General features: G+C 67.1%; 54 protein-coding genes and 1 tRNA gene (2 of these 55 running past the window's edge). 29 read left to right on the forward strand and 26 right to left on the reverse strand.

Features of this window, described 5'->3' with window-relative positions; genetic code table 11:
- A protein-coding gene (locus AC5JBD_RS16020; protein ID WP_495722824.1) for a phosphoserine transaminase crosses the window boundary here: on the reverse strand, positions 1–254 show its 5' portion. It extends 889 nt beyond the left edge of the window; only the first 254 of its 1,143 coding nucleotides appear in the window; the start codon lies at positions 252–254; the stop codon falls past the left edge of the window.
- A gap of 159 nt (positions 255–413) precedes the next feature.
- Here AC5JBD_RS16020 and AC5JBD_RS16025 point away from each other — a divergent pair, with 159 nt between their 5' ends.
- Positions 414–1,847, forward strand: coding sequence for a coniferyl aldehyde dehydrogenase (locus AC5JBD_RS16025; RefSeq protein ID WP_495722825.1), 1,434 nt, complete (start codon positions 414–416; stop codon positions 1,845–1,847).
- A 25-nt stretch (positions 1,848–1,872) separates the two neighbouring features.
- Here the strand turns inward: AC5JBD_RS16025 and AC5JBD_RS16030 are convergent, their stop codons facing one another.
- Positions 1,873–2,421, reverse strand: a complete 549-nt coding sequence (locus tag AC5JBD_RS16030; RefSeq protein ID WP_495722826.1) for a VTT domain-containing protein — start codon at positions 2,419–2,421, stop codon at positions 1,873–1,875.
- Positions 2,422–2,489: 68 nt separating this feature from the next.
- Between AC5JBD_RS16030 and AC5JBD_RS16035 the strand changes: the two genes are divergently transcribed.
- On the forward strand, positions 2,490–2,936 hold the full coding sequence (locus AC5JBD_RS16035; protein ID WP_495722827.1) for a hypothetical protein: 447 nt from the start codon (positions 2,490–2,492) through the stop codon (positions 2,934–2,936).
- A gap of 45 nt (positions 2,937–2,981) precedes the next feature.
- Here AC5JBD_RS16035 and AC5JBD_RS16040 read toward each other — a convergent pair whose 3' ends face one another.
- Positions 2,982–5,648, reverse strand: coding sequence for a TonB-dependent receptor plug domain-containing protein (locus tag AC5JBD_RS16040; protein ID WP_495722828.1), 2,667 nt, complete (start codon positions 5,646–5,648; stop codon positions 2,982–2,984).
- 184 nt (positions 5,649–5,832) lie between these two features.
- Here AC5JBD_RS16040 and AC5JBD_RS16045 point away from each other — a divergent pair, with 184 nt between their 5' ends.
- Both AC5JBD_RS16045 and AC5JBD_RS16050 read left to right on the forward strand, forming a co-directional pair.
- On the forward strand, positions 5,833–6,213 hold the full coding sequence (locus tag AC5JBD_RS16045; RefSeq protein ID WP_495722829.1) for a hypothetical protein: 381 nt from the start codon (positions 5,833–5,835) through the stop codon (positions 6,211–6,213).
- A 10-nt stretch (positions 6,214–6,223) separates the two neighbouring features.
- The gene (locus AC5JBD_RS16050; protein WP_495722830.1) at positions 6,224–7,165 is read left to right on the forward strand and encodes a sterol desaturase family protein; all 942 of its coding nucleotides are present in this window, start codon (positions 6,224–6,226) and stop codon (positions 7,163–7,165) included.
- Here the strand turns inward: AC5JBD_RS16050 and AC5JBD_RS16055 are convergent.
- Together AC5JBD_RS16055 and AC5JBD_RS16060 are read right to left on the reverse strand one after the other, a co-directional pair.
- On the reverse strand, positions 7,098–8,414 hold the full coding sequence (locus AC5JBD_RS16055; protein ID WP_495722831.1) for a cytochrome P450: 1,317 nt from the start codon (positions 8,412–8,414) through the stop codon (positions 7,098–7,100). The two genes, AC5JBD_RS16050 and AC5JBD_RS16055, sit on opposite strands and share 68 nt — an antisense overlap.
- Before the next feature lie 43 nt (positions 8,415–8,457).
- A complete protein-coding gene (locus AC5JBD_RS16060) occupies positions 8,458–11,496 on the reverse strand; it encodes a TonB-dependent receptor (protein ID WP_495722832.1) in 3,039 nt (1,012 codons plus the stop codon).
- A 113-nt stretch (positions 11,497–11,609) separates the two neighbouring features.
- On the opposite strand from AC5JBD_RS16060, the gene AC5JBD_RS16065 reads away from it, so the two are divergent.
- The 4 genes from AC5JBD_RS16065 to AC5JBD_RS16080 are packed head-to-tail and all read left to right on the forward strand — an operon-like array spanning position 11,610 to position 16,510.
- Positions 11,610–13,109: a flavin-containing monooxygenase gene (locus AC5JBD_RS16065; RefSeq protein ID WP_495722833.1), complete on the forward strand. Its 1,500-nt coding sequence runs from the start codon at positions 11,610–11,612 to the stop codon at positions 13,107–13,109.
- On the forward strand, positions 13,106–13,915 hold the full coding sequence (locus AC5JBD_RS16070; RefSeq protein ID WP_495722834.1) for an SDR family NAD(P)-dependent oxidoreductase: 810 nt from the start codon (positions 13,106–13,108) through the stop codon (positions 13,913–13,915). The genes AC5JBD_RS16065 and AC5JBD_RS16070 overlap by 4 nt, the downstream gene beginning before the upstream one ends.
- The gene (locus AC5JBD_RS16075) at positions 13,912–14,877 is read left to right on the forward strand and encodes an alpha/beta fold hydrolase (RefSeq protein WP_495722835.1); all 966 of its coding nucleotides are present in this window, start codon (positions 13,912–13,914) and stop codon (positions 14,875–14,877) included. Before AC5JBD_RS16070 ends, AC5JBD_RS16075 begins: the two co-directional genes overlap by 4 nt.
- Positions 14,852–16,510, forward strand: coding sequence for a GMC family oxidoreductase (locus AC5JBD_RS16080; RefSeq protein ID WP_495722836.1), 1,659 nt, complete (start codon positions 14,852–14,854; stop codon positions 16,508–16,510). Before AC5JBD_RS16075 ends, AC5JBD_RS16080 begins: the two co-directional genes overlap by 26 nt.
- Positions 16,511–16,664: 154 nt before the next feature.
- On the opposite strand, the gene AC5JBD_RS16085 is transcribed toward AC5JBD_RS16080, so the two are convergent.
- A complete protein-coding gene (locus AC5JBD_RS16085; protein ID WP_495722837.1) occupies positions 16,665–17,918 on the reverse strand; it encodes a beta-propeller fold lactonase family protein in 1,254 nt (417 codons plus the stop codon).
- Between the two features lie 273 nt (positions 17,919–18,191).
- Between AC5JBD_RS16085 and AC5JBD_RS16090 the strand changes: the two genes are divergently transcribed.
- From AC5JBD_RS16090 to AC5JBD_RS16125, 8 genes are all read left to right on the forward strand, one after another.
- Positions 18,192–19,634, forward strand: a complete 1,443-nt coding sequence (locus AC5JBD_RS16090; protein ID WP_495722838.1) for a winged helix-turn-helix domain-containing protein — start codon at positions 18,192–18,194, stop codon at positions 19,632–19,634.
- Positions 19,635–19,791: 157 nt separating this feature from the next.
- Entirely contained in the window at positions 19,792–21,288 is a 1,497-nt protein-coding gene (locus AC5JBD_RS16095; protein ID WP_495722839.1) for a carboxylesterase/lipase family protein, read from the forward strand.
- Between the two features lie 9 nt (positions 21,289–21,297).
- Positions 21,298–22,059 carry an SDR family NAD(P)-dependent oxidoreductase gene (locus AC5JBD_RS16100; RefSeq protein WP_495722840.1) on the forward strand — a complete coding sequence of 254 codons (762 nt, stop codon included), beginning with the start codon at positions 21,298–21,300 and terminating at the stop codon, positions 22,057–22,059.
- 115 nt (positions 22,060–22,174) lie between these two features.
- Positions 22,175–24,382, forward strand: coding sequence for a TonB-dependent receptor (locus tag AC5JBD_RS16105; protein WP_495722841.1), 2,208 nt, complete (start codon positions 22,175–22,177; stop codon positions 24,380–24,382).
- A 2-nt stretch (positions 24,383–24,384) separates the two neighbouring features.
- On the forward strand, positions 24,385–25,788 hold the full coding sequence (locus AC5JBD_RS16110) for an FAD-binding oxidoreductase (protein ID WP_495722842.1): 1,404 nt from the start codon (positions 24,385–24,387) through the stop codon (positions 25,786–25,788).
- 2 nt (positions 25,789–25,790) lie between these two features.
- Positions 25,791–27,104 carry an MFS transporter gene (locus AC5JBD_RS16115; protein ID WP_495722843.1) on the forward strand — a complete coding sequence of 438 codons (1,314 nt, stop codon included), beginning with the start codon at positions 25,791–25,793 and terminating at the stop codon, positions 27,102–27,104.
- Between the two features lie 67 nt (positions 27,105–27,171).
- The gene (locus AC5JBD_RS16120) at positions 27,172–27,954 is read left to right on the forward strand and encodes a helix-turn-helix transcriptional regulator (RefSeq protein ID WP_495722844.1); all 783 of its coding nucleotides are present in this window, start codon (positions 27,172–27,174) and stop codon (positions 27,952–27,954) included.
- 14 nt (positions 27,955–27,968) lie between these two features.
- Complete coding sequence (locus tag AC5JBD_RS16125) at positions 27,969–28,670, forward strand: FadR/GntR family transcriptional regulator (protein ID WP_495722845.1); 702 nt, start codon at positions 27,969–27,971, stop codon at positions 28,668–28,670.
- Between the two features lie 134 nt (positions 28,671–28,804).
- Here AC5JBD_RS16125 and AC5JBD_RS16130 read toward each other — a convergent pair.
- A tRNA-Ser gene (locus AC5JBD_RS16130) sits at positions 28,805–28,895 on the reverse strand.
- Between the two features lie 50 nt (positions 28,896–28,945).
- Positions 28,946–29,233, reverse strand: a complete 288-nt coding sequence (locus AC5JBD_RS16135; RefSeq protein WP_495722846.1) for a 4a-hydroxytetrahydrobiopterin dehydratase — start codon at positions 29,231–29,233, stop codon at positions 28,946–28,948.
- Between the two features lie 53 nt (positions 29,234–29,286).
- On the opposite strand from AC5JBD_RS16135, the gene AC5JBD_RS16140 reads away from it, so the two are divergent.
- From AC5JBD_RS16140 to AC5JBD_RS16150, 3 genes are read left to right on the forward strand one after another with little or no spacing between them, the layout of a single operon-like run.
- Positions 29,287–29,688 carry a metallopeptidase family protein gene (locus AC5JBD_RS16140; RefSeq protein WP_495722847.1) on the forward strand — a complete coding sequence of 134 codons (402 nt, stop codon included), beginning with the start codon at positions 29,287–29,289 and terminating at the stop codon, positions 29,686–29,688.
- The gene (ccmA, locus tag AC5JBD_RS16145) at positions 29,685–30,257 is read left to right on the forward strand and encodes a heme ABC exporter ATP-binding protein CcmA (protein ID WP_495722848.1); all 573 of its coding nucleotides are present in this window, start codon (positions 29,685–29,687) and stop codon (positions 30,255–30,257) included. Before AC5JBD_RS16140 ends, ccmA begins: the two co-directional genes overlap by 4 nt.
- Positions 30,254–30,895, forward strand: a complete 642-nt coding sequence (locus AC5JBD_RS16150) for a heme exporter protein CcmB (RefSeq protein WP_495722849.1) — start codon at positions 30,254–30,256, stop codon at positions 30,893–30,895. Before ccmA ends, AC5JBD_RS16150 begins: the two co-directional genes overlap by 4 nt.
- On the opposite strand, the gene AC5JBD_RS16155 is transcribed toward AC5JBD_RS16150, so the two are convergent.
- The 11 genes from AC5JBD_RS16155 to coxB all read right to left on the reverse strand — a co-directional run bounded on the left by AC5JBD_RS16155 (position 30,892) and on the right by coxB (position 40,440).
- Positions 30,892–31,755: a class I SAM-dependent methyltransferase gene (locus AC5JBD_RS16155; protein ID WP_495722850.1), complete on the reverse strand. Its 864-nt coding sequence runs from the start codon at positions 31,753–31,755 to the stop codon at positions 30,892–30,894. The two genes, AC5JBD_RS16150 and AC5JBD_RS16155, sit on opposite strands and share 4 nt — an antisense overlap.
- A gap of 46 nt (positions 31,756–31,801) precedes the next feature.
- Positions 31,802–32,437: a PEPxxWA-CTERM sorting domain-containing protein gene (locus AC5JBD_RS16160; RefSeq protein ID WP_495722851.1), complete on the reverse strand. Its 636-nt coding sequence runs from the start codon at positions 32,435–32,437 to the stop codon at positions 31,802–31,804.
- A gap of 93 nt (positions 32,438–32,530) precedes the next feature.
- Positions 32,531–33,757, reverse strand: a complete 1,227-nt coding sequence (locus tag AC5JBD_RS16165) for a M16 family metallopeptidase (RefSeq protein ID WP_495722852.1) — start codon at positions 33,755–33,757, stop codon at positions 32,531–32,533.
- 179 nt (positions 33,758–33,936) lie between these two features.
- Positions 33,937–34,551, reverse strand: a complete 615-nt coding sequence (locus tag AC5JBD_RS16170) for an SURF1 family cytochrome oxidase biogenesis protein (protein ID WP_495722853.1) — start codon at positions 34,549–34,551, stop codon at positions 33,937–33,939.
- The gene (locus AC5JBD_RS16175) at positions 34,551–34,925 is read right to left on the reverse strand and encodes a DUF983 domain-containing protein (protein ID WP_495723003.1); all 375 of its coding nucleotides are present in this window, start codon (positions 34,923–34,925) and stop codon (positions 34,551–34,553) included. The genes AC5JBD_RS16170 and AC5JBD_RS16175 overlap by 1 nt, the downstream gene beginning before the upstream one ends.
- Positions 34,918–35,733: a cytochrome c oxidase subunit 3 gene (locus AC5JBD_RS16180; RefSeq protein WP_495722854.1), complete on the reverse strand. Its 816-nt coding sequence runs from the start codon at positions 35,731–35,733 to the stop codon at positions 34,918–34,920. The genes AC5JBD_RS16175 and AC5JBD_RS16180 overlap by 8 nt, the downstream gene beginning before the upstream one ends.
- Positions 35,734–35,851: 118 nt before the next feature.
- Entirely contained in the window at positions 35,852–36,406 is a 555-nt protein-coding gene (locus AC5JBD_RS16185) for a cytochrome c oxidase assembly protein (RefSeq protein WP_495722855.1), read from the reverse strand.
- The gene (locus AC5JBD_RS16190) at positions 36,403–36,531 is read right to left on the reverse strand and encodes a cytochrome c oxidase system small membrane protein (protein WP_495722856.1); all 129 of its coding nucleotides are present in this window, start codon (positions 36,529–36,531) and stop codon (positions 36,403–36,405) included. The genes AC5JBD_RS16185 and AC5JBD_RS16190 overlap by 4 nt, the downstream gene beginning before the upstream one ends.
- Positions 36,528–37,439 carry a heme o synthase gene (locus tag AC5JBD_RS16195; RefSeq protein WP_495722857.1) on the reverse strand — a complete coding sequence of 304 codons (912 nt, stop codon included), beginning with the start codon at positions 37,437–37,439 and terminating at the stop codon, positions 36,528–36,530. Before AC5JBD_RS16195 ends, AC5JBD_RS16190 begins: the two co-directional genes overlap by 4 nt.
- A gap of 126 nt (positions 37,440–37,565) precedes the next feature.
- A complete protein-coding gene (gene ctaD / locus AC5JBD_RS16200) occupies positions 37,566–39,263 on the reverse strand; it encodes a cytochrome c oxidase subunit I (RefSeq protein WP_495722858.1) in 1,698 nt (565 codons plus the stop codon).
- 1 nt (position 39,264) lies between these two features.
- Positions 39,265–40,440 carry a cytochrome c oxidase subunit II gene (gene coxB / locus AC5JBD_RS16205; RefSeq protein WP_495722859.1) on the reverse strand — a complete coding sequence of 392 codons (1,176 nt, stop codon included), beginning with the start codon at positions 40,438–40,440 and terminating at the stop codon, positions 39,265–39,267.
- 161 nt (positions 40,441–40,601) lie between these two features.
- Between coxB and pyrE the strand changes: the two genes are divergently transcribed.
- Genes pyrE through AC5JBD_RS16230 form a run of 5 tightly spaced genes read left to right on the forward strand, consistent with a single transcriptional unit; the run spans position 40,602 to position 44,290 of the window.
- A complete protein-coding gene (gene pyrE, locus AC5JBD_RS16210) occupies positions 40,602–41,186 on the forward strand; it encodes an orotate phosphoribosyltransferase (RefSeq protein WP_495722860.1) in 585 nt (194 codons plus the stop codon).
- Entirely contained in the window at positions 41,183–41,914 is a 732-nt protein-coding gene (locus AC5JBD_RS16215) for a pyridoxine 5'-phosphate synthase (protein ID WP_495722861.1), read from the forward strand. The genes pyrE and AC5JBD_RS16215 overlap by 4 nt, the downstream gene beginning before the upstream one ends.
- Positions 41,911–42,321, forward strand: coding sequence for a holo-ACP synthase (gene acpS / locus AC5JBD_RS16220; protein ID WP_495722862.1), 411 nt, complete (start codon positions 41,911–41,913; stop codon positions 42,319–42,321). The genes AC5JBD_RS16215 and acpS overlap by 4 nt, the downstream gene beginning before the upstream one ends.
- On the forward strand, positions 42,318–43,211 hold the full coding sequence (gene lepB / locus AC5JBD_RS16225; RefSeq protein ID WP_495722863.1) for a signal peptidase I: 894 nt from the start codon (positions 42,318–42,320) through the stop codon (positions 43,209–43,211). The genes acpS and lepB overlap by 4 nt, the downstream gene beginning before the upstream one ends.
- Positions 43,208–44,290 (forward strand): AI-2E family transporter, encoded by a 1,083-nt coding sequence (locus AC5JBD_RS16230; protein ID WP_495722864.1) that lies wholly within the window; start codon positions 43,208–43,210, stop codon positions 44,288–44,290. The genes lepB and AC5JBD_RS16230 overlap by 4 nt, the downstream gene beginning before the upstream one ends.
- A gap of 99 nt (positions 44,291–44,389) precedes the next feature.
- Here AC5JBD_RS16230 and AC5JBD_RS16235 read toward each other — a convergent pair whose 3' ends face one another.
- The 3 genes from AC5JBD_RS16235 to AC5JBD_RS16245 all read right to left on the reverse strand — a co-directional run bounded on the left by AC5JBD_RS16235 (position 44,390) and on the right by AC5JBD_RS16245 (position 46,310).
- On the reverse strand, positions 44,390–44,947 hold the full coding sequence (locus AC5JBD_RS16235) for an FKBP-type peptidyl-prolyl cis-trans isomerase (RefSeq protein WP_495722865.1): 558 nt from the start codon (positions 44,945–44,947) through the stop codon (positions 44,390–44,392).
- A gap of 170 nt (positions 44,948–45,117) precedes the next feature.
- On the reverse strand, positions 45,118–45,327 hold the full coding sequence (rpsU, locus tag AC5JBD_RS16240) for a 30S ribosomal protein S21 (protein WP_295374235.1): 210 nt from the start codon (positions 45,325–45,327) through the stop codon (positions 45,118–45,120).
- 167 nt (positions 45,328–45,494) lie between these two features.
- On the reverse strand, positions 45,495–46,310 hold the full coding sequence (locus AC5JBD_RS16245) for a crotonase/enoyl-CoA hydratase family protein (protein ID WP_495722866.1): 816 nt from the start codon (positions 46,308–46,310) through the stop codon (positions 45,495–45,497).
- A 29-nt stretch (positions 46,311–46,339) separates the two neighbouring features.
- On the opposite strand from AC5JBD_RS16245, the gene AC5JBD_RS16250 reads away from it, so the two are divergent.
- Together AC5JBD_RS16250 and AC5JBD_RS16255 are read left to right on the forward strand one after the other, a co-directional pair.
- The gene (locus AC5JBD_RS16250) at positions 46,340–46,909 is read left to right on the forward strand and encodes a (2Fe-2S)-binding protein (protein WP_495722867.1); all 570 of its coding nucleotides are present in this window, start codon (positions 46,340–46,342) and stop codon (positions 46,907–46,909) included.
- Positions 46,910–47,016: 107 nt separating this feature from the next.
- On the forward strand, positions 47,017–47,853 hold the full coding sequence (locus AC5JBD_RS16255; protein ID WP_495722868.1) for an RcnB family protein: 837 nt from the start codon (positions 47,017–47,019) through the stop codon (positions 47,851–47,853).
- A 304-nt stretch (positions 47,854–48,157) separates the two neighbouring features.
- Here AC5JBD_RS16255 and AC5JBD_RS16260 read toward each other — a convergent pair whose 3' ends face one another.
- Positions 48,158–48,403: a hypothetical protein gene (locus AC5JBD_RS16260; protein WP_495722869.1), complete on the reverse strand. Its 246-nt coding sequence runs from the start codon at positions 48,401–48,403 to the stop codon at positions 48,158–48,160.
- Between the two features lie 68 nt (positions 48,404–48,471).
- Positions 48,472–51,315, reverse strand: a complete 2,844-nt coding sequence (locus AC5JBD_RS16265; protein WP_495722870.1) for a M16 family metallopeptidase — start codon at positions 51,313–51,315, stop codon at positions 48,472–48,474.
- A gap of 237 nt (positions 51,316–51,552) precedes the next feature.
- On the opposite strand from AC5JBD_RS16265, the gene AC5JBD_RS16270 reads away from it, so the two are divergent.
- The gene (locus AC5JBD_RS16270; RefSeq protein ID WP_495722871.1) at positions 51,553–51,726 is read left to right on the forward strand and encodes a hypothetical protein; all 174 of its coding nucleotides are present in this window, start codon (positions 51,553–51,555) and stop codon (positions 51,724–51,726) included.
- 15 nt (positions 51,727–51,741) lie between these two features.
- On the opposite strand, the gene AC5JBD_RS16275 is transcribed toward AC5JBD_RS16270, so the two are convergent.
- Both AC5JBD_RS16275 and AC5JBD_RS16280 read right to left on the reverse strand, forming a co-directional pair.
- Complete coding sequence (locus tag AC5JBD_RS16275) at positions 51,742–54,003, reverse strand: PAS domain S-box protein (RefSeq protein WP_495722872.1); 2,262 nt, start codon at positions 54,001–54,003, stop codon at positions 51,742–51,744.
- Positions 53,996–54,679 carry a Crp/Fnr family transcriptional regulator gene (locus AC5JBD_RS16280; protein ID WP_495722873.1) on the reverse strand — a complete coding sequence of 228 codons (684 nt, stop codon included), beginning with the start codon at positions 54,677–54,679 and terminating at the stop codon, positions 53,996–53,998. The genes AC5JBD_RS16275 and AC5JBD_RS16280 overlap by 8 nt, the downstream gene beginning before the upstream one ends.
- Positions 54,680–54,832: 153 nt before the next feature.
- Between AC5JBD_RS16280 and AC5JBD_RS16285 the strand changes: the two genes are divergently transcribed.
- Positions 54,833–55,222 carry a response regulator gene (locus AC5JBD_RS16285; protein ID WP_495722874.1) on the forward strand — a complete coding sequence of 130 codons (390 nt, stop codon included), beginning with the start codon at positions 54,833–54,835 and terminating at the stop codon, positions 55,220–55,222.
- A 112-nt stretch (positions 55,223–55,334) separates the two neighbouring features.
- A protein-coding gene (locus AC5JBD_RS16290; RefSeq protein WP_495722875.1) for a hypothetical protein crosses the window boundary here: on the forward strand, positions 55,335–55,499 show its 5' portion. 9 nt of this gene lie beyond the right edge of the window; 165 of the gene's 174 nt are visible here — the first part of the coding sequence; the start codon lies at positions 55,335–55,337; its stop codon lies off the right edge, out of view.

Genomic DNA, 55,499 nt, shown 5'->3' on the forward strand with positions numbered 1-55,499 from the left:
GACCACATCGCCATCTCGACCGCCCCGGTATCGGAGCCGGGGACGATGCCGATCCGATGCGTCTTCGGCACCCGCAGAATCTTGCGCGTCAGCTCGATCGCGTGAGCGAGCCGCGCCTTGCCGAGCTTGGAGCGATGCGAGCGCCCGAGCGATCCGTGCGGGAGATGTTCGGGTCCCCAGCCGGGCGGCTTGGCGCAAGGGCCGGAGGAAAAATGGGGGCGCACGGGCTTCTCGCCCGGCCGTTCGTTGATCATCAGTCTCTCCTCGCAGAGAGCACGCGCCGCGTTGGGACGGCGTGGCCCGTCGACCGTGTTAAGGCTATCCAGCGGCGCGTCAACCGCCCTTGCCGGCGCTATTGCACCGCTACCACTGCGGGCGCATCATCGCTGGCGTTAGGGGCACAGGAGGGGCGGGTGGCCGAATCCGACAGCAGGATCGTTGAGGACGGCCACGCCGAGGCGCGGCGGATCTTCGACCTGCAGCATGCCGCCTCGCGAAGGGGTGGGATCGCCGACGCGCGGCTGAGGCGCGACCGGCTCGGGCGGCTGGGCGCCCTCGTCAGCGCCAATGCGGACGCGATCGCCCGCGCGATCTCGGACGATTTCGGCGTCCGCTCCATCACCGAGACCGAGCTGCTGGAACTCGCGCCGGCACTTGGGGCCGTGAAGCATGCGCGCAGCAAAGTCGCCTCCTGGATGAAGCCTCGCCGGCGCGGGGTGAGCGCGATGTTCCAGCCGGCAAAGGCTTGGATGCGCTACGAGCCGCTCGGCGTGGTCGGAGTGATCTCGCCCTGGAACTACCCCGCCGTGCTCGCGCTCCACCCGATGGTGGACGCGATTGCCGCCGGCAACCGAGTGATGCTGAAGCCGTCGGAGCTGACCCCAGCCTTCTCGGAGCTGATCCGCCGACTGATCGCCGAGCGCTTCGACGAGGAAGAGGCCGCTGTGGTGACGGGCGGGGTCGAAGTCGGCCAGGCCTTCGCCGCCCTGCCCTTCGATCACCTCCTCTTCACCGGCTCCACCGCGGTGGGGCGGCCCGTCTATCAGGCGGCGGCCCGGAACCTGACGCCGGTGACGCTGGAGCTGGGCGGGAAGTCGCCGGCGATCGTCTGCCCCGATTACCCGCTCGACAAGGCGGCGCGAAGCATCGCCTTCGGCAAGTTCATCAACGCGGGCCAGACCTGCATCGCGCCGGATTACGTGCTGGCGCCGCGCGACCTCATCGAGAAGCTGGCGGACGCCGTGCTCGCCCAGGCGCGGCGCTCCTACCCGGCGGTGGCCGGCAACGACCAATATTCCTCGATCATCAGCCAGCGCCATTACGACCGCCTCGCCAAGGCGATCGAGCATGCCAGGGCAGCGGGCGCGAAGGTGCTGGCGCACGAGGATGCCGGCGCCCGCGAAAGGCGCAAGATCGGCCCGACCCTCATTCTGGACGCCCCTCCAGAGACGATCTTCCTCACCGAGGAGATTTTCGGGCCGATCCTGCCGTTCGTCCCCTATGACAGTTTGGACCAGGCTATCGCCTTCGTCGCCGAGCGGGAACGGCCGCTTGCTCTCTATTGCTTCAGCCGCGACCAGAGGCAGCACGACCGCGTGCTCGACGGCGCCCTCTCGGGAGGTGTCACGCTGAACGGCACCATTCTCCATGTCGCACAGGAGAGCCTGCCGTTCGGCGGCGTCGGGCCGAGCGGGATCGGCGCCTATCACGGGCTTGAGGGCTTCCGCCGCTTCAGCCACGCGCGCGGCGTCCACAAGATCGGCTTCTTCAATGCAATGGAGCGCCTCGGACCACCCTGGGGCAAAATGGCCAAACGGCTCGGCCAGAGCCTGGTGAAGCGAGGCTAGCGCTTACATCGCGGCTTCGAACTCTTCAGAAGGAAGAGCCGAACGCTGCCGCGACAAGGGTTACGGGCAGCAAACCGATCAATGTGGCGGCGGCGAATGCGCCCGGGCGGATCGGCAGAACCGCGCAGGCGGTGGTGATGGCGAAATGCGGGGCTCCGGCCACCCTCAGGCCGACCACGTACCAGAAGCCGTAGCGGCCGAAGTTCTTCTCGATCTTGTTGATGAATGCGCCGAGCCGGTGCCGCGCTCGGTCGCGCAAGGCGTGACGGGAGAGATGGAAGAAGACCTGGCTGCCGAGGAGAGCGCCCAGCGCAACGGCCGCGGCTGCATAAGCCGGTCCGAGAAATGCTCCGGACGCGACCGACAGGGGGATGAGCACGCCCGGGATGCCGAACGCCATCAGCGTCGCCGTGAGGAGGAAGACCGCGCTCGCGGCGATCCAGTGGGCGTCGGCCGACAGGCCGGCCACAAGATCTGCTACCGACAGCAACTCTGAAACACCGAAGCTCACGCTGTTGAAGCGCGAATCCCGCGCCGAATGTTCCCCTTCGGACTGCAGCTCAGCGTCAAACATCTTCCATCCACCCGTTGCCGACATCGTGGGAAGCTGACACGCTCACAGCGAACGAGAAGGAGGGGCATTTGCACGACGGCCGCGGCAGCTCCGAGTGGCAGCCGACCTATGTCTACTGGTTCCTGTCCGTCTATGTCTGGACGGCGCTCGCCGGCCTGGCGGCATCGCTGGTGACGCCGGCAGTCTTCGATGCGGCAGCGGGCTGGGGACTGAATGCCTTCCTAAGCTTCCTCAGAGCGGAGGGGGCCGAGGGTCCGGGCATCGCCCTCGCCCTCGCCATGGGTGTGCTCCTGCTCAGCGTCCCGCCGGGAATGCTGAGCCTGTTCCTCGTCGCGCTGACGGATCTGCGCCTGGCGCTGCATCCGCTGATCGGGGCTGCATTTTTCGGTGTCTGGGTGGGGTGGCTGCTGCAATCCCTTCCCGGTGCGGTCTTCGGCCTTGTCTTCGGGATCGTGAGCGTTGGAGGCACGGCGGGGATGCTGGCTTTGCGGCGACATATTTCTCGCCGGAAGTGAGTGCCTGCTTCGGACCCGAAGCAGACACTCGTCAAAAGCCCTTGATCAGAATTTGAACGAGCCGCGCAGGTAGAGGTAGCGGCCGTTGAAGCCGAACGGCGAGAAGGACGAATAAGGCGCGACATAGTTGGTGGCCGGATAGGCACGCGCAGCGCCGGTCACCGGGTCGACGCCCAAGCCCGTCGGGGTCTTGGTCGGATAGACGTCGAAGAGATTGTTCGCTCCGACCGCGAACTCGAGCCGGTCGTTCGCCTGGGCGCGCACTTCGAGATCGGTGATCCACTTCGCCTCGAGCAACACGTCGCCGAACGCATCGGTGCCGGCGGCGAGCACGTCGCCGAAGCGGTTGGCGCGAGCGGTGACGCCGAGCCACTGCCAGTCATAGTCGAGGCCGACATTGATCTTGTCGCGCGGCTGGCCGCGGACGAGGCGGAGCGATTCCTGGCGGCCGAACAGGACCAACCCCGGGATGTTGGCGAGCGGGCCCGGCGCAGCCAGGATCTGCTGCAAGGTCGTCTTGTTGTAATTGTAGCCGGCGGTCAGCGAGACCCGGCCGGCTTCGCCGAGCGACATGCGGTAGGTCGCGACGGCGTCGAGGCCCTTGGTGCGGGTGTCGACGCCGTTGACGAAGAAGCGGGCCGCGTTGGTGGCCGTGAAGCCCGCCTGATCGAGGATCTGGGCGATGGTGCGGCCCGGATCGGTGGCGTTGGCGGCGCGGTTGGCCGAGAGGTTGTCGGTGACGACGATGCGGTCGTCGATATCGACCTGATAGACGTCGACGGTGACGCTCAGCCCAGGCACGCGCGTGAAGACCAGGCCTGCCGAATAGGAGACCGAGGTTTCAGCATCGAGCGGCGTGGCGCCGAGCGCGATCGCGATCGGGTTGTCGACCGGCAGCGTCACCGTTTCGAGCAGCACGCCGTTGACGTTGTTGGTCGCCGAGGCCGCGAAGAATTGCTGCTGGAGCGACGGCGCGCGGAAGCCGGTCGAGGCGGCGCCGCGGAGGGCGAGACCCTCGAGCGGCTCGAAGCGGGCAGCGATCTTGCCGTTGATGTCCGATCCGAAGTCCGAATAATCCTCGTAGCGGCCGGCGATCTGGACGGTGAAGGCGTCGGTCACGTCCGCGTCGAGCTCGGCATAAGCCGAGATGTTGTCGCGGTTGCGCTGCTGGTCCACCTGCTGGCCGCCGATCACCGGCGCGAAGCCGGGGAAGCCTTGCGCGCCCGACGGGGTGCCCGGAATGCCGCCATTGCCGTAGCTGCCGAATTCGCCGGGGCGGATGCGGAAGCCCTCGCGGCGATATTCGAGGCCGGCCGAGGCAGTCACCTCGTTGAGGAAGCCGACCTGGAGATCGGTGCTGACGTCGAGATTGACCATCGTCTGCCGGTAGCGCAGGCCGCCGGAATCGAACCGGACCGCTGAAGCGGCGCCGAACGAGCGGTTGAGCGTGTTCGAGATGGTGAAATCGAACGCGTTGCGGGCGTGGCTGCCGGAAAGGTCGTAGCGGAAGCCGTTCACCTCGCCGCGCACGCCGCCGACCACCGAATAATCGTTCAGCTCCGAATTGATCAGCGGCAGGAAGCCGTCCGGGTAGATGGCCGGCACGTTGCGGGCGTCGTTGGCGAGGCGCACGAAGGCGCCGCTGGTGCCGTCGCGCACGCCGTAGCTGGCGAAGCTGTAGAGCTCGACCGCGTCGCCGAGCGGCAGGCCGGCATTGGCGAACAGCTTCATGTCGGTCGTCTTGGCATCGCCGTAGCGGTGGCTGAGGCGATTGAACTCGAACTCGCGCGGATCGACGTTGCCGTTGGCGAGCCGGTTATACTGGCGGCGGGGATCGAAACCGGTCCGGTTGGTCGGATCGCGGTCCTGATATTCGGCGGAGAGGTTGAGATGCCCTTCCGGCCCGAGCGGTAGGCCGATCGTGCCGGCGATGGTGATGGTCGTCCCGTCGGTCGCCTTGCGATCGCGGCCGGTGGTGTCGGTCTCGAAGATGTCGCCATTGCCGTTGCGGTTGGCGTCGGGCGCCAGCACCGGCTGGCCGGCGGCGTTGAGGGTGAGGCCGGTGAATTGCTCGATGCCGCTTACGCGCGTGTCGTACTGGCCGATCGTGGCGCTGATCCGGCCGCCTTCTCGCGCGTCCGAGAGCTGGAAGTTGATCACGCCGGCAATTGCGTCGGAGCCATATTGCGCGGCGGCACCGTCGCGCAGCACCTCGACGCGGCTGAGCGCGATCGACGGGATGAGGTTAATGTCGACCGCGGCCGAGCCGCGGCCGACCGAGCCGTTGATGTTGAGCAGGGCCGTCGAGTGGCGGCGCTTGCCGTTGACCAGCACCAGGGTCTGGTCGGGCGAGAGGCCGCGGAGCGTCGCCGGGCGGATCACGTCGGTGCCGTCGGTGATCGACGGCTGCGGGAAGTTGAACGAGGGCACCAGCTCGCGCAGCAGGCGGTTGGTCTCGGTGAAGCCGCTCTGGCTCAGCGCCTCGGAGGAGATGACGTCGATCGGCACCGGGCTGTCGGCGACGACGCGGTTCACGCGCCTCGTGCCGGTGACGATGATCGAGCTTTGCGGATCGACGTCCTGCTCGGTGGTCTGAACCTCGTCGAGCGCCGGATCGGCAGGATCGGCCTGATCCTGGGCAAAAGCGGGCGACGCGGCGAGCGCGAGCGACGACAAGGATGCGAGAAGAGCGGCACGAGAGAGACGGCGCATGATAAATCCCCCACATGGGAGCGGCCCCCCGGCCGTCCCGGAAGAAGAGGATTGCGTAGTTTTCAGAAACTCAAAATAGAATAAGTGCTTTGGCGTGACTGATTTGCGACGTGTGTATCTTTGTTGCAACGTTGCGTGGCGACGCCGGTAGACGCGTTCCCGATCCCGTGCGACGTTCGCAGGTGTGAACATCCCCCTCCTCATTGGCTCCGTTCTCGGCGTGCTTGGGCTCGCGGCCGCGGCCTATTGGCTCGGGCTCGGTGGCGGCGGATTGACGGATGCAGCGGAGGCCGGGCGGATGGCGGAGGAGGCGCTGCCGGGATTCCTTGCGGGCGAGGCTTTGCTGTCGAGCGACAGGCGTGCCGCTCTGGTGCTGGGTGACGCGGGCGATGTAGCGCTGCTGAAGCTGCACGGCGTGCATGTCGCGGCGCGGCGGGCAAAGCGCCCGCTGAGGGTGGAGCGGCTGGACACGGGGCTGCGGGTGGAGAGCGGGGAACGGATGTTCGGCGGGATCGCCTTGCGCCTGCCGCCCGAGGAACGAGACAGACTGCTGACCTTATTGTAGGTTGTGGGCCATGGACCTGCCCGATCCGGTCGATCTCGCCATTCCCGGCTTCATCGCCCTGGTGTTCGCCGAGATGCTGGTCGCGCGGGCAAAGGCGCGGCGGCGCTACTGCCCGAAGGATACGCTGACCTCGCTGACCCTCGGCTTCGGCAGCTCGATCGCCGGCCTGCTCTCGGCGGGGGCAGTGTTCGCGCTCGCCACATGGGTGCACCAGTTCCGGCTGCTCGAAATCGGCTGGGCGTGGTGGGCGTTCGTGCTCTGCTTCGTGCTGGACGATCTCGCCTACTACGTCTTCCACCGCTCCGCCCACCGCGTCCGCTGGTTCTGGGCGAGCCACGTCATCCATCACTCCAGCCAGCATTATAATCTGTCGACCGCGCTCCGGCAGACCTGGACCGGCTTCTTCAGCCTCGCGTTCCTGTTCCGGCTGCCGCTCTTCCTGATCGGCTTTCCGCCCGCCATGGTATTCTTCTGCGCCGGCCTCAACCTGGTCTACCAGTTCTGGATCCACACCGAGGTGGTCGGGCGGATGCCGCGCTGGTTCGAGGCCGTGATGAACACGCCTTCGCACCACCGCGTCCACCATGCGGTCAATCCGCGCTATCTCGATCGCAACTATGCCGGCGTGTTCATCGTCTGGGACCGGATGTTCGGCAGTTTCGAGCCGGAGCGGGACGAGGACCGGCCGCGCTACGGCCTCGTGAAGCAACTGGGTTCGTTCAACATCCTCTGGGCCGCCTTCCACGAGTGGATCGGGATTGCGGGCGACATGTGGCGGGCGCCGGGGTGGCGGAACAAGCTCGGCTATCTGTTGCGTCAGCCGGGCTGGAGCCATGACGGATCGCGGGAGACCAGCGACACCATCCGTGCCCGCTGGCAGGACGCTAGAGGCGCTCCAGCCGAAGCGGCAGACCGTCGCGCGGCTTCGGGATCGGCCACGCCTGCCACTTAGTCGGCTGCGCGCCGGTCAGCCGGATGCGGTGGCCGGGAAGCAAAGCGTGCATGAATATGCGCGCCTGAAGCATCGCGAAGTGCAGGCCGAGGCACATATGGGCGCCGCCGCCGAAGGGCACCCATGCATATTTATGCCGCGCCCGCACCTGTTCCGGCGCGAAGCGGGTCGGATCGAAGCGCTCCGGCTCCGGCCAATATTCCTCCATCTTGTGCACGAAGGACGGCGAGACGCTGATGCCGACGCCGGCCGGTATGTCGTAGCCGCCGAACCGGAACGGTTTCACCGCCCGGCGCGGCAGCGAGGGCACCGGCGGCACCATCCGCAGCGCCTCCTTGAATGCCTGCTCGGCGAGCGGCAGCGAGCCAACATCGTTCGCTCGCGCCTCCTCGCGCAGCAGGTCCTGCCACTCAGGATTGAGGCCGAGCTGCCACATGGTGGAGGTGAGCGAGGAGGTGATGGTGTCGTGTGCCGCCATCATCAGGAAGTTCATGTGGTCGGCGATCTGCTGCGGATCGAGCTGGCGCCCCTCCTCGTCGGTCGCATGGCAGATCTGGGTGAACAGGTCGTCGCCGTCGCTGTCCCGCCGCTTCGGCACCTCGCGCTTGAAGAAGTCGATCAGGTAGCGCCGGCCGGCGACGCCGCGGCCCATCTTGGTGAGGGGGATCGGCCAGCGCACCACGCCGACGGAGGCGGCGACCTCGTCCATGAAGGCGCGGTTGATCCGGCTCGCCTCGGGGCCGAGCGGGATGCCGAGGAAGGAGGTTGCGGCGAGATCGAGCGTGAGCTGCTTGATTTCCGGGTAGAAGAGGATTTCGCGGCCGCTCCAGGTGGCGATCCGCTCAGCGATGCCGGCCTGCATCGCTTCGGCATAGCGCGCCATCGGCGCGGGCTTGAACGCGACCGAGAGGATGCGGCGATGGGCACGGTGAAGCTCGCCGTCCATCAGCATCAGCCCACGCGGGAAGACGCGGTCCAGCATCGGCCCCCAGCCGAGCTCCGATGAAAAGACCTTGTCCCTGTCGAACAGGACCAGCTCGTTCGCTTCCGGTCCGATCAGGATCACCCAGTGCCGGCCGAACATGCGCGTGCGGAAGACGCGGCCGTAGCGGTCCACCATTCGGCGCGCATAAGCGGGCGGATCGCGAAGCTGGGCGGGCAGCGTGCCGACGATCGGCAGCCCGTCCGCGCCGGGAATGTGCCTGACGTTCGGCCGAGCCGAGGCGGCGCGGATGCGCTCGTGCTTCACAGGTCCCTTCCATAGCAGAAACGGACCCGCGCAGCGAGATCGGTCAGAATTTCACACCGGCTGCGATGCCGTAGCGGCGGGGCTCCAGCGTAAAGATATTGGTGAAGAGGCCGGCGGACTGGTCGGTCACATATTTGCCGGTGATGGAATTGCTGTCGAACAGGTTCTGCACGAAGGCCCGGACGAACCAGCGCTCGTCGGCGGCGTTCAGCTGGATCTGCGCATTGACCTGCTCGAAGCCGGAAATGCGGTCGACGCTGGTATTGAAGCTGCGGGAGAATTGCTCGCCCGTATAGGTGAAGTCGGCACGCGGCACGAGCGTCATGCCGCTCGCGAAGCGGAACGTATATTGCGCGCCGGCGGAAAATTTGACGTTGGGCGCGTTGGGCAGCTCGTTGCCGGAGACGTCGACCAGGACGCCGTCATTGACGATGAACGGGAGCGCGCCGGCCTGGCCGCCGTTGAAATTGAAGTTCAGCAGCGCCTGGAGCGGCGCGAGGGCCGGGTTGGCGGCGCCGATATTGCCCGCGGCCGCGGCCTGGAGGATGCCGCACACCGAATAGGCGCCGGTCGTGTTGGTGCCGGGCACCGCCGTCGCCGGGCGCAGGCCGAGGGCGGCGTTGACGGCGCCGACGAAGCCATTGGAGGAGGCGGCGCCGCCGGGACCGGTCGGCTGGACCGCGCAGTTGGAGGCGTTGGTGAGGTCCTTGATGATCACCGTGTCGCTGCGCCCGCCCGACACGTCGCGCGGGTCGACCAGCGCGAGGTCCTTGATCTTCGACTTGAGATAGCTCGCGCCGAGATTGATCAGCAGGTCGGGCGTGGGACGCAGCACCGCCTCCGCTTCGACGCCGTAAATCTCCGCATCGGTATTGTCGTTCACGGAGGTGCGGGCGACGATGCGGCTGAGCTGCAGATCCTTATAGTCGTAGTAGAAGGCGGACAGATTGAGCCTGAGGACGCCGCCGGCGAAGGTGTTCTTGGCGCCGATCTCGAAGGCGTTGATGATCTCCGGCGCGAAGCTGCGCGGCACGTTGAAGATCGGGTCGATCGGCGGGTTGATGCCGCCCGATTTGTAACCGCGCGAATAGGAGGCATAGAGGAGATTGTCCCGCGTCAGCTCGAAATCGACGACGAAGCGGCCGGTGACCTCGTCGAACTTGGCGCGATCCTCGGCAAAGGCCTGGATCCCGGGCGTGGACGCATCGGCATCGTATCCGGCAAGGAACGGCGACTCGTTGGCGTCGGTGAGGCCGTAGGGAACGGCGAAGCTCAGCAGCGGGCTGCGCGCGCGGACGAACTTGCGGTCGTTGGAATAGCGCAGGCCGCCGGTGACGGACAGCCGGTCGCTGATGTCGAAATAGGCCTCGCCGAAAAGGCCGTAGCTTTTCAGCGTGAACAGGTCGTTGTTGTTGCGGAAGAAGGGCGGCGCCAGGAAGGCCGCGCCGCCGCTCGACGCGGCGCCGAGGATGCCGGCACCGTAATCGAGGCCGAACGAGGCCACGTAATAGTCGCCGTCGCGGAAGCGGGAGTCGACGTAGATGCCGCCCAAGAGGAAGTTGAACGGGCCGTCGAAGTCGCTGTCGAGATGGGCCTCGAGGACCCACTGGCGATATTTGGAGGTCGAGCGGTCATAATCGGTGCTGCCGGGCGTGCAGCGGTTGACGAAGCCGCCATAGATGCCGGTCAGAAAACCGTTGGTCTCGGACGTGCAGACGCCGCCGCCCGGCCCGTTCGGAATGACCGCGTTGCGCACCCGCACGAACGGGGAGCCGGGCAGCTGGCTGGCGCCGGCGAGGAGGAGGAGCCCGGGATTGTTGGCCAGCGAATTGCCGGCCGCCAGGTTGAAGTCGGTGCGCGAGTCCACCGTGTTGTTGGCGTAGCCGCCGGTCACATTCAGGCTGAGCTGATCGCCGATCGCCTGCTCGAGCTTGCCCATGATGTGATATTCTTCGGCGAAATAGGTCGGATTGAAGTCGATGTTCACCGTACGCAGGCCGGTAGGCACGGTCTGGCCGCCGAAGAAAGCGTCCGGGCCGTAGACGCTCGACAGGCCGAAATTGGTGAGCGCGCCGCCCGATTGCAGCGCGAACAGCTCGCGCGACGAGACGATGCCGCCAAGGGTGGAAGCGCCGTTGGTGACGTCGAATCCGAGCTGGTCCGGGCGGCAGCCGAGGACGCCGGTATTGTCGCGCGCGCAGAGCTGCTTCTGGATGCGCGAACGGTCGTCCTTCTCGCGGAAATAATAGCCGATGATGTCGAGCATGGTGCTCTCCGTCGGCTGGAAGCGGATCGTGCCGCGTAGCGCATAGAGGTCGCGGCCGTCGATGCGGCTGCCGTCGAACAGATTGCGGGTATAGCCCTCGCGGTTCAGATAGTAGCCCGCCAGGCGGATGCCGATCATGTCCGACACCGGCAGGTTGATCATGCCGTTGAGCTTGATCGAGTCGTAATTGCCAAATTCGATGCCCGCGCTCGCGCCGAACTCGTTGAGATCGGGCCGGGCGGTGATGAAGTTCACGACGCCGGAGGTCGCGTTGCGGCCAAACAGGGTTCCCTGCGGCCCGCGCAGCACCTCGACCCGCTCCAGATCGAAATATTCGGTCTCGAAAAGGCGCGTCGAGAGCAAAGGCATGTCGTTGACGTGGATGCCCGTCGCCTGGTCGCAGGCGAAGCCGGTGCAGAGGTCGCCGATGCCGCGAATGGTAAAGCTGGACGAGGTGAAGTTGGTCTTGGTGAAGGTGACGTTGGGCAGGCTCAACTGAAGGTCGAGCGCATTCTCGATCTGCTGGCGCTCGAGCGCCTCACCGGTGAAGGCGGAGACGGCGATCGGCACGCTCTGCAGCGTCTCCGCGCGGCGCTGGGCCGTGACAATGATGTCGTCATCCGCAGCGCCCGGCTGAGCGGCGTCGGTCGTGCCGCTCTGTGCATCGCCGCTGTCTTCGGCACCCGCGGGGGTGCTGATCTCGCCCGACTGCGGGGCCGGATCTGGGACGCTCTGGGCCGCGGCAGGAGAGGCGATTGTGAAAGCGAGCGGCGATGCCGCCCCCGCGAGAATGGCAAGCACGCGCGCACGCTTCATGATGGTCCTCCCCCTGGCCCGGGCGACCGCTGCTGCGGTTCTTTCTCCCTTCGTAACGATCCGCTTGCATCGCCCGGCTGTCAAGCTCACCATTACGTTCACGGAAGGTGGGCATGGATCAGCGGACGACGACGGCAGAGCATTTCGACGTGCTGATCGTCGGGGCAGGCCTGTCCGGCATCGGTGCCGCCCATTACCTCCAGGCGCGTCTTCCAGAAAAACGCTACGTCATCCTTGAAGGGCGGGCGGCGATCGGAGGAACCTGGGACCTGTTCCGCTATCCCGGCGTCCGCTCGGATTCCGACATGTACACGCTGGGCTACGCCTTCCGCCCCTGGACCGCGGCGAAGGCGATCGCCGACGGCCCCTCGATTCTCGATTATATCAGGGACACGGCTCGCGACGCCGCGATCGACGGCCGCATCCGCTTCAACCATCATGTGAAGCGCGCCGCCTGGTCGAGCGCCGAGGCCCTCTGGACGGTCGAGGCGGAGCGGACCGACACGCGGGAGCGGGTGCGCTTCACCTGCAACTGGCTGCACATGTGCACCGGCTACTATGATTATGCCGAGGGCTACCTGCCGGAGTTCGCGGGTGCGGAGAACTTCCAGGGCCGGATCGTCCACCCCCAATTCTGGCCCGAGGATCTCGACTATAAGGACAAGCGCGTCGTCGTGATCGGCAGCGGCGCCACCGCGGTCACGATCGTGCCGGAGATGGCGCGGGACGCCGCGCATGTCGTGATGCTGCAGCGCTCACCCACTTACATGGTGTCGCGCCCGTCCGAGGATGCGATCGCCAATGCCCTGCGCAAGCTGCTGCCGGCGAAGGTCGCCTACGGCATCACGCGCTGGAAGAACGTGCTGCTGCAGATGTTCTTCTTCCGCCTCGCCCGCGCGCGGCCCGCCAAGGTGAAGGAGAAGATCCTCGAGGGCGTTCGCGACCTGCTTCCGGCAGGCTACGACGTCGAGCGGCATTTCAGCCCAAGCTACAATCCGTGGGACCAGCGCCTCTGCCTGGTGCCGGACGCCGACATGTTCGACGCGATCTCGGACGGCCGCGCCTCGATCGTCACCGGCACGATCGACCGCTTCACGCCCGGCGGGATCCGCCTCGCCAGCGGAGAGGAGATCAAGGCGGACATCATCGTCACCGCCACCGGCCTCAAGATCCAGTTGATGAGCGACATCGCCCTTGCGCTCGACGGCAAGCCGCACAGCCTTGCCGGCAGCCTCAGCTACAAGGCGATGATGTTCGCCGACGTACCGAACCTTTCCTACACGTTCGGCTATACCAACGCCTCGTGGACGCTGAAGGCGGACCTTACCGCGGCCTATCTCTGCCGCCTGCTCCGCCACATGGGCCAGAAAGGCTTCGACATCGCCACGCCCCGCGCCGACCCGACGGTCGAGCGCCTGCCCTTCCTCGATTTCACCTCCGGCTATGTCCAGCGCGCGCGCGACATCCTGCCCGTGCAGGGTGCCGCGAAGCCGTGGCGGGTGCACCAGAATTACGCGTTCGACATGGCCGCGCTGAAGTTTGGCGGGCTTGAGGATGGGGTGATGGAGTTCCGCCGCGCCGATATGCCGGCGAAAGCGCGGGAGACGGTGTGAAGATCGCTGGGCGCACCGCCGTCGTGACCGGCGCCGCGAGCGGCATCGGCCGCGGCATCGCGCTGGCAATAGCCCGCCGCGGCTGCAATCTCGCTCTCGGCGACCTCAACGAAGCCGGGCTCGCCGAAACCGCGAAGATGGCAAACGGCGTTCGGGTCAGCACGCATCGCCTCGACGTCGCCGACCGCGACGCCGTTGCCGCCTTTCCCGCGCTCGTAGTCGAGAGCCATGGCGGCGCGCATCTTCTCTTCAACAATGCCGGCGTCGCCTGCGGCGGCACCTTCGAGCAGGTCGCCGAGGCCGACTTCGAATGGCTCATGGAGATCAATTTCTACGGCGTGGTGCGGATGACGCGGGCGTTCCTGCCGCTGCTCCGCGCCGCCGAGGAGGCGCGGATCGTCAACATCTCCAGCGTCTTCGGACTGATCGCGCCGCCGGGGCAGAGCGCCTATTGCGCAAGCAAGTTCGCCGTCCGCGGCTTTTCGGAATCGCTCCGGCGGGAGCTGGAGGCGGAAGGAAGCGATGTCGGCGTCACCGTCGTCCACCCTGGCGGCGTCGCCACCTCGATCGCGAAAAGCGCTCGCCCGCCCGCGGGCGTCAACATGATCGATCTCGAAGAGCAGAAGAAGCGTTTCGACAAGTTCCTGCGCATGCCGCCTGACGAGGCTGGCGAGATCATCGTTCGCGGCGCCGAGCAGGGCAGGCCGCGCGTCATCGTCGGCAACGACGCCCGTTTCATGGCGCTGCTCGAGCGGGTGGCGCCGGTCTCCTACTGGAAAATCCTCGAAAGGAGGCTGAAGGCATGATCCCGTTTCTCTTGGCGGCCGGCGCCGCCGGCGCCATTGGCGGCGGACTGGCCGCGTTCAGCGCCGCCGCCGCACGCAAGGCCGAGGCCGCGGTGCCGCCGATCGGCAAGTTCATCGAGGTGAACGGCGACCGCATCCATTATGTGGATCGAGGCTCCGGCCCTCCGATCATTCTCATCCACGGCCTCGGCGCCGTCCTGCAAAGCTTTGCGCCGAGCCTGATCGAGGATCTTGCGCGGGACTTTAGGGTGATCCTGATCGACCGCCCCGGCTCGGGCTATTCGACGCGCGCGCCGGGCGCCTCCGCCAGCCTGTTCGCGCAGGCCGAGACCGTCGTAGCCTTCATCAGGGCTCTGGAGCTGGGGAAGCCGCTGCTGGTCGGCCATTCGCTGGGCGGGGCGCTGTCGCTGGCGGTGGCGCTGGAGCATCCCGAGGCGGTCGGCAGCCTCGCGCTCGTCACGCCTCTCACTCAGGTGCAGGAGGAACCGCCGCCGGTCTTCGAAGGGCTCGCCATCCGCTCACCTGCCGCGCGGGCGATCATCGCACGGACAATCGCCATCCCTCTTTCGGCCATGAAGGCGGACGAGACGCTTCGGCAGGTCTTTCATCCGGAGCCCGTGCCGGCGACCTTCCCGACGGTCGGCGGCGGCATGCTCGCTGCGCGGCCTGCCGCCTTCTACGCCTCCTCGTCCGACATGGTCGCGGTCGAGGCGGACATGCCGAAGCTGGTCGCCCGCTACGGCGAGCTCAAGCTGCCGGTCAGCATCCTCTATGCGCGGGAAGACAATCTGCTCGACTGCCGCAAGCATGGTGAATGCACCGCGGGCGAGATCGAGGGCGCGCGGCTGGAGATGGTGGAAGGAGGCCATATGCTGCCCTTCACCCAGCCGGAGCTGACCGCCCGCTTCATTCGCGACGCCGCAGGGGAGGGGAGCGTTGAGCGAGAGCGCGCTGCAGGCTGATTACATCATCGTCGGCGCGGGATCGGCCGGCTGCGTGCTGGCCGCGCGGCTCAGCGAGGATCCCGCCACGCGCGTGCTGCTGCTGGAGGCGGGCGGCGACGACCGGCCGCTCAAGGAGCCGTCGCAATTCCTGTCCAACCTCTGGATCCATGTCCCCGTCGGCTATTCGCAGACGCTGAGAGACCCCAAGGTCAACTGGCTCTACACGACCGAGCCGGACGCGGGCACCGGCGGCCGCCAGCATGTCTGGCCGCGCGGCAAGGTGCTCGGCGGCTCCTCGTCGATCAATGCCATGCTCTACATACGCGGCCAGCGCGCCGATTATGACGGCTGGCGTCAGCTCGGCTGCGAAGGCTGGGCCTGGGACGACGTCTTCCCCTATTTCCGCCGCGCCCAGAACCAGGAGCGGGGGCCGTGCGAGAACCACGCCGTCGGCGGGCCGCTCCACGTCGCCGATCCTGCCGATACGCACGAGGTGTCCGAAGCGGTGATCGAGGCTTGCGAAGCCCTCGGCCTCCCCAACCGCGATCCCAATGGGCCCGAGCAGGAAAGCGCCGGCTGGTATCAGGTGAACATCCGCGACGGCCGACGCTGCTCCGCCGCCGTCGCCTACCTGCATCCCGCGATGGATCGTCCGAACCTGCGGGTGGAGACGAAGGCGCTGGCGTCGCGCGTCCTCTTCGAGGGCAAACGCGCCGTCGGCGTGGAATATGTCCAGGGCGGCGTCACGCGCATCGCCCGCGCCGGCGCGGAGGTGATCCTCGCCGGCGGCGCGGTCAACTCGCCGCAACTGCTCCAGCTCTCCGGCATTGGCCCGGCCGAGCTGCTTCGCGAGCACGGCATCGATGTGGTCGCGGACCTGCCCGGCGTCGGTGAGAACCTCCAGGATCATTTCGTCGTCGGCGAGACCTACCGCCTCAGGAAGGGCATCGTCTCGGTCAACGAGATGGTCCGCGGCTTCCGCTTCCTCGGCGAGGCGTTCAAATATCTGCTCCACAAGCGCGGCCTGCTCACCCTCTCGGCGGCGCATGTCGGCGTCTTCTGCAAGTCGCGGCCGGACCTCGCCGGGCCCGACATCCAGTTCCACATCCTCCCGGCAACCATGGACCCGGATGCCATGGCGCAGCAGCAGCGCATGGTGCTGGAGAGCGAACCGGGCCTCACCATCGCCCCCTGCCAGCTCCGGCCGGAATCCCGCGGCACCATCCGCATCCGCTCGGCCGACCCCGCCGAGCATCCGGCGATCACCCCCAATTACCTGTCGGACCCGCTCGACCGTGAGGTGGTGCTGGCCGGCCTCAAATTGGGACGCCGCATCGCCGCTCAGCCGGCGCTCGCGCGCTACATAGATCACGAAATGATGCCGGGACCGGAGGTCGCGAGCGACGACCAACTGCTCGCCTTCGCCCGCGACTATGGCACCACCATCTATCACCCGGTCGGCACCTGCGCGATGGGCCGCCACCCCAGCGCCGTCGTCGATCCGCGGCTCTGCGTGCACGGCGTCGAGGGGCTGCGAGTAGTCGACGCCTCGGTCATGCCGAAGCTCGTCTCAGGCAACACCAACGCCCCCACCATCATGATCGCTGAAAAAGCCAGCGACCTGATCTGCGGCCGCCGCCCGACGCTATGATCAGAGGCCGCTGCGGCCGACGAACGCGGCGATGTCTCGTGTCATCGGCAAGCCCTCTTGAAGAGCGTCCCGGGCCAAAGCCGAGTCGCCTCCACCTTTCTAGGATGGGAATACGCCGGGCTGGCGTAGGAACGCGGGCGAGCTTCGAGCCTCGTCACCCCGTCGCCGGCCCGACCACGACGAGGCCCTGCAGATTATCCAGTGGCAGAAGGCCCGTCATGAGTTGCTGGCGGCGCTCGTAGCTGAAGACGATGCCGTAGGTGTCGATGCGCCCCTTGAGGCTGACGAGATGGTAGAGGAAATTGCCGCTCGGGTCGAACGCGAGGTCGACGAAACCATCCGCATTTGCGAGTGGGCTGGCCGCTGCTGGGTCGGCGGCTGTTCCCTGTAGCTGATACCCATCATTCTGAACGAGGGTGACGATCCCATCGTTGCTGAAGCCGATCGAGCTGATCGCGGCCCCCGCGGAACTGGCGATTGAGGCGAACTCGTAAGCATCGTTATAGGCCACGAAGCCAGCCTGTGTCGGTCCACTGGTGACGGTAGGTCCCAGCAAGCAGTCCTGAGTGCGCGGCAGGAGCAGGCCATCGGCTCCGATCTCCCATGTCGACACTGATCCGGTCTGCAGCGTCGCGAACGTTCCGGGAACCCCGCTCGAGCTGGCTGTTCTTGCTTCTGCAGCGACCACGAACTGCCGGCCGCCGCGTGTGAAGACCTCTATTCCAATGGCGTTCGGGAGATTGCGGCCGGCGGCATTGTTGAGCTGGGTCGACATGCCGGTGCCAGAAGGCACAAGCGCCAGCGTCCCGTCTGCTTGGATGCGGAACGTGGACACTTCGGCGGCAGTCGGCTGAGGCAGCTGGGGCGCCCCAGCGTTGAGCGCCGACACCACCAGGTGGGCGCCGTCCGGCGTCACCTCCAGGTCGGCAGGGCGCGCTCTCAGGCTGAGCGAGAAGCCGGCAATGCGAGTCAGCTGGCCAGTCGCCGGGTCCAGTTGCATGGCGGTGATATTGCCGCTTTGATTTGGCGGACCGGTGAAAACCCCATCCTCATCCGCGTTGGCGACGTAGACGACGCCGTTGCGGTAGGCGAGGCTGATCGGGGATGTGCCTCCGCTCGGCTCGATGTCGACGCGAGAGAGGCTGTAGTCGCTGTTGATGCGGAAGCTGGTGACATCGTTGGTGCCGGCGTTGACGACGATCAGGAACCGGTTGTCGACGGCGATGATCGAATCTTCTGCGATGAGGGAGTTGAGGCGCGGCGGCGGTGATGACAGCGCCGCCCGGCCGACCCCTCCCGTCTCATAGATGTCGAGCGGGGCGAGCGTGCCGTCAGCGCGCCGGCCGAATCCGACCACGAAATTGCCGCCTGGCCCATTATTGTTCGTGCCGGCATAAACGGCGCCCACGAAGGCGGCGGGTGTCGGTGAAGGGGTGGGAGACGGCGACGGTGTGGGAGCAGGCGCCGGGACCACCCCGGTGCCGGTCCCCGGTGCTCCCCCGTCGCCTCCGCAACTTGCCAGGAGCGCGGTGATCGAGATCAGCGAGAGCTGACGAGCCAGGTGATTGCGTATTTGCATCATGCATCTCCAGGACAGACCGCGTAGGCTTTTCAGCTTGCGTTCGGGATGACCATGATGGAGTCCTGACGGAGTGCTGACGATGCTGCGGCGGGAGGCTTGATGCACGGCTCGAGCCAGGAGGGGGGAGGAACCGAGCCGCTGCTGAAGCGGCAGGACGTGGTCCTCGGCTCAGTCGTGATCAGCCCCCCCACCCGCACGATTGCGGGCCATGGCGGCCGGGCGGTCCTCGAACCCAGGATGATGCTGGTCTTGTTGTGCCTGGCGGAACGACCGGGCGCGCTGGTGACCCGGGCGGAGCTCCTCGATCGCTGCTGGAACGGGTTTCCCGTAGGTGACGACAGCCTCAACCGGGCTATCGCCGGCGTTCGGCGCGCGGCGCGCGAGGCAATCGGGGACGCGCTGCAGATCGAAACACTGGCCGGCGCAGGTTACACGCTGACCGTGCATTCCGCCGCCAGGGCAGCTGGGGCTGCAAGCAGGAGCGCGGCAGTTGCGGAGGCGATCAGCGAAGGCTGGCGGTCGTGGCGCCTGGGCCTCCCGGAACCCGATCGATCAGCCATTCAGCGCCTCCAGCGAACGGTGGCGGCAGAGCCGCATCATCCGGAGGCGTGGGCCCTGCTTGCCTTGTTGCTGCGCCATGCTGCCGAACATGCGGAGGCACAGGAGGGCGCCGATTATACCGAGGAGTGCCGTGCCGCAGCCGACGCGGCGCTGGCGCTCGACCCGAACCAGAGCGTTGCCAGAACCGCGTTGATCTCACTGCCGCCGCTGTTCGGAGACTGGCTCGCGCGCCGAACTCGGCTGCTGTCCGTGATCGGGCAGCAGCCGGACAGCGCGCCCGCGCTGCACGACATGGCAGTTCTCGAAATGGCAACCGGCCGCCCCAGCGCGGCCGTGCCGCTCGTTGAAGCGCTGATGGAACGGGAACCGCTTGCGGCCATCTTCCACTACAAGCGGGTCTATCATCTCTGGACGCTCGGACGGCTCTCCGAGATGGACCAGGTGGCCGACCGGGCGATGCAGATGTGGCCTCGGCAGCCGGCAATCTGGTTCGCCCGCTTCTGGACCCTCGCCTTCACCGGGCGGCCGGAGCAGGCGATGCAGCAATTGGTCGACGAGGCGGTGCGGCCCCCCATACCGGCGGCTGCCATGTTGCCGCTCGAGAAGACGCTGCTGGCGGTCCGGGAGCCGCAGAACGAGCGGGCAAGAGCCGCGGCGGTCGAGGGTAATCTGCAGGCGGCGAAGCGCGGGCCTGCACAAAGCGTGGCGGCGACCATACAATTGGGCGGCCTTGGTGCGGTCGAGGAAGCATTCCAGGTTGCCGAGAGCTATTTGACGAGAGACGGTCCCCTCGCGGTCAGCCTGCGCAAGACAGCCACCGACCCGTCGGTGACCGACCAGCACCGCCGGGTCACCCAGATGCTGTTCATTCCGTCGGCTCAGCCCCTGAGAGACTCCCTCCGATTTGATCGCCTGTGCGAAGCCATTGGCCTCGGCAGCTACTGGCAGCGAGCAGATCTGACGCCGGATCATCGACTCTGACGCGGCAACGGCGAGCCTCACCAAGCCATCTAGCCGAGCCAGCAACATGCGCATGGAGCCGGACGGCACGCCTAGAAATACGGACTGCAAACCGGAATACCACGCCTGAGCGGTGGGCCGGTGCTATCGGCGCTCTGATTTTGTGAGATATCGGAGCATGAGTCCTAGCCCCGCCAGTCCAATTGTAGAAATCTCTTCCGGCAGCGTCGGCGGGAGCACTGCGGCCGGAATCGATTGCTTTCTCGGCATTCCCTATGCGGCTCCGCCCGTTGGTCCGCGGCGGTTCGCGCTGCCTCAGCCGCCTGAAGCGTGGGCGGGGGTGAGAGATGCCACCCGGCTCGGCCCGAACGCCCCGCACCGGCTGAACCCCTTTCCCGCGCTGGAGGTCGAGCCGCTGATCGGCTCTGGCTGGAGTGAGGGCGACGACTATCTGACGCTGAACCTCTGGCGGCCGGCGGGCGGCGGATCCGGCTTGCCCGTCATGGTCTGGATCCATGGCGGCGGGTTCGTCATCGGCAGCAAGGATGCGTCGGTGCAGGACGGCAGCACCTTCGCCCGCGACGGCGTGATCTGCATCGCGATCAACTATCGTCTCGGCGTCGACGGCTTTCTGCCGATACCGGGCGTGCCGACCAATCTCGGCCTTCGCGACCAGATCGCCGCGCTCCAATGGGTGCGCGACAACGTCGCATCGTTCGGCGGCGACCCCGGCAACGTCACCGTCTTTGGCGAATCCGCCGGCGGCATGGCGATTGCCGACCTGATCGCTTCGCCGCTGGCCAAAGGCCTCTTCCGCCGCGCAATCGTGCAGAGCGGCCATGGCGGAATGACGCGGGATATCCCTGTTGCGCAGCGGCTCGTGAAGAAGCTGGCGAAGCTGCTCGGGATCACCCCCGACGAGGCGGGCTTTCGCAGCGTCGCGCCGAAAGACGGGCTCGCTGCGGTGCAGAAGGTGGGATTGCCGACTACCCGGCTCGACTTGCGCAACGCCGACGGCCTGGAGCCGGTGTTCGGGATCAGCCGCTTCATCCCGGTCCATGGCGACGACCTGCTGCCGCAGCCGCCGCTCGAAGCACTCGCCAGGGGAGCCGGAGCGGAAGTCGAGCTGCTGATCGGCACCAATGCCGAGGAGATGAACCTGTATTTCGTGCCCACCGGCATCCGCGCGAAAGTCGGGCGTCTGCTCGCCTGGTTCGTGCTTCGCCGTTACCTGCCGAAAGCACGCCAGGCGCTGAAGGCCTATGGCATGGGCCGGAAGGACAAGCGGCCGGGCCACGTCTTCACCGAGGCGCTGCACGACCTGGTCTTCCGCTGGCCGGCGCGGCGCTTCGCCGAGGAGCATCGCGGCCGCACGCACATGTATGAATTCGACTGGCGCTCGCCCGCGCTGGAGGGCGAGCTCGGCTCCTGCCACGGCATCGAGCTGCCGTTCGTCTTCGACACGCTGGCCACCGCGACCGGCGAACGAGGGCTTGCCGGGACCGCGCCGCCGCAGGCGCTCGCCGACCGGGTTCACGGCATATGGGTCCGGTTCGCCCGCGACGGATCGCTGCCTTGGCCGGAATATGATCGCGAGACGCGGCTGGTCTACAAGCTCGCACAGGGCGTCGCCGAGCACGAGCCGCCGATGCCCGCCGCTCCCTTCCTTCCCTGAGAGAGACTTATGTATCTGGAACGACTGCGCCTCGACGGGCGCAAGGCGCTGGTGACCGGCGGCGCGAGCGGCATCGGCCTCGCCTGCGTCGAAGCGCTGGCGGAGTTCGGCGCCAGCGTGACGATTGCCGACCGCGACGCCTCAGCGATCGCGAAGGCGCAACAGGCGATGGCCTCGAAGGGGTACAAGACGCACGACGTGATGATGGACGTCACCGATCCTGCCGGCGTGACGCAGGTCGCCGATGCGCTCGGCCCGCTCGACATCCTCGTCAACAATGCCGGCATCGCCCGCAGCGAGACGCCGGCAGAGGAAGTGGCGGACGAGCATTGGCTGAACGTCATCGACGTCAATTTGAACGGCACCTTCTGGTGCGCGCGCGCCTTCGGGCGGCACATGCTGAAGGCCGGGCGCGGCAGCATCGTCAATGTCGGGTCGATGAGCGGCTTCATCGTCAACCGGCCGCAACCGCAAAGTTATTACAACGCCTCCAAGGCGGCCGTGCACCAGCTCACCAGGAGCCTGGCGGTCGAATGGGCACCTCGAGGAGTGCGCGTGAACGCAGTCGCGCCGACCTACATCAACACGCCGCTCAACCAGTTCGCGGACCGCGAGGGCGAGATGTACCGGCGCTGGATCGACGGCACGCCTATGGGCCGACTCGGCGAGGTGGAAGAAGTTGCTTCGGTCGTCGCCTTCCTCGCATCCGATGCGGCGAGCCTGATGACCGGCAGCATCGTGCTCGCCGACGGCGGCTACAGCTGCTGGTGAGCCGATCGGCCAAGTATTTGTGCCGATCGGCAAAGTGGAACAGGCGCGGCAAACCTTTCATATAGGTAAGCTGTCTGATAGGTCATTCTCATCAGCCGAAAACGGCGACCTTAGGATGAGGATGTTCATGCGCTACTCCACGATGCTTTCCCTCGGCTGCGCTCTGTCCGCTCTGATTGCCGCCCCAGCGCTCGCTCAGGACACGAGCGCGCAGGATACAGGTGCGGAAGGCACGCCGGTCGAAGAGGCTGCGGAAACTGGGACTAGCGACGGGGAGATCGTCGTCACCGCCCGCAAGCGCGAGGAGACGCTGCAGGACGTTCCGATTGCCGCCACGGCGCTGACCGGCGAAGTCCTGGCGGCGCGCGGCATCAACAGCGTCCGCGAAGCCGCGGCACTGACGCCAGGCCTCAACATCAACTCGGACGGTACCGGCCGCGCCTTCGTCGCGATCCGCGGTGTCGGCGTCACCCTCGTCCAGACCGTCCAGCCCGGCGTCGGCCTGTTCATCGACGGCATTTACCAGCCGAACACTGCCTATTTGAACAACCCGTTGCTCGACGTCGATCGGATCGAGGTGCTGCGCGGCCCGCAGGGCACACTCTACGGCAAGAACACGATGGGCGGCGCGATTAACGTTATCACCCGCGTGCCCGGAAACGAGTTCGAGGCGCGCGGCATGGCGAGCTACGCCGGGCCGGACGACCAGTGGATCGTCTCCGGCGCCGTCTCGGGTCCGATTGTCGAGGACAAGCTGCAGGTCCGTGTCGCCGCGTCGCATCGCGAGCAGGATGGCTTCATTCGCAACAGCATCATCGGCGTGCGCGGCAATCCGCTCAACACCGACTCCGTCAACGGCACGATCCGTTTCCTGCCGACAGAGGATGTCGTGCTGACGGTGAAGGGCTATTATGACTGGGTTGACGGCGTGAACACGCCCTATGCCCGCGTCTCCGGCCCCACCGACTATCAGCGCACGGTCGAGTTCAACGTGCCGAGCCGCGTCTCCTATCGCTATCGCGGCGTCAATGCGCGGCTTGAAGTGCCGCTGGAGTCGATCAGCACCGACGTGACCCTGATCGCAGCGTACGACGCGCGCAACGCCAGCTCGCCCGAGGTCGACACCGATTTCGGCCGCGGTGACGTGATCCGCGCCACCGGCCGGGACCGGCTGCGCACCAAGACGCTGGAGGCCCGCTTCGACAGCGAGTGGAGCGACCAATTCTCGTCGCTCTTCGGCCTCTTCTACAGCCGCGAGACGCTGAGCGGGGTCGACATAACCCGCATCCTGCCGTTCGGCCTCACTCGCACCACGACCGATCAGCGCAAGGCGGACACCTATTCCGCGTTCGGCACCCTGTTCTTCACGCCCAACCCCGACCTCGAGGTCTCGCTCGGGCTGCGCTACGACCATGAGGATCGTCGCCAGCAGGGCCAGATCACCAACGCAGTCGCCGCCGGCACGGTCGTGGGACCGGTCACCTCGGCCGAGATCGAGACCGATCAGCTCCAGCCGAAGCTCAGCGTCACCCGCAAGTGGACGCCCCAGCTGATGAGCTATGCCTCGATCGCGCGCGGCTATCGCGGCGGCGGCTTCAACGCCCCGACGGCGCCGACCCGCACCTACAATGGCGATTCTGTCTGGACCTATGAGGTCGGCACGAAATATTCCTCAGACGATCGCGTTCTGACCTTGTCCGGTGCGCTCTTCTACAATGATTACGAGGATTATATCGGCCTCAACTCGATCGCCCCCGCTGCCGGGGGAGGCCTGGTCACGGTCGACCTCAATGCCGGCGACGTCGAAAGCTATGGCGCCGAGATCGAGGGCGCGATCCGCCCCACCCCCAACTGGACGATCAGCGGCGGCCTCACCCTCATGCACGCCCGGCTGACCAATACCGACGCCTATACGGACGTGACGGGCCGGGTCCTGTCCTCGGACCGCCTGACCTTTCAACCCGACGTCACCGCGAACCTCTATTCGGATTACATCATTCCGATGGGCGACGATCAGTCGCTCACGCTCACCGGGGGCATGACCTACAAAGGCAAGCGCCTGGCTGCGACGCTGAACGAAACCACCCCGACCTTCCTGCGCGGCTATGCCCTGTTCAACGCTGCCGTGACTTACAAGACCGGCCCGATCGAGCTCGGCCTGTTCGCCAACAACATCTTCAACAAGGATTATTTCGAGAGCTACATCGAGAAGACGACGCTCCTGCTTGCGGGGCTGAACACGCCGCTCGCCGCGCCGGCGACCGATCTCGGCATCATCGGCGAGCGCCGCCGCTACGGCGTCCGCGCCAGCTTCAGGTTCTGACGATGGGCGCGGCCTTCATCCAGGCCGATCGCAAGCCGCTGGCGCCGGATTTCGTCGAAGGGCTGAAAAGTCTGTTCGGCGACCGGCTCCACCTGGGCGAGGCGATGCGGCTCCAGCACGGCAGCAGCGAAACGCATTTCGCACCGATGCCGCCGGACGCAGTCGTCTTCGCCCGGTCGACCGAGGACGTCGTCGCGCTGGTCAAGCTCTGCACCCTTCATGAGGTGCCGCTGATCCCGTTCGGCGCCGGCACTTCGGTCGAGGGCAACACGCTGGCGGTGCGGGGCGGTGTCAGCCTCGATCTCAGCGAGATGAATGCAATCATCGAGGTCAATGCCGAGGATCTGGACTGCACCGTCCAGGCCGGCATGCGGCGCGAGCAGCTCAACGAATATCTGCGCGACCAGGGGCTGTTCTTCCCGATCGATCCCGGCGCCAACGCGACCATAGGCGGCATGGCCTCCACCCGCGCGTCCGGCACCAATGCCGTCCGCTACGGCACGATGCGCGAGGCGATCCTGAGCCTTCGCGTGGTGACGCCGGACGGGCGGGACATCCGCACCAGCCGCCGCGCCCGCAAGTCCGCTGCCGGCTACGATCTCACTCGGCTGATGATCGGCTCGGAAGGCACGCTCGGCATCATCACAGAGGTCACGCTCCGCCTGCACGGCATTCCGGAGCAGATCTCTTCCGCCGTCTGCGGCTTCGAGACGCTGGGCGGCGCGGTCGACACCGTCGTCCAGGCGATCCAGCTCGGGGTCCCGCTGGCTCGGGTCGAGATCCTCGACGACATGCAGATCCGGGCGGTCAACCGCTACTCCAAGCTCGATCTGCCGGAGGTCACCACCTTGTTCTTCGAGTTTCATGGCTCGCCGGGACATGTCGCCGAGCAGATCGAGACGGTGGGCGAGCTGGCGGCGGCGAATGGCGGCGGCCAGTTCAACTGGTCCAACCTGCCGGAGGAGCGCTCGCGCCTCTGGAAGGCGCGGCACGAAGCCTATTACGCCGCCGTCAACCTGCGGGCCGGTGCGATCGGCTGGGCAACCGACGTGTGCGTGCCGATCAGCCGGCTCGCCGAGTGCATCGGCGAGACCAAGCGGGACCTCGAAGGCTGCAGCGTCCCGGCGACGATCCTCGGCCATGTCGGCGATGGGAATTTCCATGTCGTCTTCTCGATCGACCCGAAGGCACCCCATGAAATGAACGAGGTGGAGGTCCTGAACGCCCGTCTCGTCGAGCGCGCGCTTGCCATGGACGGCACCTGCACCGGCGAGCACGGCATCGGTCTCGGCAAGCAGAAATGGCTCGCCGCCGAGCTCGGTGACGCGGTCGAGATGATGCGCACGATCAAGCGCGCGCTGGACCCCAAGGACCTGTTCAACCCCGGCAAGATCTTCGCGCTGTGACGATGGCAACCAGCTACGCCCCGCCGGCGCCCGCCGCTTCGCCTTCGCTGCAGCGGTCGCTCTTCCCGCTCATCGCGATCGCGCTGGCCACGGCGGCCGGTTTCACGATGATGGGCTCGTTCAGCACGGTCCAGGAAGCGGCGAAGGCCGAGATGGGCCTCAGCGATGCCGTGCTCGGCCTGATCCAGGGGGTCAGTGCGGCAGTCCCGCTGGTGCTCTTCTCCATCCCGATCGGCATCCTCGTCGACCGCACCAACCGGATGCGGCTGATGATCGCTCTCGCGCTCGTCTGGACGCTCGGCACGGCGGTAACCGCGATTGCCGAGAGCGTGCCGATCCTCTTCCTCGGGCGAATGCTGGCCGGCATCGGCACGACCGGTGCCCTGACCGCCGGATTGTCGCTCTCCGCCGACCTCTGCACCCCGGTGGAGCGCGGGCGGGCGCTGCTCATCATCACGCTTGGCAAGTCGCTGGGGCAAGCGGCTGCCTTCACGCTGGTCGGCTGGTTCTTCGGCCTGTTCGTGCACCAGGCGGCGCCGGCCTGGTTCGGCGGCATGGAGCCGTGGCGTGCGACCCATCTTGCGCTCGCGCTCGCCAGCCTGGCGATGATCCTGCCGCTCTTCTTCATGAAGGAGCCGCCGCGCCACGAAATCGAGGCCGGCCCGGGCGCGCCGTTCCGCACTGTCCTCGCCGAGCTCTGGGCGCGCCGCGCCTTCCTGATCCCGCTCTTCGCAGGCCAGGTGACCGTCGTGATGGCCGATGCCGCCGCAGCGATCTGGGCGGCGCCGGTGCTGACCCGCAATTTCGGACAGCAGCCGGAACAGTTCGCAGGCTGGATGGGCGCGATCATGCTGTCCACCGGCGTAGTCGGCGCAATCCTGGGCGGTATCGCAGCCGATCTCGGCCAGAAGAGCGGCCGGCGCGGCGGCCTGCTGATCGGCGCGGTGGTCGCTGCAGTGCTCGCCATCCCCGCCGCGCTGTTCCCGATTGCGCCGGATACCACCTTCTTCGCCATCGCCTTGGGCGCACTCGTCCTGTGCGGCACCATCACCGGCCTCGTCACCTCAGTGGCTTTGACGGTGTTCATCCCGAACGAGCTCCGGGGCCTGTGCATCGGCGGCTTCATCGCGATCGCCGGCCTGATCGGCTTCGGCATCGCGCCGAGCCTCGTCACCTGGGTCAGCAGCCTGCTCGGCGGCGAGCAGCATTTGGCCTCAGCACTCGCCGGCGTGGCGGTGGTGGTCAGCATCGTGTCGCTGTTTGCCTTCATCATCGCGATGCGAAACGCGCCGGACGGCACCGGAGAACCTGTCTGATAGCTGTTGCTTCGGCTATCAGACAGGTATATGACAGCTCCAGCTTCCAGCATAGGAAGGTGGAGAGATGTCGATCCCGCAGCCAGGCTGTCGCAGCCTGATCCAAGTGTCGCATGAGATGGTCGCGTTGATCGGACGCGGCCCGGTCGAGCCGTTGCTCTGGCCGGAGGGTTCGGTTGCCTTCGCGTTCGAGCTGTCGGACCCGGAGGGCAGCGCCACCGTCGTTTACATCGGCGATCCCGAGCCGACCGCGGTGGAAGCGCTCGACGCCCAGTTGATCCTGATCGTCACCCGGCTCGCGTGCCGCCGCCTCTTCACCGCGCTCCCCGAGCATGAAGGCGTGTTTCACATCCCGCCGAATCTTCGGTCGATCGCCGGCGCTATCCTGCACTGCGCTCTCCCCGAGCCGGCGCGCACCACTTTGCGGCTCGCCAAGTCGATCGAGCTGCTCTGCGAGACCTTCCTCCTGCTCCAGCAGGACATGCTCATTCCCGCCGCCCGCGACGCGCAACTCTCCTACCGCGACTGCGAGCGCATCCGCAGCGCACGCCGCCTGATCGAGACGCGATGGAACGAGAAGCTGACGCTCGATTCCATCGCGTCCGCCTGTGGCCTCAACCGCAGCAAGCTCGCCCGCGGCTTCCGCGACATGTTCAATCAGAGCGTCGCCACCCTCATCGCCGAGCACCGCCTCGGTGAGGCGCGGCAGATGCTGACGGCCACCGACCTGCCTGTCTCTGCGATCGGCTATCGCTGCGGCTATCTCAACAATGCCGCCTTCACACGCGCCTTTTCCCGGCGCTACGGAGTGGCGCCGTCGAGCTTCCGCGCCGCGGCGCTGGCGGCCTGACCGAAGAGGATCTTATGGCGACCCGAGCGAGCGACGGCCCCTCCCTGGTGCACCAGGCGGCACAGGCGGTCCGCGACCACATCAAGTCCAACGACCTCAAGGTCGGCGACACCCTGCCCGCCGAGGGCCATTTCGCAGGCGTGCTGGGCGTCAGCCGCCCGGTCATGCGCGAGGCGTTCAAGACCCTGTCCGCGCTGAAGCTGATCGACGTCGGCAACGGCCGCCGCGCAAGGGTGGGCGCGATCGACGGCTCGGTCATGGCAACCTCGCTCGATCACGCCGTCGCCACCGCCCAGGTTTCGATCCGCGAGGTCTGGGACGTGCGCCGCACCCTGGAACTGCGCACCGCCGAGCTCGCCGCCACGGAACGCACCGACCGGGAGGCGGCCGAGATCGTCCGCCTCGCCAACGGCATTGCCGAAGCGGGCGACGACCTGGCGTTGCGCACGGGCCACGACCTCGCTTTCCATGCCGCCATTGCCGGCGCCTCGCACAACGTGCTCTTCCTGCAGATCGTCCGCGCCTTCGCGCCGATGATGGAGATCGCCATCCCCGCCGCCTGGCACACCCGCAAGGCCGAGGTCGAACGAGAACGCATTTCCCACCTCCACCAGACGCTGGCTGAGGCCATCGCCGACCGCGACGCCGCGGCTGCCCGCACTGCGATGGACGCCCATTTCGACGCCAGCATCCGCGATCAGCTCGCGGCATCGTGACGCAGCCTCGCGGGCCTGACCGCCTGTGACGCTTGCTCTCGCCTGGGTGGCGCGACCGAAGACCTTACCGCGATAATCACCGGAAGCCCTAGGGGTGGCTCTGCGGAATGAGATACTCGAAGAGTCGAGCACGGTGGCGGAGCGGGAGGGATTCGAACCCTCGATACGGTTTTGCCGTATACTCACTTTCCAGGCGAGCGCCTTCGACCACTCGGCCACCGCTCCGCATGCGCTGGAAAGAGCGCCCTCTAGTCAGCCCAGGCGCCGAGGGCAAGCTACCCCACGAATGCGTCGATCCGCCTGGCGAACTGCACGTCCTTCGCGGTGAGGCCGCCGGCATCGTGGGTGGTGAGGAGGATGTCCACGCGGCTCCAGACGTTCTTCCACTCCGGATGGTGATCGGCCTGCTCGGCGGCGAGCGCCACGCGGGTCATGAAGGCGAAGGCCTCGCTGAAGTCGCGGAAGCGGAACGTCCGGGCGATGCCGTCCCGTGCCTCGTCCCAGGTCCAGCCGGAGAGATCGGCGAGCGCCGCCTGCCGTTCCTCGGCGGTGAGCCTGGCCATCCGATCCCTCCCTTGCTGGCGCCGCGCGCGGTTCCGGCTTATGTCGCCCCTTGATGACCCGCGGTCAAACCTTCGCGCCCGACGCGGCGACGATCGAGCGGCTCGCCGAGGCGGCGATCGCCGCGCTGCCGGAGCATTTCCGCCGGCACTTGGACGGCGTCGTGCTGCGGGTCGACGAATTCGCCGACGATGAGGTGCTGGCCGGGTTCGGGATCGAGGATCCGTTCGAACTGAGCGGCCTCTACACCGGCCGGCCCGTCGGCGAGCAATCGTCGATGCTGTCGGGCGAGCTGCCGGCGATGATCCACCTCTACCGCCGCCCCCTGCTCGACGAATGGGCGGAGACCGGCGTCAGCCTGGAAGAGCTCGTCACCCACGTCATCGTGCACGAGGCGGGGCATCATTTCGGCTTTTCCGACGAGGACATGCACGCGCTCGAGGACGCCGCCGATTGAGCGCCCTGCTCGAGCTCAAGGACATCGCCCTGATCCGCGGCGGACGGCTGCTGTTCGAAGGCGTGAGCCTGGCGCTCGATCCGGGCGGAGCGGCGGTGATCAGCGGCCCGAACGGGGTCGGCAAGTCGAGCCTGATGCGGACCGCGGCCGGTCTCCTGCACGGCAGCGCGGGCGAGGTGAGACGCGGCGCAGCGGCCGCCTTGGCCGATGAGAGCGCCGCGCTCGACGAGCGGCTGACGCTCGGCCGGGCCCTCGATTTCTGGGCGCGGCTGGACGGCAGGGACTCCCCCGCCGGAATGGAGCCGATGGGCATCGCCCATCTCGCCGACGTGCCGGTGCGGATGCTCTCGACCGGGCAGCGGAAGCGGGCGACGCTGGCGCGGGTGATCGCCTCCGGCGCGCCGCTCTGGCTGCTCGACGAGCCGGCCAACGGACTGGATGCGGAGGGCCAGGAGCGCCTCGCCGCGGCCATGGCCGCGCACCGGGAAGGGGGCGGCGCCGTGCTCGCCGCCACCCACCAGCCGATCGGCCTCAACGACCCGGCATCGATCAGGCTGGGGACGGCATGACGTCGCTGATCCTGCGCGAGCTGAGGCTGGCGGCGACCGGCGGCAACGCGCTGCTGCCGCTCATCTTCTTCCTGCTCGTGGCGACCCTGTTCCCCTTCGCCGTCGGCCCTGATGGACCATTGCTCGCCCGTACCGGCGGCGGCGCGCTCTGGATGGCGGCTTTGCTGGCGGCCTTGCTCCCGGTCGACCGGCTCGTGGACCCGGACCGCGCCAGCGGCGTGCTGGATCAGCTAGCCGTCCGCGGCATCGGCGAGGAGACGGTGGCGCTGGCGAAGCTCGTCGGGCATTGGCTGAGCTTCGGGCCGCCTTTGATGCTCGCGGCGGTCCCGGCCGCGGCGCTGATGAAGCTGCCGCAGGAGGTGCTGTTCAGGCTCGAGCTGGGGCTGCTGGTCGGAACGCCCGGCCTAGCCGCCCTCACCCTGATGGTGAGCGCCCTCACCGCCGGCCTGCGCACCACCGGCGCCCTCGCCGGCCTGCTCATGCTGCCGCTCGCCGTGCCGCTGCTGATCTTCGGCGCGGGGATGATCGAACAGGGGCTGGAGACGGGCGCGGTGAAGCTGCTCGGCGCGGTGTCGCTGCTGTTCGTGGCGGCCGCGCCCTTCGCAGCCGGCGCGGCGATCCGCGCAACGCGGGACTAGCAGTTCCACCTGGCGAAGATGGCGGTGGGCAGCAGCAGCCCCCTCGCCTCCTCCCGCACCGCCATGTCGCCGCACTCGATCGTGCCGCCGAGATCGCCCAGCAGCTGGTTCAGCAGCTCGCCCACCGCCAGTGCCGACATGCGCACGGCATAGACGGTGAGGACGAGGAAGCGGCTATTCTCGTCGAGCAGCCTGCGGCAGTCGGCGACGAGCCCCGGCAGCCCCTCTTCCAGCCGCCACACCTCGCCCGCCGGTCCGCGGCCATATTTGGGCGGGTCGAGGATGATGCCGTCGTAGCGCCGACCCCGCCGCACCTCGCGCGCCACGAACTTGGCCGCATCCTCGACGATCCAGCGGATCGGCCGCTCGGCCATGCCGGCAAGCGCGGCATTCTCCTTGCCCGCCTCGACCGACTTCTTGGACGCATCGACATGAACCAGGCTCGCGCCCGCGGCCGACATCGCCAGCGTGCCCACGCCGGTATAGCCGAACAGATTGAGGGCCTCGGTGCCCTCCCCCAGCCGCTCGCGCATCCACGCCCATTGCGGCGCCATGTCCGGGAAGAAGGCGAGGTGGCGGAAGGGCGTCGCCTGCGCGCGAAAGCGCACATCCTGCCACGCCATCTCCCAACCCTCGCGCGGCACCGGGCGGTTGAACTTCCAGCGGCCGCCGCCTTCCTCGTCCGAGCCTGGAATGAACTCGCCGTCCGCGTCCCATTCCTCCAGCGCCGGCGCCCACATCGCCTGCGGCTCGGGTCGGATGAAGCTGTAGGGCCCGTAGCGCTCGAGCTTGCGGCCGTGACCGCAGTCCATCAGGCCGTAGTCGCCCCAAGGCTCGGCGATCAGGGTGGCTAGCTCCATGCGCGCCTCCCTAGGCGGGAAGGCGGCCGCAGCGCCACCCCGCCGATCAGGCGGTCGCGAGCGGTGGCGTGCCGATCCGCCGACGGCGCAGCGCTCCGCCGAGTACGCCGAAGCCGAAGATCATCGTCAGCCACGTCCCCGGCTCGGGCACGGCGGCCACGTTCTCGCTGATGGCGAAGGCGCCGCGATAGATGCCCAGATCCTCGGGATCGAACATGGTCGACCCGCTGATATGCCTCGCCTGAAAGCTGATCCCCGTAAAGGAGAAGGAAGTCGGCGTCAGATCGATCGGAGTGCCGAAGCAGATTGCATTCCCGCACGTGCCCGTCTGCACGGCCGGACCCTTATAATCGCCTTCGACACCGAGGAAGTTCCAGGTGACCTCGGTCAGGGCCGGACCTGCCGCCCGAAACAGACCCAACACCCACTCCCGGTCGGTCGAGTTGTCGCTCACATTGTTGAAGACGGTGAGTCGCCCCTCATTGGCGAAGGTGATGGTGCCATCGAGCATGCCGCCCGGCTCGAGCGTCACTGGGCCACCCGGCAGCGGCGCCACGAAATACCCGAACTGGTTGACATGGCCCGGATCGAGATCGATCTCGGCGACGTAGGTTGCCGCACCGGCTGCGGCAGGCGTCAGAAAGGCTGCCGCAGCGGCGGCAAGCGCGAAGATGCTCTTCATTGAAAATCCCCCCACGGCGTAATCGCCGCCGCCGCCCTGGCCACGGATGCCGCAGCGGCAATGCCGCCGCGACCAAGCCGGCGTCGGCCGCGACTAAGCCGCCCTCACTGCCGGGAAGCCGATCGTGGCGCGGGCGCGGGGGCCGGCGAGCATCTTCGCGCCGGCCGCGCGCGCCTGTTCCAGGGTGACGGCTGCAAGCTCCGCCACCACCTCCACCGGGTCGACGAGCCGGCCATGAACCGAGAGCTGGCGCGCCACATAATGCGCCTGGCCCCAGGGGCTCTCCATCGACATCAGAAGGCCCGCGCGGGACTGGGTGCGGACGCGGTCGAGCTCGCGCTGGGTGAGCCCATCCGCCGCCTCGGCGAGCACGTCCTCGATCAGCTGCGCCGCCGCGGCCGATTGCCGCCGCGCGGTCGCCGCATAGATGGAGAGCAGGCCGACGTCGCGATAGGGCGAGAGGCTGGCATAGACGGTGTAGGCGAGGCCCCGCTCCTCGCGAAGCTGCTGGAACAGTCGCGAGGACATGCCGCCGCCGACCGCGTCGGCGAACAGGCGCGCGGCGAAATAATCGCCGTCGAGCTGCGCCGGCCCGCGAAAGGCAAGCGCGAGATGCGCCTGATCAGATGACGTGCGGCCGACCCGGTCGCCGCCGGTGAAGCGCGCCGGCTCTGCAGTATCTATGGCATCGGTCGGCAGCCCGTCGAAATGCTGCTCGGCCAGCGCGACGAGCGCGGCATGGTCGACCTTCCCGGCAGCGACCAGCGCAAGGCTGCCGGTGCAATACTGGCTCCGGCGCCACTCGTGCAGGTCGTCGACGGTGATCGCCGCGATGCTCGCCTCGTCACCCAACACCGAGCGGCCGAGCGGCTGCTCGGCGAAGGCGGCCGCCCAGAGGTCGTCGAAGATGATGTCGTTGGGCGTGTCGCGCGCCTCGCCCAGCTCCTGCAGGACCACGTCCTTCTCGCGCTCGAGCTCGGCCGGCGCGAAGAGCGGGCGCAGGATCATGTCGGCGATCAGCTCGACGCCGAGCGGGATATGCTCGGCCATGACCGAGGCCATGAAGCTGGTGCCGTCGCGGTCGGTGGCGGCGTTGAGGTCGCCGCCGACATCCTCGATCGCCTCGCTGATTTCCCGCGCCGAGCGATTGCCCGCGCCCTTGAACACCATATGCTCGAACAGGTGAGCGATGCCGTTGACGCGCGCTGGCTCGTAGCGCGAGCCCGTATCGGCATAGAGTCCGACCGCCGCCGTCTCCATGCCCGGCATCTCGCGCGTCGCGACCTTGAGGCCGTTGGCCAGGGTAGTGAGCTGCATCATGAGGGCGGGATGTAGGCGCGGCTCAGGCGACGGGCAACTTTTCTCCCTCTCCCTTCGATGGGAGAGGTAGCGAGACTTGGCGGCTTTGCCGCCTAGTCGCAGCTAGGAGAGGGTGACACCGTCCGCGATTTTTCGACTGCGGTCTCACCCTCACCAACTCCGCCTAAGCTCCTTCGTCGCTAAGGCTTCGTATCCTCTCCCATCGAAGAGAGAGGGGATTTCTCCCTTCGTTTGCGCAGGGCAAGCACGTAGACCACAGCCGCGGCCGCGGCGAAGAAGAACCATTGCAGGGCATACATCAGGTGGTTGTTCGGCGTCGCTTCGGGCGAGGGCGCGGCGCTCGGCACCAGGCCGGGGGCCGCTTGCGAGGAGACGAGGCGGATCTCGTGCAGGCGGTCGGGTGCGATCACGCCGCTCACCGGCCCGCCCTTCCAGCCCGCTGGCGGGGCACTCGACGTGGACCAGCCCATGTCGACCTGCATTCCCGGCCCCTCGAGACCGCCGGTGCGGCACGACACGATATGGCTCCAGCCGGTCTCATCCTTTGTGTTTCGGCCGGCAACGGAGCGCCAGCCGAGCGGCTGCAGGCAGAAGCCGGTGGCGCGGCGGTAGAGGAGCTTGTCGTCCTCGCGCGGCACGGTCGGAAAGGCGACCGGCGGCAAGGTGGATGCGGCGCGATATTGGGCGATCAGCGCCTCCTTCTCGCCCTTGCGCTGCAGCTGCCAGATGCCGAGACCGATCATCACCGCCACTGCGGCCGCAACGACGATGGTGGGAACGAGCGGAAAGCGCATCACCCCTCCCTAACCCGCCCCTCCCGGGCGCTGTTCCGATATTCGGCAGAGATCAGCATGCCCTTGGCGATGCGCAGTGTCCCGATCACGGCGACTATGGAAAGCGGCAGCCAAAGCAGGATGTGCACCCAGAATGGCGGTTCGGCCGCGAGCTCGAGCGCGATCGCCAGCCCCGTGACCAGTGCGCCGACGATCAAGGTCAGGAAGGCGGCCGGTCCATCCCCGACATTGAAGGCGGAAAGATCGAGCTGGCAGGCCCGGCACCTCGGCGCGAAGCGTGCGACGCCGTCGAACAGGGTGGCGGCGCCGCATCTCGGGCAGAGCCCCCGCAGGCCGACCTGCAGGGGCGTCGGCCCGGTCTTCGGATCAATGATATTCGGCGCCCCAGCCGCCCCAGACGTAGATCGCCAGGAACAGGAACAGCCACACCACGTCGACGAAATGCCAATACCAGGCCGCCGCCTCGAAGCCGAAATGCTGGCGGGGCGTGAAATGGCCCTTGTACGACCGCACCAGGCAGACGATCAGAAAGATCGTCCCAATGATGACGTGGAAGCCGTGGAAGCCCGTCGCCATGAAGAAGGCCGACGTGTAGATATTGTCGGCAAAGCCGAACGGCGCGTGGGCATATTCATAGGCCTGGATGGCGCTGAACAGCAGGCCGAGGCCGATCGTGGCCCACAGGCCCTTCTTCAGCCCCTCGCGGTCGCCGTGGATCAGCGCATGGTGCGCCCAGGTCACGGTGGTGCCCGAGCAGAGCAGGATCAGCGTGTTGAGCAGCGGATAGCCGAACGGATCGAGGACGTGCATGCCCTCCGGCGGCCAGACGCCGCCGACGCTCTCGACCACGGGCGGGAACAGCGCCGCGTTGAAATAGGCCCAGAACCAGGCGACGAAGAACATCACCTCCGACGCAATGAACAGGATCATGCCGTAGCGCAGGTGGAGCTGCACGATCGGCGTGTGATCGCCCGCATGGGCTTCCCTGATCACGTCCACCCACCAGCTGAACATGACGAACAGGACGGCGATCAGGCCTGCGAAGAAGATCCATCCGCCCGACGGCTGGTCGTGCATCCACATGATCCCGCCGGCGGCCATGGCGAGCGCGGAGAAGCTGCCGATGAACGGCCAGATGCTCGGCGGCAGGATATGATATTGGTGGGTCTTCGCTCCAGCCATGTGACGGCGTTCCTCTTGTCTTTATCGTCACCCCGGCGAAGGCCGGGGTCTCAGCGGGTGAAAGGCTCGGGCCCTTCTCGCCCTGAGGTCCCGGCCTTCGCCGGGACGACGGGGTTCTCTAACTCTCGTTCTTGTCCGAATCCACCGGGTAAAAGGTGTAGCTCAGCGTGATCTCGTCGATCCGGCTCGCATCCGGATCCTCCATGATCTTCGGATCGACGAAATAAACGACCGGCATCCGCACCTCTTCGCCCGGCTTCAGCGTCTGCTCGTTGAAGCAGAAGCACTGGATCTTGCTGAAATACTGCCCCGCCTGCGCCGGCGTGACGTTGAAGGTGGCAGTGCCGGTAACCGGCCTGTCCCCCAGATTTTTCGCCGTGTAGAAGGCCATCTTGCGCGCGCCGACCGCCACCCGGTCGACATGCGCCTCCGGTTCGAACTGCCACGGCAGCGCCGAATTGGTGTTGGCGTCGAAGCGGACGCGAATGATCTTGCCCGTCGGCGCCAGCGCGCTTTCGACCTCGCTCGCGCGCATCGGGGTGCCGCCGAAGCCGGTCACCTGGCAGAACAGCCGGTAAAGCGGCACGCTGGCGAAGGCGAGGCCGACCATCGCGACCGCCAGCAAGGCCATGAGCGCCGCGGTGCGGCCGTTCCTCCTGGCCAGCGCGGTCATGACTGCGCGCTCATCTTGGCGATCGTGACGGCGAACATCAGCACGGCGAACAGGCCGAGCAATATGCCCATCACGAGCGCGCGGCTGCGCTGCCGCTTGCGGATCTGATCCTCGTCCGGGATCATGCCGGCAGCCATCGATCGAGGACGAGCGCGCCGAACAGCGCGAACAGATACAGGATCGAGAAGGCGAACAGCCTCTTCTCGGGCTTCATCTCCGCCGGCTCGGTCGCACGGTTGGCGAGCACCCGGAGCGAGAGCAGAAGGAAGGCGCCGCTGAGTGCCGCCGCTGCGAGACCGTAGAGCGCGCCGCCGAGGCCGAGCGGCCAGGGCGCGACGGCGGCCACGGCCATCGGCAGGGTGTAGAGCGCGATCTGCTGGCGGGTCACCTTCGGCCCGGAGACGACCGGCAGCATCGGCACGCCGGCATTGGCGTAATCGGAGCGGACGAACAGCGACAGCGCCCAGAAATGCGGCGGCGTCCACAGGAAGATGAGGGTGAAAAGCAACAGCGGCAGCAGAGTCACGTCGCCGGTCGCGGCGGCCCAGCCGATCACCGGCGGAAAGGCGCCGGCCGCGCCGCCGATGACGATGTTCTGCGGCGTCCGGCGCTTCAGCCAGACGGTGTAGACGAGCACGTAGAAGAGGATTGAGGCCGCAAGGATGCCGGCGGCCAGCCAGTTGGTCGCCACGCCCATCAGCAGCACCGAGAAGAAGGCGAGCCCGACGCCGAAATGGAGCGCCGCCTCCCGGTCCATGCGGCCGGCCGGAAGCGGCCGGTTGCGCGTCCGCTTCATCTGGGCGTCGAGATCGGCTTCGTACCACATGTTGAGCGCCGCCGCGGCGCCTGCGCCGAGCGCGATGCACAGGATTGCTGTGAAGGCGAGCACCGGATGGAGTTGCACCGGCGCCGCCAGCATGCCGGCAAGGCCGGTAAAGACGACGAGCGTCATCACCCGCGGCTTGGTCAGCGCCACGAAGTCCCGCCAGTCGGCGGGAAGGGCGGCGCCAGTGTTAAGTACAGTGCTGTTCATACCAACCACCGCTCGCCCTGAGCTTGTCGAAGGGCTGTCCTTCTTTTCAACGGGCTTCCGAAGAAAGACAGGGCTTCGACAAGCTCAGCCCGAGCGGATCTCCTTGTAATTGGACTCAGTCGCTCCTCAGTGCCGATCCGTGCCGCTGTCGATCACGGGCAGCGTCTCGAACTGGTGGAAGGGGGGCGGGCTGGTGAGGGTCCATTCCAGCGTCGTCGCGCCCTCGCCCCACGGATTGGGCGGAGTCTTCTTACCGAACATCAGCGACCACAGGATGTTCAGGAAGAAGAACAGCATGCCGGCCGCCATGATCATGTAGCCGGTGGTCGACCAGCCGTGCCAATGTGCGAAGGCGTCCGCATAATCGGGCACGCGGCGCTGCATGCCGTCAAGGCCGATGAAGTGCATCGGCATGAAGAGGATGTTCACGCCGACGAAGAACACCCAGAAGTGGAGCTGGCCGAGGAGCTCGTTATAGTCGCGGCCCCACATCTTGCCGAACCAGTAATAGAAGCCGCAGAACAGGCCGAACACGGCGCCCAGCGACAGCACATAGTGGAAGTGCGCGACGACGTAGTACGTGTCGTGCAGGTTGTTGTCGACGCCGCCATTGGCGAGGACGACGCCCGTCACGCCGCCGACCGTGAACATGAAGATGAACCCGATCGCCCACAGCATCGGCGTCTGGAACGACAGCGAGCCGCCCCACATCGTCGCGATCCAGGAGAAGATCTTGATGCCGGTCGGCACCGCGATCACCATCGTCGCCGCGGTGAAATACATCTTCGTGTTCACGTCCATGCCGACGGTGAACATATGGTGCGCCCAGACGATGAAGCCGATCACGCCGATCGCCACCATCGCATAGGCCATGCCGAGATAGCCGAAGACGGGCTTGCGGCTGAACGTCGCCACGACCTGGCTGACGATGCCGAAGCCCGGAAGGATCATGATGTAGACCTCCGGATGCCCGAAGAACCAGAAGAGGTGCTGGTAGAGGATCGGATCGCCGCCGCCCGACGCGTCGAAAAAGTGCGTGCCGAAATTGCGGTCGGTGAGCAGCATGGTGATCGCGCCGGCGAGCACCGGCAGCGCGAGCAGCAGCAGGAAGGCGGTGACCAGCACCGACCATACGAACAGCGGCATTTTGTGCAGGGTCATGCCCGGCGCCCGCATGTTGAAGATGGTGGTGATGAAGTTGATCGCGCCCAGGATCGACGACGCGCCCGCAAGGTGGAGCGACAGGATCGCCATGTCCACCGCCGGCCCCTGGGCGCCGCTGGTCGAGAGCGGCGCATAGACCGTCCAGCCGGTGCCGGCGCCGTGACCGGTGCCGCCGGGGACGAAGGACGAGCCGAGCAGCAGGATGAAAGCGGGAACGAGCAGCCAGAAGCTGATGTTGTTCATCCGCGGGAAGGCCATGTCGGGCGCCCCGATCATGATCGGCACGAACCAGTTGCCGAAGCCGCCGATCATCGCCGGCATCACCATGAAGAACACCATGATCAGGCCGTGCGCGGTGATCAGCACGTTCCACAGGTGCAGCGCCTCGTCGAAGCTGGCGGCGTCGCCGCCCAGCATACCGGTCCAGCCCTGGAGATACTGGATGCCCGGATCGGCAAGCTCCATCCGCATCATGCCGGAGATCGCGCCGCCGATGATGCCGGCGATGATCGCGAAGATCAGGTAGAGCGTGCCGATGTCCTTGTGGTTGGTGGACATGAACCAGCGCGCGAAGAAGCCGGGCTTGTGATCCGCGTCATGGTGCGCCTCATGGGCGTGGTGCGCCTCGAAATGGGCGGCGTTGGCGATGGTGTCGGTCATCTTAGTTCGTTCCGCCCCTTCTGGAGTTCGTGGCGCCCTGCTCGGAGACGGGGGCTGTAGTGGTGACGTTCTCGATCCTGCTCGGATCGGGCGTCGTCTCGGTCGCCCCGGACGCGCCGCCGGTGGCGACGCCGGTCGGGTTTGCGATCGGGCTGTTCTGCGTTGCGTCGGGCGAGGTCGGCGCCACCGCGCCCGGCATGGTGCCGCCCTTCGAGGCGACCCAGGCGGCGAATTGCGCGGGCGAGACGACCTCGACCGCAATCGGCATATAGCCGTGGCGGGCGCCGCACAGCTCGTAGCAGACGCCGTAATAGACGCCCGCCTTCTCGGCCTTGAACCAGGTCTCGTTGAGGCGGCCGGGCACCGCGTCCATCTTCACCCAGAAGGCAGGGACGCCCCAGCTGTGGATCACGTCGGCGGCAGTGACGATCACCTTCACCGTCGCGCCGACCGGCACCACCATGCGCTCGTCGACGGCGAGCTGGCGCGGCTCGCCGCGCGCCTTGGCGTCGGCGTCCGAAAGGCCGTTGGAGACGATCTCGAAATCGCCGTTATCCGGATAGGTATAGGTCCAATACCATTGGTTGCCCGTCACCTTGACGGTGACGTCCGCCTTGGGCGGGGAATATTGGTTGGCGAGCAGCCGGATCGACGGCACCGCAATCGCCACCAGGATCAGCACGGGCACGAGCGTCCAGATGACCTCGATAAGCGTGTTGTGCGACGTCCGCGACGGCACCGGATTGGCCGCGCGGCGATAGCGCACGATCACCCAGAGCAGCAGCACCAGCACCAGCAGCGAGATCGCGGCGATCAGCGGCAGCAGGATGACGTTGTGGAACCAGGCGGCTTCCTCGCCGATCGGCGTGACCTGGTCCTGGAAGTTCATGCGGCCGTCGGGCTGGCCGACGCCGGGGGTCGGCATGGTGCGGCTCGCGGCGGTGGTGGCGGCAACCTGCGCGTTGCTCGGCTCTTCCTGAACCGCAGTGGGCGCGAGACCTTCCGGCACAGTGGCAAGCGCCGGGTCCGAGCTCTCCTGCGGTTGCGCGGGCGCAGCCTGCGACTGGGCGCTGATGGCATCCGAGGCGGGGGCCGCGGGCGCGCCCTGGGCCACGGCTGCGGCTGGTGAAAGGCCGAACGCGGCAGCGACGGCAAAGAGCTTCAGCAAGGTCTTCATCTAAACCCCTTGGGTCGCCCGGGACGAGCGGCGTGGATTCGTGCGCAAACAGGCAGGTCGCGGCGCCTTATAGGCAGGCGGGCCAAGCGCCTCAAGCAGCTTGATGAGGGGCCTGTCCCCGCCTATTTGCGGCCTTCCAGACCGCAGCAGCAGGAGCGTCCGTGACCGAGGAGGAGATACTCGCCGAGTTCCGCGACGCCGATGCGCTGCTCGAGGGGCATTTCATCCTCTCCTCCGGTCTCCACAGCTCCCGCTACCTGCAATGCGCCCGCGTCCTCATGGACCCCGCCCGCGCCGCCCGCCTCGCCTCCGCCCTCGCGCGCACGCTTCCGCTCGAGATCAAGTCGCGGATCGAGATGGTGGTCTCCCCGGCCATGGGCGGCGTCATCATCGGCCACGAGATCGGCCGCTCGCTCGGCCTTCCCGCCATCTTCGTCGAGCGCCCGACCGGCACGTTCGAGCTTCGCCGAGGCTTCGCGATCGAGCCCGGCATGAAGCTCCTGCTCGTCGAGGACGTGGTCACAACCGGCCTCTCCTCCAAGGAGGCGATGAAGGCGGTGGCCGATGCTGGCGGCGAAGTCATCGCCGCGGCGGCCCTTGTCGACCGTTCCAATGGCATCGCCGATCTCGGCGTGCCCTTCTTCCCGCTGATCCGCCTCGACGTACCGGTCTACGAGCCGCGCAACCTGCCCGAGACGCTTGCCGCAATTCCGGCCGAAAAGCCTGGTAGCCGCAAGGCCGCGTGACCAGAGACCTTCGCCTGGGCGTCAATATCGACCATGTCGCCACCATCCGCAACGCGCGCGGCGGCGACCATCCCGATCCCGTGCGCGCCGCCTTCGCCGCCGCGGCCGCCGGCGCCGACGGCATCACCGCGCATCTGCGCGAGGATCGGCGCCACATCACCGATGATGATATCCATAGGTTGATGGACGCCCTCACCATTCCTCTCAACCTGGAGATGGCGGCCACCGAGGAGATGCTCGAGATCGCGCTTCGCCATCGCCCCCACGCCGCCTGCATCGTCCCCGAGAAGCGGGAAGAGCGCACCACCGAGGGCGGCCTCGACGCCGCCGGCCAGCACAATCACCTCGCGCCCTTCGTCACTCGCCTGGTCGACGCGAACATCCGCGTCAGCCTGTTCATCGAGCCGGACCCGCGCCAGATCGACGCCGCCATCCGCCTCAAGGCGCCAGTCGTCGAGTTCCACACCGGCCGCTACGCGCATCTGGAGGGCGAGGCGCGCACCGTGGAGCTCCGCCGCATCGCCGACGCGGCCGCCCTCGCCGCCAAGAACGGCATTGAGCCTCATGCGGGCCACGGCCTCACGTTCGATAACGTCGTGCCCGTCGCGGCCATCCCGCAGCTCAAGGAGCTCAATATCGGCCATTTCCTCGTCGGCGAGGCGATCTTCACCGGACTGGAGGCGAGCGTCTCCCGGATGCGCGCGCTGATGGACGAGGCCCGCGGATGATCATCGGCATCGGCTCCGACCTGTGCAATATCGAGCGGATCCAGAACTCCCTCGATCGCTTCGGCGAGCGCTTCATCGCCCGGGTCTTCACCGACGTCGAGCGCGCCAAGGCGGAGCGGCGGCCGTTCACCCGCGCCGGCACCTATGCCAAGCGCTTCGCCGCCAAGGAGGCCTTCTCCAAGGCGGTCGGAACCGGCTTCAAGCGCGGCGTGTTCATGAAAGATATAGGCGTAGTGAACCAACCTTCGGGCGCACCCACGATTGCCCTCACCGGCGGCGCCAAGCAGAGGCTTGACGAGTTGACACCCGAAGGCCACGCCGCGGATATCCATTTGACCATGACCGACGACCATCCGTTTGCGCAGGCGTTCGTCATAATCACCGCAAGGCGGATCGAAGGAAGATGAGCGTGAGCGCCACCGAGCCGGTTCAGGCCGCGACCGACGACAAGGACAAGCCGGCCGCGCAGCCGGAGAAGAAGGGCACCGACTGGTGGGGCGAGATCAAGGCGATCTTCTGGCTCGTCCTTGCCGTGCTCGCCTTCCACAGCTTCGTCGCCAAGCCCTTCTACATCCCGTCGGAATCAATGATGCCGATCCTGCTCAAGGGCGATCGGCTCGTGGTGAGCAAGTTCCCCTACGGCTGGTCCTGGGTGAGCCCCAGCTTCCACGTCATGCCGGCGACCGAGGGCCGCCTGTTCGGCTCGCTGCCCGATCGCGGCGACATCGTCATCGTCACGCCGCCGGGCAAGAGCGCCGACTATATCAAGCGCGTCATCGGCCTCCCCGGCGACGAGCTCGAGATGATCAACGGCGAACTGATCATCAACGGCGTGCCCGTGAAGCGCGAGGAGCAGCGCCCGGTCATGCTGCCGATCGACGACAACCTGCCCTGCTTCCCCGACGAGTTCGGCGACCACCGCGTCACCGGCCGCGACGGCAACCGCTATTGCAGCCTGCCCGTCTATCGCGAGACGCTTGCCAACGGCGTCTCCTACAACACGATCGACATGGGCTATAATTCGGAAGTCGACGATTTCGCCAAGATCAAGATTCCGGAGAACCATGTCTTCCTGATGGGCGACAATCGCGACAAGTCGGCGGACAGCCGCGTGCCGCTCGACCGGGAAGGCCTGGGCGGGCCAGTGCCTTACGAGAATATCGGCGGCCGCGCCGAGTTCATCACCTTCAGCCTCGACGGCACCTCGCAATATCTGAACCCGATCAGCTGGGTGACGGCGCTGCGCGGCGGCCGCGCCGGCACCTCACTGCATCCCGACGAGGCGCCCGCGCAATGAGCGACGGCGGCAGCGAGGTTCACGTCGAGCAGCGTGGCCCGACCGAGCTTCGCGACCCGCTGATCCGGCAGGAGCTGAAGAAGGCGAGCGTCTGGCTCGGCCTTGCCGTCGCGATCATCGCCACGTGGTTCCTCGCCCAGCCGATCCTGCTCATCTTCGCCGGCATCGTCTTCGCCTCGATGCTCGACGGCGGCACCCGGCTGCTCGGCCGCGTGCTGCCGATCGGCCGCGGCTGGCGCCTCGCCATCGTCACCCTTGCCGGCTTCGGCTTCATCGTCTGGGTGTTCGTCTTCGCCGGCATGTCGCTCGCGGCCCAGGCGGAGGCGCTGCAACAGGTGGTAACCGCCCAACTCAATCGCGTCCTCGCCTGGGGCAACCAGCTCGGCATCGTCCAGGGCGGCGCCCAGATCGACCAGCTCAGCGGCCAGCTGATGGGCTCCTTGGGCCGCCTCACCTCCGCCGTCGGCAGTGCGATCGGCGCGGTTACCAGCCTCGTCATGATCCTGGTGATCGGCATCTTCATCGCCACCGAGCCGCGGCTCTACGAACGCGGCTTCGCCTGGATGCTGCCGTTGCGCAACCGTGACGGCTTCTACCGCACCGCCTCCTACATGGGCTACACGATGCGCCGGCTGATGGCCGGCCGCCTCGTCGGCATGGCGGTGGAGGGCATCGGCACCTGGATCCTGCTCTGGGTCGGCGGAGTGCCGATGGCGGCCCTGCTCGGCATCCTCACCGGCCTGCTCGCCTTCATCCCCAATATCGGCGCGATCATTTCGGGCGTGCTGATCGTCCTCGTCGGCTTCAGCGCCGGCGTCGATACCGGTTTCTGGGCGATCGGCGTCTATCTCGCTGTCCAGATCATCGACGGCTATCTGATCGTGCCGTACGTCGCCCGGAAGACGGTCGACCTGGCGCCCGCCCTCGTGCTCGGCGCCCAGCTCCTGTTCGGGGCGCTGTTCGGCCTGCTCGGCCTGGCCCTCGCCGATCCGATCGTTGCGATGATCAAGTCGGCGCTGCAGCAAAAGTCAAAGGACGAAGCGGGCGTCGGCGTGGGGACAGCGGAGCCCTCACCTTGATCGTCACCCCGGCGAAGGCCGGGGTCTCAAGACGAAAACGTGCCGGTGCCCGACTCTCGCTGAGATCCCGGCCTTTGCCGGTATGACGGTCGGTGCGGATCACCGCCCCTGCGGCGGCATTCCCATCGGCATGCCCATCGCCGCCTGCGGGGCGACGTCGATCAGGGTGACGTCGAAATCGAGCGGCGCATTGGGCGGGATCGTGCCGCCGCCGGCACCCTGCGCGCCGTAGGCGAGCTCGGACGGGATCCAGAGGCGGTATTTGCCGCCCTTCTTCATCAGCATCAGCCCCTCGCTCCAGCCCGGGATCACGCCCGAGACGGGCAGCGGCGCGGGGCCGCCATGCTGGGCGCTGGCGTCGAACACGGTGCCGTCGAGCAGGCGGCCCTCATATTCGACCAGCACCATGTCCTGCGGACCGGGCGTGGCGCCCGATCCTTCCTCGAGCGTCTCGATCTGCAGGCCGGACGCCGTCGTGCGGACGTTCGACCTTTTGGCGTTCTTGGCGAAGAAGGTGGCGGGGTCGCTCGACACCTGCCGCTCCGTGCCCGCCCAGGCGACGCCGGCGGCGATCAGGCAGAGCAGGCCGAGCCCGACCCACAGCTTGGTCAGCGACCCCTTCCTGATCGGGCGGAGCGGAACGGCTGTGACGGACATTGAAACCCCCGGGCAAAAGAAAAGGCGGCGCAATTATCGCCGCCTCATCCTCTCAAAGCAAGGCTGCCATCCCGCCATGCCGGACTTGATCCGGCACTCCACCTCCCGCCAACTCTCGACGAGGAGGTGGCCCCCGGATCAAGTCCGGGGTGACGGCACCAAGCTGGTGCTTAGCGCGGCCCGCCGTCGCGCTCCATCCGCTTGCGCTCCAGCTTGCGGGCGCGGCGGACGGCAGCGGCGCGCTCGCGGGCGCGCTTCTCGGACGGCTTTTCGTAGTGACGGCGCAGCTTCATCTCGCGGTAGACGCCTTCACGCTGGAGCTTCTTCTTGAGCGCTCGCAGCGCCTGGTCGACATTGTTGTCGCGAACGATGATTTGCATAAAGTCCTGTCACTCTCCGATTTTCATGCGAGCAAACCTTCCCCGGCGGAAGGCACGCTCCGGCAGCCAGATTACCATAGAAGCGGGTTCGTCGCGGGACAGCCCACGCCGTTGCGGGCGGCCGTTACACGCAGAATCGGCCTTTTTCAAGCCGAAAGGCGGCGTGCCTATTCGTCGAGGTCGCCGAAGCTCGGCTCCGTCTTTCCCATCCGCGCTTGAATCGCCGCGGTGAGGTCGGCGCTGATCAGCGTCCCGGCATTCCACAAGGCGACGTGGCGGAGGCCCTCCTCGACCGGCCGGCCGCGGCTGTAATTGAGCGAGAGCTTGGCGCCGGCCACCGCCAGCGGGGACTTGGCTGCGATGGTGCGAGCCAACTCCATCGCCGCTGCGATCATCGCCTCGCGATCGGCTTCCACGCGATTGACCAGGCCGAGCCGGAGCGCCTCCTCGGCGTCCATTTTGCGGCCGGTATAGGTGAGTTCACGGACGATCCCCTCGGGGATCAGGTGCGTCAGGCGCTGGAGCGTGCCGAGGTCGGCGGTGATCGCCACATCCACCTCGGCGACCTGGAAGAAGGCGTCGGCCGAGGCGAGGCGGATGTCGCAGGCAGTGACGAGATCGACGCCGGCGCCGATGCAGCCGCCATGGATTGCGGCGATCACCGGCACCCGCGCCTGCTCGACCGCAGTGAACGCATCCTGCAGCCACTGTATGTGCCGCAGCCGCGCCTCGGCCCCGCGGCCGGGATCGGAAGGCGGGCGGAACTGGCTGGCGGCATATTGTAGGTCGAGGCCGGCGGTGAAATGCTTGCCGCGTCCGCTGAGCAGGATCGCGCGCACCTTCGCATCCGCGCCGAGGGAGCGGAACGTCTCCGCGATCGCGGCGAAGAAATCATGGTCCATCGCGTTGAACTTGCCTTCGCGCGCAAGCTCGACATGAGCGACGCCGCCTTCGTGGCTGACCGCGAGTCTTTCGCTTCCCATCGCCGCTTCTCTCCCGCTACCCTTCGTCCATGCGCTTTATCGTCAATGGCCAGCCGGTCCAGTACCGCATGGACCCCGACACGCCCCTGCTCTGGGCGCTCCGCGACGCGTCCAACCTTACCGGCACGAAATATGGCTGCGGCAACGGCGACTGCGGCGCCTGCACGGTGAACATCGACGGCAGTGCCGTGAAGAGCTGCCTCGTCCGCATTGGCCAGCTCGAGGGCAGCGTCGTCACCACCATCGAGGCGCTGTCCCGCGACCGCTCGCATCCCGTGCAGCAGGCGTGGGTCGCCGAGCAGGTGCCGCAATGCGGCTATTGCCAGTCCGGCATGATCATGGCCGCCGCCGCCTTGCTCGACAAGAATGCGGCGCCGACAGACGCGGATATCGACGCGGCGATCACCAATCTCTGCCGCTGCGGCACCTATCCCCGGATTCGCGAGGCGATCCGCAGGGCGGCGCGGGTGAAATCCGGCGCGGAGCGGCTCGCCGCGGCGCCGCCGCCTGCCATCGATCCGGTCGACGCCGCGCGTGCGGTGCCGGCACTGCGCAGCGTGCCGCCGCAGGAGCGGCAGGGCGAGCAGATCATCGACTAAGCTTTCGCTTGGCTGTCGTTGCAGTTCAGCAACGGCTCATCCACGTTCGGGCACAAGTCGTCTCATGAGGGGCGGCCGTTGCCGTCCGGAAATGAGGAGTAAAATCCGTGCGTAAGGCATTGATCGGAATTTTGCTTGCCGCAACCATGGCGACTCCGGTCGCCGCCAGCGCGCAGGAAGTATCGGAGCGCTATCAGCGCCAGGGCGAGCGCAATCAGGCGCGTGTCGACCGCCAGCAGGCGCGGCAGGAGGCCCGGCAGGAGCGTCGTGAACAGGCGCCGCAGCAGCGTGCCGCGGCCCGCCCCGAGCGTCAGCAACAGCGCCAGCAGCAGGCCGTGGCGCCGGCCCAGCAGGTCAGCATTGCGCAGCGCGCGAACCGGCAGGAGAACCGCCAGGAGCGGCGCCAGGATCGCCGCGAGGCCTTCCGCGACCGCATCCAGGAGACCCGCCAGGCGGCCGTGGCCGGCCAGGCCCAGGTCACCGACCGCTATGCCCGTCAGGGCGCGCGCAATCAGGCCCGCTATGAGCAGCAGCTCCGCGAGCGCCGTGACGATCGCCGCGAATGGCGTCAGGACCGGCGCGAGGATCGCCGCGAGTGGCGCCAGGACGTCCGCGAGGACCGTCGCGACTATCGCCAGTGGCGCAACGCCTGGCGCCAGGACCGTCGCTACGACTGGCAGCGCTACCGCTACAGCAACCGCAACATCTTCCGGCTGGGCAATTACTACTCGCCTTACCGGGGCCACAGCTACAGCCGCTTCTCGATCGGCTTCTTCCTGGAGCCGCTTTTCTACGGGCAGCGCTACTGGCTGAGCGATCCGTGGCAGTATCGCCTGCCGCCGGCCGAATACGGCACGCGCTGGGTCCGCTACTATGACGACGTGCTGCTGGTCGACACCTACACCGGCGAAGTCATCGACGTGATCCACGACTTCTTCTGGTAAGGACTGAAACAAAGAGGCCCGGAGCAGCGATGCTCCGGGCCTTACTTTTGGCTCTCCCATAGGAGGGACGACCTAAGGGTCTGTACTCAACTTCCCCTCTCCCTTGATGGGAGAGGATACGGAGGCCTGGCGACGCAGGAGCCTAGGCGGAGTTGGAGAGGGTGAGCGCCGCCTCGGCGGCGCGCGCGGCAGAGCCGCGCCTCGCAGCAGCAGCCGTCGAGGCTGCTGATGCGAACCCCTCTCCCTACCCTCTCCCACAAGGGGAGAGGGGCTATGAATCTAGCATCGACGATTAGCCGGGACTCTAGCTCTCGTCCCGCTCGGCCCGCCGCCGTGCCTCCCGCTCCGCCTTGCGCCGGGCCTTGCCCTCGCGTTCCTCCTGCTTGCGGATCTCGCGGCCGCGCTTCTCGTCGGCTTCGGACTGGCTGGTGGTGAGCACGTCGACCGTCTTGGACGCCGCCTTCACCGGCAGCGTCACCACATCCACCGCTGTTCCGACGATGCAGCCGCCGAGGCTCATCGCCAGCGGCACCAGCCACAACACACGCATCGACGCTCTCCCGGTGTTCATGCGGCGATCTTCTGTCCCAAAGCCTGATCGCCGCATGAACGAGCGTCTCAACCGCCCCGAAGCGCCGCCGATTCGAGGTCGAGCTGATCGGCCTTGATCAGTTCGACGTCGGGCCGCAGCGCCCGGAGCTTGTCGATGAACTTGGAGGCATCGCCGACGATCACCAAGGTCGCGCGGTCGGAGGCGGTGACCTTGGCCGCCGCCTGGGCGGCCGCTTCGGCGGAGACGCCCTGGATGGCGGTGGTGTAGCGGATCGCCTCGGCCGGCGGCAGGCCCTGCTGGAGCAGGCTGCCCAATGTGGCCGCGAAGCCGGTGCCCGATTCCGCCTGACGATTGAAGCCGCCGACCATGAACGCCTTGCGCTTCTCGATCGCGTCCGCCGCGAACGGCTCCTTGCCGAGCCGGTCGAACTCGTCGAGGAAGATCTTGGCGACGTCGGCCGCGCTTTCATTCTTGGTCTGGGCGGAGGCAGTCAGCAAGGCCTGATCGGCGCGGGCCGGCATGCCGCTATAGGCGCCGTAGGAGAGCGCGCGCTTGACCCGCACCTCCTGGAACAGCCGCCCGTTGGAGCCGGAGCCGAGCACCGCATTGGCGACGGAGAGGTTGTAATAGTCCGGATCGGCGCGGTTGATGCCGCGCACCGCCGCGATCACCGCCGCCTGGCCGGCGCCGGGCAGGTCCACCACCACGGTGCGCACCTTGGAGCTGTCGCCCGCCCGTTCTGCCGGAGGCGTCGGCGCCGGACCCCGGCCCTGCCAGCTTCCGAACAGCCGCTGCGCAAGCGCGGTCGCCGCCTGATTGTCGATGCCGCCCGACACGATCAGAGCCGCATTGGCCGGGTGGAACCACTGGCGATAATAGCCGGAGAGATCCGCCTGGCCGAGGCTCGCGAGCGACTTGGGCGTGCCCGAGGCGAGCGTCGCATAGGGTGCGTCGCCGTAGAGCACCGGCTGCGCGACCATGTTGGCGAGCGCGCCCGGGTCCTTGTAGGCGACCGACAGCGCGTCCAGCGCCCGCTTGCGCTCGCGCTCGACCTCCTCGGCCGGGAAGGTGGCGTTCTGGGCGATGTCGGCGAGGATGCGGCCCGCCGCCTCCAGGTTCGCCGCGGGAGCGGAGACGGAGAGGATGATGCCGTCGGGGCCGGCATTGCTGCTGAGCGTCGCCCCCAGGGATTCGATCTCGGCCGAGATCTGCTGGGCGCTGCGCGTCGCCGTCCCCTTCGTGGCGAGCTCGGCCGCCATGGTGGCGAGACCCGCCTTGCCGGCCGGGTCGGTCGAGGCGCCGCCCTTCAGAACCAGTGCCATCGTCGCGAGCGGCACGTTGCCGGTCTTCGCGGCCACGACCTGCAGGCCGTTGGCGAGCTTCTGCTCCGCCATGGCCGGCGGCGTCACCGGCAGCGCCGCGCCCGGCGCCGGGGGCTGCTCGCGCTCGGCCTCGGGCGCCAGCTCGATCGGCGCGCGTTTGGCGGGCGGAGCGCTGGCGAAGGTCGGCATCGGCGCCGGGTTCTTCCAATTGTCCGCCTGCCCCGCGGGCCGCTGGTTCTCGTTGAGGTAGCGGATGTCGACGCGCGCGTTCGGCGCCAGATACTTGGCGGCGACGCGCTGCACGTCGGCGGCAGTGACTTTCTGGATCGCCGCCAGGCGCTTGTCTGCGTGCCGGGGATCGCCGGTCCGCACATAATATTCGCCGAGCTCGAAGGCGCGATCGCTGAACGTCTCGCGCTCGCGCAATGACGCAGCGATCAGCTCGTTCTTGGCTTCGCTGAGCTCCGCGGCGGTAACCGGCTGCGTGCGGATGCGCTCCAGCTCCGCCTTCAGCGCCGCATCGGCCTCGTCGATCGACTTGCCGCCGGCGACGATCGCATAAGGCGCATAGTAGCTGCCGTCCTCGATCGTATCGAGCTCGCCGGTGACCGCAGTGGCGAGCTGCTTGTCATAGACCAGGCTCTTGTGGAGGCGCGAGGATTCGCCGCTCGTGAGGATCGCGTCCATCACCTCCAGCGCCGCCATGTCCGGATGGGCGGTGCCGGGAAGCTGCCAGGTCGATCCGACCACCGGCAGCGGCACGTTCGGCGCATAGGCGACGACAGAGCGCGGGCTGGTCCGCGGCTTCTCCTTCGCATCGATCGTCAGCGGGATCTTGTTGGCGCGCGCGGGGATCGCGCCGAAATATTCGTCGACCCAGCGGTCGAGCTCAGCCTGATCGAAATTGCCCGAGACGATGAGGGCGGCAGTGTCCGGCCCGTAATAGGCCTCGTGGAAGGCCCGCGCATCTTCGAGCGTTGCGGAATCGAGATCCTCGATGCTGCCGATGCCGGGGCGGCGGTGCGGCATCACGTCCCAGCTATTCTCCGAGAGCACGAAGCGCATCCGGCCGTAGGGCGGGGCGAGGATGCGCTGGCGCAGTTCCTCCTTCACCACGTTGCGCTCGGTCTCGAACACTTCGGGGTCGACGACCGGGCGAGCCATCCGCTCGGCATGGGTCCACAGCATCGTCTTCAGATACTGGGCGGGGACGATCTCGTAATAATTGGTGCGGTCGTACCAGTTGGAAGCGTTGCGGGCGCCGCCGACATCCTCAGTCAGCTTGTTGATCATGTTGTAGGGCATGTTCCGCGTCTTGCGGCTGAGGATATGCTCGAACAGGTGGCTGAAGCCGGAGCGGCCCTGCGGGTCATGCTTGGAGCCGACCTCATACCAGACGGAGACGGCGACGTTGGGAGTGCTGGTATCGCGGATCGAGATGATCTTGAGGCCGTTCGCCAGCGTCCGCTCCTTGAAGGCGATCGGCGGCACGCTGAGCTGCGACGCCCCCGCGCCCTGCGCCTGGACCGGCGCCGCGCCCGCGACGATGCCGATCGCCGCCGCCGAAAGCAGCGCAAGCTTCTTCATGCCCAAACCCGCCTTCATCATCCCTCATCCCCATTTTGCCCAAGAGGAGCAAAGGCATAGGGGTATCGGCGCGGGCGCGGTAGCCGTTTCAAGGCGCGCCGCAGTCGTTCGCAGAAAAGAGCCGACGTTTCGTCGAAAGGAGCCGCAGGCGCGGCGAAGCTAATCAGGATTAATGGCCGCCGCGGGCAAAGCTGCTATCTTCGATGCTCCACGCGAGTCCCGGGGGGGATGAGTTCGATGAATCGAGTAGACCGAGATTATTATCTCGCGCGTATCGCTGCGGAAGAGATTGCCGCGCAGCGTGCGACGCACCCGCTTGCCGCCGCCTGCCACCGCAAGCTGGCGGAAGAATATGCCAGCCTGATCATCGCCAACGATCCCGAGTTCCAGCCGAGCACCGTTTCGGCCTGAGCCTCGCCGGAGGCGCTAATCCGCGAGCACGTCGGGCCCGAGCGGCACCGCCATTTCGAATCGCACGCCTTCGGGACGGAATTCGACCCGTGTCTCTGCGCGCAGGTCGTAAGGCAGGGTCCGCTGCAGCAGCTCGAGGCCGAATCCCTGACGCTCCGGCTCTTCGGCGCGCACCTCCACACCATTTTCTTCCCACACCAGCCGCAGCAGTTCCTTGCCGTCGGGCTTCACCCGTTCCCAGGTGACGGCGATCCGCCCATGCTCCGCGCTCAACGCGCCATATTTGACGGCATTGGTGGCGAGCTCGTGCACCGCCAGGCTGATCGTTTCGGCCGAACGCGGTTTCAGGCTCACATCGGGTCCCTCGATCCGGAGCGCCTCGCCCTCTCGCGCGGCATGGGCGAGCAGCTCGTCTTCGATTAGGGCGGCGAGGTCGATCCCGCTCTCGGGATTGCGAGTGACGACCGCCTGGACGCGCGAGAAGGCGTCGAGACGCCCCTGGAGATGCGAGGACATCTCGTCGACGCTGCTGCTCCGCTCCGCCGTCCGCCGCGCGATCGAGCGCACCACGCCCAGCGTGTTGCGCACCCGGTGCTGGAGCTCGGCGAGCAGCGTCTGCTGGTGACGCTGGAGCTGGCGCAGCTCCTCGACGTCGGTCGAGCTGCCGAGCCATTCGACGATCTTCCCATCATCGTTGCGGAGCGGCGCGGCGCGCGTCTGATGCCAAGGCCACTCTCCGGTCGCCGCGTGGAAGATGCGGTGCTCGACATAATATTCGCCCCGCTCCTCGACCCCCTGCCATGCTTCCATGGTCGCCTGCCGGTCGTCGGGATGCACTTTTTCGAGCCAGCCGAGGCCGAGGCTTTCATCGAAGCTGAGGCCGGTGAACTCGATCCATTGCGGGCTTCCCCAGATGCGCTCGCCGCTGCTCGCCGAGCGGAAGACGAGTTGCGGAATACCCGTGGCCAGCGACCGCATGCGCCGCTCGCTTGCCTCCAGCGCTTCCTGCGCGCTGCGCCGCTCCGATACGTCCTGGCCGATCTTCAGAAATCCGCGGATGCTTCCGTCCTCGTTGCGCAGCGGCGTCACCGTTCCTTCGATGAAAACGAGGCTCCCGTCCTTGCGCTGGTGCCAGCGCACATCCGGCGCACAGCCTTCCCGCGCGGCGGTGGCAATCTCCTGCTCCGGCTCGCGCTTGGCCTGATCCTCCGGAGTGAAGGTGATGCCGCCCGGCCGGCCCAGCGCTTCCTCGCGGGACCAGCCGAACACGGCCTCCGCGCCCGGCAGCCACTCGATGATGATGTCGTCCGGATCCACGATGAGTATGGCATAGTCGGTCGCGTTCTCGACGATCAGCCGGTAGCGCTCCTCGCTCTGACGAAGCGCCTCGTCGGCCGCCTTGCGATCGGTGACGTCGATGACGACTTCGAGAGCGCCTCCCGAAGTCTTGCGCGGGGCGAACACGCCCCACCAGCGCGACCCGTCCTTTCGGAGATATTGCTTCTCGTAAGGGGTCGCCACGCCCTTGCCCTCCAGCTGTTCGATCGCGCGCTCCGACGCTGGATGGAATTCGGGCGGCGTGAGTTCCCGCCAACTGAGGCCGATCGCCTCCTCGTGGCTGAAACCGGACATCGTGAGGAAAGCATCGTTCGCCTCGGTGATGCGTAGATCTGAGCCCCAGAAGATGATGCCCACCGTCTCGACGGACAGGGCGCTTCTCAGCGTCTCCTCGCGCTCCGACAATGCGCGCTGCCCCTGCAGGTAGCGCCGCTCGGCCGCGGCCGCACGTTCCCGCACCTCCTTTTCGGCTTCGACGCGTTTCGTGATGTCGTAATAGGAGAGGAAGTGGTTCGTTGGGCGACCTTCCGCATCGAAGAGCGGCCGGCAGAAGACGGAGGCGCAGAAGCGGCTGCCGTCCTTGCGATACTGCCATGTCTCCACGACAATATCCCTGTTCCGCTCGATCGCCTCGCGGAACTCCCGCGCATCCTCCGTATCCGTATCGGGGCCAGCCATGAAATGCGGCGCTTGCCCCAGCACTTCGTGCATGTCGTAGCCGGAAAGTTCGAGGAACGCGTCGTTGGCGAAGACGATCGGATTGCCCGGCAGCCGCGCGTCGGTGACCGCCATCGGCATGCGGGTCGCCTTCACCGCTTCGACGAAGATGCCGCCCTGCTGCCGAAGCTGCTCGATCCTGCTCTCGGCGTCGGTGCGCGCGCTTGTCCCCTGCTTGTCCTTCTCGAACCGGTTCGGGGACGGAGGCGCGGGCTCAGTCATTGGCGTCTAAATGCGCGCCTTCCCGGTTTAGATGCAGGTAATTGTCGTTGAACATGGCCGCCGTCTTCAGCGCCTCGAGGTCCAGGATGGTCAGCGTCTTGCTGTGCAGCTCGATCAGCTTGTCGCGGCGCAGCTCCTGCAGCGTGCGGTTGACGTGCACGGCGGTCAGGCCGGTCGCGTCCGCGATATCGACCTGGGTCAGCGGGAAATGGCATTTGTTGCCGTCGGTGAGACCGACTGTGCGCAGCCGCAGGAACATCTCGCACAGCAGGTGCGAGAGCCGCTCATAAGCGCTGCGTTGGCCGAGGTTCAGCGTCCATTCGCGCTGGATGGCGACGGTCACCAGCTCGTTCCAGAACAGCGCCTGCGTGATGCGCGGATGCTCGACCATCAGCCGGTCCATATCCTCGCGCCCGATCTCCGCCACCTTCAGGCTGGTGATGGCGCCGATATTATGGTCCATCTCCTTCAGGATGAAGATGTTGAGGTCGCACAGGTCACCCGGCACGAAGAGCGAGACGATCTGGCGCCGCCCGTCGGGCAACGTCTTGTAGCGGCACGCCCAGCCGTCCAGGATCAGGTTGACCACGCGCGGCGGATCGCCTTCGCGAATGAGATCGCGGCGCGCGCCGACCTCGCGGGTGCCCCTGCGGGAAATCCGGTCGATCGCGGCCATATCATCCTGAGAAAGCTTGGTGTAAGCTTGGAGCCGAAGAGCCAGGGAATTCACCATGAAGAAGGTTACAATGCCTTCGTAGCGCAGGCTTTTTCCAGCACCGCTTACCTATGTTAAACGTGTAACGCTCGTTCATCAGGAAAGTCGCAGTCCATGACAGATAACGGGGACGCTGCGTCGGGGCTGCGGGGCTCGCGCATCCTGATCATCGAGGATGAATTCTATCTGGCCGATGATCTGGCCGCGGCGCTGCGCGGCGCCGGTGCCGTGGTGGTCGGGCCGGTCGGATCCCTGCAGGACGCGGAACAGGTCGTCGGTGCTGGCGATTTCGACTGCGCCGTCGTCGACATGAACCTGCGCGGCGACATGGCCTTTCCGATCGCCGACCGGCTTCAGGAGGCCGGCATCCCCTTCCTGATCGCCACTGGCTATAACAGCGCCTCGCTGCCCGAGCGCTTCGCCGATGTGCCGCGCGTCGAAAAGCCCTCGGACACCGCCCGGATCGTGGCAGCCCTTCCCAACCTGCTCGCCGGCGCCGGCTAAGCGTCTCTAATCCAAGTGAAAGAGTATCTGCGTCTTTCCTGATGCACGTAAAGGCATTGGGCGGAAGCATCTGCGATGAAGAAGGTTCTGGAAACGACTCGGGTCCGCAACGATGGCCGACGATCCCAACTACCATTCCAAACGCGCCATGGCCGAGCTCGACCTCGCGCTGAGCGCGACCTGCGTCGACGCGGCGCGCGCCCATTTCCGCCTGTCCTCGCTCCATCTCGAAAAGTCGCAGGCGACTGGCGAACCCGCCACCCCTCGCCTTGCCCCC

This window comes from Allosphingosinicella sp. (genome assembly GCF_059502505.1).

Coding starts and splice junctions, on each gene's coding strand:
- AC5JBD_RS16160 (WP_495722851.1), bottom strand. CDS start 32,437: ATGAAGAGCATCTTCGCGCTTGCCGCCGCTGCGGCAGCCTTTCTGACG.
- AC5JBD_RS16170 (WP_495722853.1), bottom strand. CDS start 34,551: ATGCGCTTTCCGCTCGTTCCCACCATCGTCGTTGCGGCCGCAGTGGCG.
- AC5JBD_RS16030 (WP_495722826.1), bottom strand. CDS start 2,421: ATGTTTGACGCTGAGCTGCAGTCCGAAGGGGAACATTCGGCGCGGGAT.
- AC5JBD_RS16250 (WP_495722867.1), top strand. CDS start 46,340: ATGCGCTTTATCGTCAATGGCCAGCCGGTCCAGTACCGCATGGACCCC.
- AC5JBD_RS16260 (WP_495722869.1), bottom strand. CDS start 48,403: ATGCGTGTGTTGTGGCTGGTGCCGCTGGCGATGAGCCTCGGCGGCTGC.
- AC5JBD_RS16265 (WP_495722870.1), bottom strand. CDS start 51,315: ATGAAGAAGCTTGCGCTGCTTTCGGCGGCGGCGATCGGCATCGTCGCG.
- AC5JBD_RS16280 (WP_495722873.1), bottom strand. CDS start 54,679: ATGGCCGCGATCGACCGGATTTCCCGCAGGGGCACCCGCGAGGTCGGC.
- AC5JBD_RS16095 (WP_495722839.1), top strand. CDS start 19,792: ATGAGTCCTAGCCCCGCCAGTCCAATTGTAGAAATCTCTTCCGGCAGC.
- AC5JBD_RS16060 (WP_495722832.1), bottom strand. CDS start 11,496: ATGAAGCGTGCGCGCGTGCTTGCCATTCTCGCGGGGGCGGCATCGCCG.
- AC5JBD_RS16140 (WP_495722847.1), top strand. CDS start 29,287: ATGACCCGCGGTCAAACCTTCGCGCCCGACGCGGCGACGATCGAGCGG.
- AC5JBD_RS16235 (WP_495722865.1), bottom strand. CDS start 44,947: ATGTCCGTCACAGCCGTTCCGCTCCGCCCGATCAGGAAGGGGTCGCTG.
- AC5JBD_RS16155 (WP_495722850.1), bottom strand. CDS start 31,755: ATGGAGCTAGCCACCCTGATCGCCGAGCCTTGGGGCGACTACGGCCTG.
- AC5JBD_RS16150 (WP_495722849.1), top strand. CDS start 30,254: ATGACGTCGCTGATCCTGCGCGAGCTGAGGCTGGCGGCGACCGGCGGC.
- AC5JBD_RS16050 (WP_495722830.1), top strand. CDS start 6,224: ATGGACCTGCCCGATCCGGTCGATCTCGCCATTCCCGGCTTCATCGCC.
- AC5JBD_RS16100 (WP_495722840.1), top strand. CDS start 21,298: ATGTATCTGGAACGACTGCGCCTCGACGGGCGCAAGGCGCTGGTGACC.
- AC5JBD_RS16065 (WP_495722833.1), top strand. CDS start 11,610: ATGGATCAGCGGACGACGACGGCAGAGCATTTCGACGTGCTGATCGTC.
- coxB (WP_495722859.1), bottom strand. CDS start 40,440: ATGAAGACCTTGCTGAAGCTCTTTGCCGTCGCTGCCGCGTTCGGCCTT.
- AC5JBD_RS16125 (WP_495722845.1), top strand. CDS start 27,969: ATGGCGACCCGAGCGAGCGACGGCCCCTCCCTGGTGCACCAGGCGGCA.
- AC5JBD_RS16115 (WP_495722843.1), top strand. CDS start 25,791: ATGGCAACCAGCTACGCCCCGCCGGCGCCCGCCGCTTCGCCTTCGCTG.
- AC5JBD_RS16230 (WP_495722864.1), top strand. CDS start 43,208: ATGAGCGACGGCGGCAGCGAGGTTCACGTCGAGCAGCGTGGCCCGACC.
- AC5JBD_RS16135 (WP_495722846.1), bottom strand. CDS start 29,233: ATGGCCAGGCTCACCGCCGAGGAACGGCAGGCGGCGCTCGCCGATCTC.
- AC5JBD_RS16110 (WP_495722842.1), top strand. CDS start 24,385: ATGGGCGCGGCCTTCATCCAGGCCGATCGCAAGCCGCTGGCGCCGGAT.
- AC5JBD_RS16180 (WP_495722854.1), bottom strand. CDS start 35,733: ATGGCTGGAGCGAAGACCCACCAATATCATATCCTGCCGCCGAGCATC.
- AC5JBD_RS16090 (WP_495722838.1), top strand. CDS start 18,192: ATGCACGGCTCGAGCCAGGAGGGGGGAGGAACCGAGCCGCTGCTGAAG.
- AC5JBD_RS16190 (WP_495722856.1), bottom strand. CDS start 36,531: ATGATCCCGGACGAGGATCAGATCCGCAAGCGGCAGCGCAGCCGCGCG.
- AC5JBD_RS16075 (WP_495722835.1), top strand. CDS start 13,912: ATGATCCCGTTTCTCTTGGCGGCCGGCGCCGCCGGCGCCATTGGCGGC.
- AC5JBD_RS16245 (WP_495722866.1), bottom strand. CDS start 46,310: ATGGGAAGCGAAAGACTCGCGGTCAGCCACGAAGGCGGCGTCGCTCAT.
- rpsU (WP_295374235.1), bottom strand. CDS start 45,327: ATGCAAATCATCGTTCGCGACAACAATGTCGACCAGGCGCTGCGAGCG.
- AC5JBD_RS16040 (WP_495722828.1), bottom strand. CDS start 5,648: ATGCGCCGTCTCTCTCGTGCCGCTCTTCTCGCATCCTTGTCGTCGCTC.
- AC5JBD_RS16195 (WP_495722857.1), bottom strand. CDS start 37,439: ATGAACAGCACTGTACTTAACACTGGCGCCGCCCTTCCCGCCGACTGG.
- AC5JBD_RS16165 (WP_495722852.1), bottom strand. CDS start 33,757: ATGATGCAGCTCACTACCCTGGCCAACGGCCTCAAGGTCGCGACGCGC.
- AC5JBD_RS16105 (WP_495722841.1), top strand. CDS start 22,175: ATGAGGATGTTCATGCGCTACTCCACGATGCTTTCCCTCGGCTGCGCT.
- AC5JBD_RS16120 (WP_495722844.1), top strand. CDS start 27,172: ATGTCGATCCCGCAGCCAGGCTGTCGCAGCCTGATCCAAGTGTCGCAT.
- AC5JBD_RS16285 (WP_495722874.1), top strand. CDS start 54,833: ATGACAGATAACGGGGACGCTGCGTCGGGGCTGCGGGGCTCGCGCATC.
- ctaD (WP_495722858.1), bottom strand. CDS start 39,263: ATGACCGACACCATCGCCAACGCCGCCCATTTCGAGGCGCACCACGCC.
- AC5JBD_RS16185 (WP_495722855.1), bottom strand. CDS start 36,406: ATGACCGCGCTGGCCAGGAGGAACGGCCGCACCGCGGCGCTCATGGCC.
- lepB (WP_495722863.1), top strand. CDS start 42,318: ATGAGCGTGAGCGCCACCGAGCCGGTTCAGGCCGCGACCGACGACAAG.
- AC5JBD_RS16275 (WP_495722872.1), bottom strand. CDS start 54,003: ATGACTGAGCCCGCGCCTCCGTCCCCGAACCGGTTCGAGAAGGACAAG.
- AC5JBD_RS16270 (WP_495722871.1), top strand. CDS start 51,553: ATGAATCGAGTAGACCGAGATTATTATCTCGCGCGTATCGCTGCGGAA.
- acpS (WP_495722862.1), top strand. CDS start 41,911: ATGATCATCGGCATCGGCTCCGACCTGTGCAATATCGAGCGGATCCAG.